This window comes from Acinetobacter sp. ABJ-A23_2, assembly GCF_044538765.1.
Taxonomy (GTDB): Bacteria; Pseudomonadota; Gammaproteobacteria; order Pseudomonadales; family Moraxellaceae; genus Acinetobacter; species Acinetobacter nosocomialis_A.
The window spans coordinates 1-57,671 of the sequence record NZ_JBIUCP010000011.1 but is presented as its reverse complement, the minus strand read 5'-3'; the positions used below and the strand labels follow the sequence as shown (position 1 = coordinate 57,671).

Genomic DNA, 57,671 nt, shown 5'->3' with positions numbered 1-57,671 from the left:
TCAACATCGCCTTCCCCGTTTTGGGTGACGGTTGATTTTAATACTTGCTGAGCTAGATAGAAGAAGATACGAGAAAATTGCTCGGCTGATGGCGACACTGGTAAAGAAATCCAACGTGCACTAAAAGTTTTACAAGCATCGATATATTGCGGATCATCTTTTTCCCAGAAACAAATCGCATGATCAAAACTATCAAAAAGGTCCTTAATGACACCTTTTAATAGTCCAAAATCATATACCATTTGTCCATGATCTAATTTCGAAGCTTTAAGTAATAACTCGACTTTATAACTATGCCCATGAATCGATCGCTTACAACGATCCGATGTACAGTTACGTACTATATGTGCATTTTCAAACTTAAATAACTTACGAATTAACATGTGCCAAATCGATCATTCCTTCTAAGAACATTATTATAAAGCAAAAGATAAAAACTTCGCACCACTTTTCAAATAGAAACAATTAGCAAAAAGTATGATAAGAGATGTGAAGGAATTTTGAAGATATTGATTTTTACTTTAAATACTGTCTATACAGAAATATGACCCCATCCCTTTTATTAATAAGTTTCAAGTATTACAGACTCAAAAAAAATATCAATAAATTTATTTAGTTAAATGGAGCCAAACTTCTTGAATAGACATATACTTGCTTATCTTTTCGCATTAAAGCACTAGTAAACTGACGCTTCCTATTATTTAGAACAACTTCAATTTGAGCTTGAAAGAAGTTGGATTTAACATCAATAAGACCACTTGCCTGCTTTTTCTTTTGGCTATCAACCGCTGAAAAAGCACTCAATTGCCATAATTCATCAACATTTTGGAAGAACTTCAAATTTTGCTGTCGTACCTGCAATTCTTTTTCGATCGCCCCAACATCTAATTTTTCATCAATACTTGCTAAAACCAATGGTGAAGCAGTATTAATATTTAACTTTGTATTTTCTGGTAAAGCAGAAATATATGGGGCGATCAGATCATATTTTTTCCCATCAAAGCCTCTAACTAGTTTTAACTCTTCAATACGATGAAATTTAGCATTTGAAGCCATATAGCTTGGATCTAAACCTTGATAATAACTACTTTCTGCTCCCATTGGTCCAGCCGGTTCATCATTTGGATCTTGCCAATCAATCACAGCTTGACTTAACTCAGCAGGTAAACCCACTCTTACGAGCAAACGCTCGAACCAACTTTTAGCGTCTTCATTTACGGCACCTTCCCCGTTGGTCAAATTATTTAAATTAAATTTACCCGATTCATCAAGTAAACGCCCAGAGACAGAACCATCTTCTACTGGAAACGGCGGCATAGGTTGAGCCCATGTCTCCTTTAAATGATCCACTCCACCTGCATTATTTGCATCTTGAATTAATAATTCCGAGAAAAATGCTTCTGCACTTTTCGCATAGAGTAGAGACTGATTTTGACGCATTAAGTAAGCCGTATTTTCCATAGTATTATTTTGATGCTTAGCAATTGAAGCAGCTAAAATTGTAGCTAAGGCGACCATAATGAGTATTGTCAGTAAAGCAACACCCCGTTGGTGTTTATAAGTAGCCATTATGAACCACCTTGCTGAGAAAGGGCCAAGTTGCCTTGATTTAAGCTATAGATCCATTCATAACTTACTCCCGCTACTGTAAGTTGGATTTTTATTCCTTTCGGTAATTTTTTTAACTCGTTAGGCTTTGTTGGATCAATATTAACCTCGGGCCATTTTGTTACCTCTTGCGGAGTCAAAACCATAATTTGGTATTGATCAACTTGACTTAACAAGGTACTCGATAAAGGCTGCTCCCTATTCGAAGTATTTAAATTGGTATATTTAAGACGATATAGTTTTTTTTGTTCCGCATCATAACGATACTCAATTCGTTCAAACGGTGAGAGCCCTTGTTTTAAAGGATCAGTTACCCCTGCTTTGCTAAAACGCAAAATTTGATTATCGATTTCTAAAGCTGGATGAAGTTGTCCACCCTGATTTGCCGATAGAGGAATAATTTGCAAAGTATCACGAAGGATTTGTTGATAAGCGTCTTGTAACTCAAATAAATGCACTTCATGTACAGCGTTGCGATCACGAACCTTGAGTAGATAATCGAAAATTTTCCACCCTACTAAAGATAAAACCGCAAAGATAGCTATAGCAACCAACAACTCAACCAACGTAAATCCTGAGGCGCGAGTTAATCGAACACTGCTCGATCGCGCCGCAAGACGAGAAACCATGTTTCGAGTGTGAGGGTCTTTAAAGCTACACTTTGTCTGAGCGCAAAACGAAGAGCTATGCTCTGAATAGCCAGTCGACACAACTCCTGATCGTGCCGCAAGATGCGCAGCTGTGCTACGATAGTGAAAATATTTATTTTTTATCATTATTTTGCTTTCACTGGATAATTAAAAAAGACCATATGAGTAATACCGTTTTGTACTTTTCCCTTATCCGGATCATATAAGCTAATTTGTACATCAATTTTTTGAACATTAGGGCTAACAGTCGATTCAGCTGATTTATCAATCTGCCAAGTCTCACCTTGAGAGGTTACTTGCTTACTTTGAGTACCCTGCAACCACTCTTGATTAATCTCCATCATAGCAATTTCATTCATTGCCACAAATTGAGCTTTGGTTCGTAAAATCGCATTAGAGGTAGACTGAGTGTACTGCATAGCCACTTTAGTTAAAGCGACAGCTGCTACAGCAAAGATTGCCAAAGCAACCATAACTTCTAAGAGGGTAAAGCCTTTAGATTTCATTTATTTTACCCAAGTGATCTATTTGTATTTCCGAACCAATCGGTTTTTGTTCTAGATAAAATTGTATTTTAACGGTCTTGGCTTCACCATTACCAAACCAGATGAGTTGAGGTGTTTTTTCCCCCACTAAATCGGTATTTTTAGCCTTAGAATAATTCTGGCCATCCAAGGGTTCTACAGAAAAAGACACATGCGTAGGAAGTTGCCGTGTTTTAAATTCAGTGTATTTCTGCCATTGGTTTTTTATATCTTGTACTTGCAAGGTACTTTGATCGTGATATTCATATAATTCATAAGAAAATGGTGAGACATCTGTCTCACCATGAGTTTCTAAAGCTAATACACGTGATTGATCTAGTGATTCTTTATTAATTTTTTGCAAATCAAGTAGAAATAACTCTCTTGCCTGCATTGCCTTCTTTTGGTCTATACCACCGATATTCAAGACAACAAGTGAGGTCATAATTGTCATAATCACAATGACCACCATCACTTCTATAAGAGTAAAGCCTTTTTGTGATTGAAATGATTTCGATTTCATATCGACCTATTAAGCATATTGCTCAACTGCTTGTTTCGGTAAGGCCAATGCCTGATCAATATAAGCTACTCTTAAAGTATCTCTTGAACCCAAATAACGTTGGTAAAAACTTGAATTCAGAATTGCAGCAGCCCCATGAGTGAGCGACCAGATTGAAGCTAAGTAATCTCGTGTAGTCATATGACTCTGGATTGACTCTAAATAATGATCAGTCATACGAATAATAATACGTAGGCGCTGCTTTCTCACTTGATAGAGTTCATTAAAAAGATGGTGTACACCTTGAGCAGTAATCGAAAGCTTTTCTTCAATTTGATGAAACAATACTGTTCGTTCCGGATGGTGCAAATGGTGCAACATAAAGAAAGCCAAATGTTCTGGAAAAGCCTTTTCAGTGTCTTGGACCATTTCAAGTAACATGCGCTCATTACGAATAATTAACAGCATGTACAATTCATCTTTGCTTTGAAAATGTTTGTACAAGGTGCCTTTTGCCAAATCAAGCTCAGCAGCCAGCACATCAAGTGTCATTCCGGCTTCGCCATTTTCTAACAACAACTGTTCCGCAACTTGAAATATTAATGCTTCTCTTGCTCGGAACTGAGCTTGACGGTCCATCTTCACGCAATTACTCTCTTTATATAGTTTCTATAAGTTAAATCGCTTTGAGTAAATTTTCGAAATTTTGCGAGGTGATTCTTGCAATTTCCTCAATCGATTTATCATATACATCACTAAGTGCTTTCGCTACATAGGGTACGTATTTTGGTTCATTTGTTTTACCACGATATGGCACTGGAGCCAAATAAGGACTATCTGTTTCAATTAAGAGTCGATCTAAAGGTACTTGCTTGGCAACATCACGTAAATCTTGAGCATTTTTAAATGAAACAATCCCTGAAAAGGAAATATAGTAACCACAGTCCAATACGGCTTTTGCTGTTTCCCAGTCTTCAGTAAAACAATGCAAAATACCATGCGAAGATTGTTCAGCTCGAATAATATCCACCGTATCATGTTTTGCTGAACGTGTATGAACAACTACTGGCTTTTTGACATTTTTAGAGGCTTGAATATGCCGAGCAAAACAAGCCTTTTGCTCATTAATAAAGTCAGTACTGTGGTAATAATCTAAACCTGTTTCGCCTAAAGCCCACACTTTTTCTGATTGAGCTAACTCAGTCAAATACTCAGTCGTTGCTCGAGCCATAGTATCTACATCCTCACAAGGATGCACACCCACCGTATACCCAACATCTTCATGACGCTTTGCGATTTCAGCTAAAGCAACATGATCATCAAGGTCAACTGAAATTGCCATAAACTTAGAGACACCTTCTGCTCGTGCAGCAGCAAGTGCAAGATCTAAATCACCGTTATAAGGCGTTAAATCTAACATTGTTAAATGGCAATGGGTATCAACAAACACTGTACTTTCCTATCTGCTTACATGGTATAACTTGGACGATCTAAAGACATACTACCAGCTAAAATCCGCTCAGCTTCAGCTTTATAGTAAATTCCTTTATCACCACTCAATTGAATTGCGAAACCTTGCGGTTTAAATCCACTTTGCTTATGTGAAATCCACACTACTTTACCAGTTAAAGGAATTTTTTGTGATTGTTCTGGTAACGTAGCTAAAATAAAAATTTCTTGGCCCATCTTCACTTTTTGCTTCGATGGCACAAATAAGCCCCCACCTTGCACATACCCCATATAGCTTGCTTGTAAGGTTGCTCTATCAGGAATATTGACCTGAATAATTCCACCCATTTGTGGTTGCATTATAGTTTCCCCTTAAACGTTCATTAATTTTATAAAAAGTTGATCTGTGATGAGTTGTGTTTGTACATTTTGTTCAACCAATCTTTTAGATTGCTGTAATTCCTCATAAAGACTGAATAAGCTTTCTAAATTATAGTTTTGTGCCAATTGATCAAATTGTAAATCAATATTTTTCTGTGGTTGGTTCAGCTTGACACAAATTAAATCCCCTAACAAGTATTCAAGAAGCATCATAAAATCGTTAAAGTTGAGCTCTTTCTGCCACTTAGCTGAATAAAATAAAGGCATATTTTTTTGGTTAACTACCTTAGTCCAGTCTTCTAAAAATGTTTGTCTTTTCGCAAACCAATCACTAGTAGCAATTTCGACTGCTTGCAAAGGCATATCATTAGAAAGATCTAACAATAATTCAGGTGACACTGCCGCGATTTCAGCCAAATGCTCATTTAGATAAGATGTTGCCTGCTCATATGAAATACGGTCTAAAGCAAAATGCTGTAAGCGACTTCGAATGGTAGCTGGTAATTTCAAATAGTGATCAGCCAACAAAATTAAAACAACGCGCTCACCGGGTTCTTCTAAAGTTTTTAACAGTGCATTTGATGATGCAAGATTTAAAGCTTCAGCTGGTTCAATGACAATAACACGCCATCCTTCACCAGTTTGCTGTACAAATGGCAATAAATCTCGAATTTTTTCTATTTTAATTTTTGCATTCTGTTTTTTATTTTCTTCATCAGTCGTGATATGAACATAGTTCGGGTGCGTGTCTGATTTTAACCATTGACAGCTACTACATTCTCCACAAGCCCCCTGAGGCTGCTTATTTAAACAAAGTACCCATGCTAAAAAATGCTTGGCAAAAGCATGCTTACCACAACCTTGTTTACCATAAAATAATAAGCCATGCCCAATATTAGGAAAACGTGTTGTTAACGTTTCCCACATTGTCTGTTGCCACGGATAAACCTTAGAAGTCACATTCTGATTCATTAAATTAACACTTACTCAAAAGACTCAACAGGCATATTATTTAGACGGTCAAGATCTGCTTGGGTGTCAACACCTGGCGGTAAATTCGCTTCTGCTACAGCAATAGCAATACGATGCCCGTTTTCTAAAACACGTAATTGCTCAAGACTCTCTAGCTTTTCAAGTTTACCCATGTCCCATGTAACATACTCTTGTAACAAGTTCACACGATAAGCATATAAACCTAAATGACGAAATGCTTGGGTATGTACAGTTGGTTCAGCTTGTTTAGCACCATCTCGATCATAAGGAATAGTTGCACGACTAAAGTACAAAGCTTCATTTTGATTAGACATAACCACTTTCACAATGCTATCACGCTGAAACTCATCTAAAGCATGAATAGGCTCACATAATGTAGACATTGAGCAATTTGGTTTTTCAACTAGAAGCTTCGCAACCTGCTGAACAAGTTGAGCTGGCAGTAAAGGCTCATCACCTTGTACATTTACAATAATGTCATCCGCATCCCACCCCTTAATACAAGCAACTTCACTCAAACGGTCAGTTCCCGATGGATGGTCAGCACTTGTTAAAACAACATCAACACCCTCTGCACGGCATATTTCAGCAATACGTTCATCATCGGTTGCTACACACAGATCATCGAAACCTTCAACTTTCTTTGCCTGATCTACTACGCGTAAAATCATAGGTCGATCATGAATAAGTAACAATGGCTTACCTGGCAAACGCGAACTTGAGAAGCGTGCTGGAATAACGATGTGTTTCATTTTTTCTTCCTAAGATATTTGAATATCAAGCTTTTGCAATTGCTGATTTAAAACCTGATAGCACTCTTCAGACAAAACAGCTTTAACAGGTACGACCCAAATAGGCCGTTTAAATTCTGGATGCTTTTCAAGTAAAGGCAACAACTTAACCGCATCTTTTTCAGTCGTAATGATAGGTTGATCATCATTAAATACAAGGTCATCAATAACATAATCATGATGATCACGAAAAGCATGCTCTTGAAATTGGTTTACACCTAAACCTTTAAGTGTTTGGTAAAAGCGCTGAGGAAAACCAATACCAACTACTGCATGGTAATTATTTTGAGTATTGAATGATAATTCAGTTACTGAAGAAGGATTCAATAAGTAAGGTTGTCCGACATCCAGATGCATATGCAGTGCTGTTGATGGGGCAAATGCATGTTCAATAACTGTACCCGTTTTTAAACGTTCAGCTGGTTCACGCAAATAGCCTTCTGGTAATAACTTTCTATTTCCAAGACCACGATTTTGATCAAGCACGATCCATTCTATTTGACGACCTAATGCCCAGTGTTGCAATCCATCATCACTAATAATTAAATCTAGTTTTGCCGATGCTAATAATAACTCGATTGCCGCTTGTCTATTGGGTCCTACTGCCATAGGTACACCAGTTGACTGTACAATCAAAGCAGGTTCATCTCCTGCTTCAGCTGCCTGACTAGCCGATGTTACCAACATAGGAAAAGGACCAGCTCCCCCATAGCCCCGACTAATGACGCCTACTTTTACATTATGCTGTTTTAGGTAATTAACCAGTTCTATTAATAATGGAGTTTTACCACTACCACCCACTGTAATATTTCCAATCACCATGACTGGTACAGGCGCGTCATAGACCTTTTTAAAACCTGAATTATAAAAATAACGATTCAGTAAAAACCCAGCACGATACAAACATGACAATGGACGCAAAACAACCAACCAATTTGATTGCTTATTCCATGCATTTTGTATCAGCTGGGCTAAAGACATGCTTAGTTGTCCTCAAAATTACGCTGATGTAATTGATAATAAGCACCATGCTTAGCAAGTAATTCTTGATGAGTACCTTGTTCAACAATTTGTCCACGATCTAATACGACAATACGGTCTGCATTTTCAATTGTAGATAAACGATGAGCAATCACAATCGTTGTACGGTCTTGCATCGCCTCATCAAATGCTTGCTGAATAAAGTGTTCAGATTCGTTATCAAGCGCACTTGTAGCTTCATCTAAAACGAGAATAGGCGCATTTTTCAAAATTGCACGAGCGATTGCTATACGTTGACGTTGGCCACCAGACAGATTTAGCCCTTGAGCACCTAGTACAGTGTCGTAACCATTTGGTAAGTTCATAATAAAGTCATGGGCATAAGCAGCCTTTGCCGCTGCGATAACTTCTTCGTCGCTCGCATCGTGTAGCTGACCATAAGCAATATTTTCACGTACAGTTCGGTTAAACAAAACAACTTGCTGATTTACCATCGCAATTTGTGTACGCAAACTTGAAAGTTCAATATCACGTATTGGTAAATTATCTAAATAAATTTGACCACTTGAGACTTCTTGGAAACGTACCAACATGTTCACTAAAGAGGTTTTACCAGCACCAGAGCGCCCTACCAATGCAACAGTTTCACCTGGACGAATATCTAAAGAAAAGTCTTTAATCGCCTGAGTGCCATCAGCATAGTTAAGTACAACATGGTCAAAACGAATTGCACCTTGCAACTGAGGTTTAAGCTGACCACTATTTTCTTCTTCAGGTAAATCTAATAATTCGAAAACTGAATGTGCTGCCGCTAAACCACGCTGCAACTTCTCATTAATATCAGTTAAGTTTTTAACAGGTTTAGAAAGAAGACCAGCTGCCGTAATATATGCGACAAACTCACCCGCACTTGTATTACCTAAAATTTGTGGTCTTAAGGCCAACCATACAATAAGAGCCATTGCACAAGCCATGACCACTTGAACAACTGGACTATTTAGGTTTTGCACAATTACCATTTTTAAGCCACGTTTTAAGTTCTCTTCAGATGACTTATAAAAACGCTCTTGTTCTGACTCTTCACCAGCGAAACTTTTAACAACTGCACTACCACTAATACTTTCTTGCACTACATGGTTAACATCACCCATAGTGTCCTGAACTTGTAGTGAAAGTTTACGCATTCTTTTCGATGCCTGACGTACTAAAATACCAATAATAGGTAAGAACACCATAATACAAAGAGTCAGACGCCAATTTGTATAAAACAAATAACCTAACAACCCCAGCGTAATCATGCCATCTCGAACAATGGTTTTTAATGACTCAGATGAAGCAGCTGTCAGTTGCTCGACGTTATACATAATTTTGGCTGTAATATGTCCCGAAGAGTTATCGAGATAATATTGAGCTGGTAATTTTAAAAGTTTTGCATAAACTTCTTGGCGAATGCTAAAAACTAAACTACGTGAGATAACAGCAGTATAGTAGCCGCCCATAAATAAGCCTAGGCCACGGAAAAATACCAATAAAATGATTAATAAAGGGAACCAATCCAGATCTGCTCTACTCGCATTTTGAATTGCATCAATAATAAATTTAATGAGCTTAGCAACTGAAACCTCTGTTGCTGAGTTCATACCGAATCCGATAAGAACTAATAAGGCCACGCCCCAATAAGGTTTTAAATAAGATATGAGACGCAAATAAACCTTAAAATCTTGATTCACTAAGAAAAACCTCTAGAAGGAACTTTGGTACTAATATTGATGTTAACAAAACCGAGTTGTCCTGCTACATCCATAACACGAATAACATCCTGATGAGACGCCTTTGCATCAGCAGCGATGATAAACATAAAGTCACGGCGCTCTTGAGCAATTTGCTTAATTGCAGTGCTCAAATCAGCCCCATCTTTGCTAGATAAGGCCTGACCATTTACAGCGTAATGACCGCTAGAGTCTACCACGACTTCAATTTTATGATCGTACTGTTTTGGTGGGACACCTTGGGCATCTGGTAAAGTTAAATTGATGCGACTTGGCTGATTAAAAGTGGTAGATAACAATAAAAACACCAGAATGAACAGTAAACAATCAATCATAGGCGTTAGATTGATATGAATGTCTTCAACTTGAGAACGTTTAAACTTCATATTTGTTCCCTACCCATCAACCAACACGGCGATGTTCTTGCGCAACTGAAGAACGCTTGTAAAACAACGATGCATGGAAGAGTGTAGATTGCTGCTCTAACTCCGCAATGTAATTTTGCACCACTCTTTGAAAATAGCGATATGAAATAAGAGCAGGAATTGCAATGAGCATACCAACCGCTGTCGTGATCAATGCCTTTGAAATACCAGGAATCATTAAGCTTGGGCTACCTGCCGAACCAAAATCAATCACAAGAAAAGACTCAATAATCCCTACAACCGTTCCAAGTAACCCAAGTAAAGGTGCAATAGCACTTAAAGTTCCCAAGAAGTTAATATTTTTTTCTAAATAAGAAATTTCTTGAGAAGCCATTGCTTCCATTTGAGCCCGAGCAAATTGCTCTCCATGCTCCTGATGCTCAAAACCAGCTTTTAGAATATTTCCTAATGCTGTGCTTGGGGCATCAGTATCTTGCTCTAAATTCGTGATGATATGAGAAATATCTGCACTACCATCACTCATCAGTGCTTTAGGCAAAACTTGTGAACGTCTTAAACGTATAAAACGCTCAATACTAATAGCGACTGTTAAAATTGAACACAAAATTAAAGGCAGCATTAACCAGCCGCCCGCTTTCACAAGTTCCCACATATTTTCTTCCCCAAGAATATAAATTAGAAATATATGACCTAACTTAGAATTAATCTGGTAAACAAATATTCAAAATACCATCTAACTCATCGAGTGAATGATAATGAATAACAAGTTTACCTTTACCTTTCTGGTTATGATCAATTTTAACATTGGCACCAAATCGTTCAGAGAGTTTCTGTGTCAATTGTTCAATATCTGGTGCAACAGGAGTTTTTTCCTTTTCCTGTTTAGGTTCGTTCCAATCACGAACTAACTGCTCAGTCTGACGAACAGATAATCCTTTTTCGATAACAATGTTGGCAACTTCAAGTTGCTCTTTACCTTTTAAGGTCAGGATCGCACGAGCATGGCCCATATCAAGCTGACCTTGTTGCATAAATTCTTTAATATCATCAGCCAAACTCAATAGACGCAACAAATTACTGACCGTTGTTCTCGCCTTACCTACAGTATCGGCAATTTCCTGATGACTTAAACCAAACTCATCATGAAAACGTTGCAATGCCAAGGCTTGATCAATTGGGTTTAAATCTTGACGTTGAATATTCTCAATAAGTGCTAAAGCAATCGCGACTTGGTCATTTAAATCACGAACAATTGCTGGAATTTCAGTTAAACCAGCAATTTGTGCTGCACGCCAACGACGCTCACCTGCAATAATTTCGTAAGGATGAGCTTCATCATCTACAGGACGAATAACGATTGGTTGCATCACCCCATGTTTTTCAATAGAAGATGCCAACTCTTGCAAATCATGCTCATGAATAAAACGACGTGGCTGATATTCACCTCGTTTCAACAAATTCACATCAATTTGCTTTAACTGCCCGTGATCAAGTGCTTGAGCTTCTAGTTGTAATTTTTCTTTTTGAATTGAACCAAGTAATGCATCTAAACCACGTCCTTTCGCCAATCCGCGTTTTTTGATGCTCATACTTTACTTCCTTTCTTCACTTTACTTTTCTTTAACATCTCAGCTGCAAGATTTAAGTATGCAACTGCACCCTTTGAACTCTTTTCAAAATAAATAACTGGTAAACCGTGTGCAGGCGCTTCAGCCAATCGAACGTTACGAGGAATCACGGTGTCATAAAGCTTTTTACCAAAATACTGTTCTAACTCAGCTGATACATCACGAGTTAAAGCATTACGCGCATCATACATTGTGCGTAAAACACCAATAATTTCTAAATCAGGATTTAATGCTTTTTGAATACGATCGATAGTTTGGGTTAAATCAGCCAAACCTTCTAATGCATAATACTCACATTGCATAGGAATGATTACACTATCTACGGCAGCTAAGGCATTTACCGTAATTAAACTTAAGCTAGGGGCACAGTCAACAATAATGTAATCAAAAGAATTTCTAATTTCGTTCAGAGCATTCTTTAAAATGAATTCACGACCTTCTTGTTCTGCAATTGCCAGCTCAACACCAGAAAGCTCACGATTTGAACCTAAAACTTTATAACCAACCTCAGCCTTTTGAATTGCAGTTTCGATTGGTACTTCACCCAATAACACATCAGTGATTGAGTAAAGTAGATCATTCTTTTGAATACCAGACCCCATCGTGGCATTACCTTGTGAATCTATATCAACAAGTAACACACGTTTTTTCAATACAGCAAGTGATGCTGCAAGGTTTACTGCAGTCGTTGTTTTACCAACACCACCCTTTTGGTTTGCAATCGCAATAATTTGAGCCATGGTAACCCTAATACTTTTTTATTTAAATTCGTTGAAGTAAAAGTAAATGACGTTGTTCATCAAGTCTTGGTACATGCAGTTCAATCACTTTACATGAAAATTCCTGCTTAAGCTCTTCCATTTCTTCAACTGGAATCAGTCCTTTCATCGCAGCAATTATACTCTGCTCATGCAAATATGGACGCGCAGCATCAACAAAATCAGTTAACGATGCAAATGCACGACTTGTAATCACATCAAATTGGCCAAGCTCATCAATTGTATCTTGATTTTCAACGCGTGTTTGCACGGCTACTACGTTTTTAAGCTTAAGGTCAGCAATAAACTGTTTCAAAAAACGAATTTTCTTACCATTTGAATCAAGCAATACACATGAGCGTTCCGGCTGACATAATGCAATGATCATGCCTGGCATACCGCCACCTGTACCTACATCGAGTAAACGGCCTGTTGGCAAATCTTTCAAAATACTTAGGCTATCTAACAAATGCTTCACTAACATTTCTTTCGGATCACGAATCGCTGTTAGATTATAAGCTTTGTTCCAAAGTACCAAAGCATCTTGATACTTTAACAATAATGTCAAAGCTTCATCGCTAAGCGACAAACCTAATTTTTGACTACCCTGTTGTAACTCTTGAAAAAATGGATGCATAAACAGATAACATCTAAGTAAAATTTAAAACAAAGTATACCCATTTATGCATCGTGGAACACTATTTAACGATTAGCGATTATGCAGTTAATCGTAGAAGCCTTCACGAATTTGCAAATCTAGCTCCATTAGGCGCTCTGGCGTCCCCACATCTACCCATGCACCCTTAAGCTTTTCAGCAGATACCTTTTGATTTTGCATCGCTTGCTTTAATAGTGGAGCTAAAGGACGTTTACCAGGTTCCAATCCATCAAAAAGCTTAGGATGGATAACAGATACACCACTAAAAGTGAGGTTCTCACCCTTCACATCTTGATCGAATGCAAAAGCGCGCCCATCCAATAATGTAAAGTCGCCGTCAGGATGTTGTTTAGGATTATCAACTAACACAAGATGAGCTAAATCATCATTTAGCTTAATATCGCGTAGAGCTTCAAAATCCATTGTTGTCCATACATCTCCATTCACTAGAATAAAAGGATCTGTTCCAAGCAGTGGCAAAGCATTAATAATTCCGCCAGCTGTTTCTAATCCTTCTTCTTCTCGTGTCCAACGGATGTCCACACCAAATTGAGAGCCATCTCCCAAGCTACTAATGAGTTTATCGGCTAACCACGCAGAATTGATGACTATTTCGGTCACACCCATATTCTTAAGTTTTTCAATATGCCACACAATAAGGGGCTTACCACCCACCTCAAGCAGAGGCTTTGGTGTATATAGCGTGAGTGGACGCATACGATTGCCCAAGCCAGCAGCAAGAATCATTGCTTTCATTATGCGGCTACCTCATAGGGACCATATTTCTCGATAAATTTAGGCATTACTATGTTATTTATAAATACCATAAACTCGTCAAGTTCAGCGTAACCACGGCTCTCTTCAAGTAAATACCACATGACTCGCGGCAAGTCTTTTAAATAACCAGACTTACCATCTCGCTCAAACAAACGGACAAAAATACCCAAAATTTTGATATGGCGTTGAATTGCCATTAAATCGGCATCACGCTTAAATTGCTCAAAAGTTCGGTTTTGTTTAGCCGATGCTGGTAAAAGTTCATAGAAAACTTTAAACCATTGATAAACACGTTCAGCGTTCCACTGCACATATGCATCACGTGTAATCGAGATTAAATCATAAGTATCAGCACCAATAACCGCGTCTTGGAAGTCGATTACTCCCAATTCCTCTTCATTGGTAATTTTCATTAAATTACGACTATGAAAATCACGATGCACAATAACTTGAGGCTGAGCCAATGCAGCATGAGCTAAGAAATCAAATGCATCATCAATAGTTTTCTTTTGCTCAGCCGTTGGATGAATCCCGAGTGATGGCAACATCCAATCTGTTAGCAACTGCATTTCAGACACAAGCTTTTCATAAGAATAAACCGGGAAATGATCAGTACCATTAATTGATTGCAAATGAGTGAGCTGCTTAAAGCTTTGTTCGTAGTATTGATCAACTGTTGCATCATTCAATAATGTCGACAACAGTACATCACCAAAGTCTTCTAACAACAGAAAACCTTGTGTTAAATCTTTTGCAACAATCTGAGGTACTCGAACCCCATGACCCGCAAAAAATTCGTCAATGGTTACAAACGGAACACAGTCTTCTTTTTCAGGAGGCGCATCCATAAGCATATACGTTTTATTTTGTAACTGGATGCGAGCATAACGACGAAAGCTGGCATCCCCTGCTAAATAAGCGATCTGAAATTGATCATTTTCAAGAACAGATGTAAGCCATGTATGTATCAATTGTTCACGTTGTGTATTCATTTGCAATAAAATCTAAAACAAGCTGAGATTTTTGAAGGGTTAAGTGTAGCCACTTATAAACTTTTTCTCTATGATGCGACAATAATTAATTGTGAATTAGCATACTTGGTTAATGAGACAATGAAGCATCAGTTTAAATTTAATCCTTTAGCGACCGCTATTTTTACGCTCTTATGTGGCTCCATACAATCAAGTTATGCTGAGTCAGCTGGTGTTGTCTCCAACATAGACAATAATCAACTTAAGGCGAGTATTAAGGAAGCCTATCCAGGGCAGGAATTCTTTCAACAATATTATGTTGATAAATCTGCACCTGAGGCGCAGTTGCGCAATAATAAATATTTGAGTTCGGCATTTTGCCAAGGAACTTGGATTACACCAATCAATCCTGAAACTAAAGCATTAGATGCAGATAAGGCTACATCGGTTGTAACTGCCGATTACGGTCATTACAACCCTGCTGGCGACTCTGAGCTAGAAGGAAACGTAGTAATAGACCAAGAAGGTCGTACTGTTCGTGCCGATAAAGTTACCATCGATAAAACTCAAACATTTGCTCATGCACAAGGTCGAGTTCAGTTAGCCCAAGGCGGCTTACTCTCTCAAAGTGATGAAATTAATTACAATTTAAAGACTCAAACTGGCGATTTAAATAATAGTTTTTATATTTCTGAACAGCAGCATGCACATGGTCACGCTGGAAAAATCGAAAGAACATCTCCAAATGTAATGGTTCTTAATGATGCAAGCTATACCACTTGTCCACCAGGTCAAAAACCTGCTTGGAAAATTCAGGCTAATAAAATTGAGCTGAATCAGGAAACTGGTCGAGGCGTCACTCGCAATGCAAAGATCTATGTTAAAGATGTTCCAGTTATAGCAGTCCCATACTTTAACTTCCCAATTGATGACCGTCGAACTACAGGTATTCTTAACCCTCAGTTTGGTTTCTCGGGTTTCTCAAATAGTGGTGGTGGCGGTGAACTTTCTGTTCCAATTTATTTAAATCTTGCACCTAATTATGATGCAACGATTACTCCACGATATCTATCAGAACGTGGAGCTATGCTCAAAGGTGAATTTCGCTATTTAACGGATGGATTTGGTGCAGGGGTAATATCAGGCGGTATTCTTCCATCTGATAAAGAATATAACGATAAAGACCGTAAAGATTTTAATTTCCTCCACAATTGGAATATTAATGATCAATGGTCTACCAACCTTGAATATCACTATGCATCTGATAAAGATTATTTTGCAGACTTAGACAGCAGTCCGAACTCTAAAACTGATGTAAATCTTCGTAGAGCTTGGGAGCTGAACTACCAGCATGGCATTCCAGGTTTAAAAGCTCAGCTTAAAGTTGAGGACTTCCAGACACTAGACCCTTCAGTTCTGGATGCAAACAAACCTTATGCCCGTTTACCACAGTTCTTATTAAACTATGTCACAGGTAACCCACAAGGTTTACAGTACGAATTTAATAACGATACGGCATACTTCAAAAAATCAATTAATGATGGTTCTGCTCAGGAAAGTAGTGGTACGCGTATTTATAACCAGTTCGCAACACGTTATAACTATCGTACACCAGCGGCTTTCGTTATCCCTGAAGTGTCTGTACGTTCTATTCAGACTTTCTATGACAAAGACAGTATTGCCTCACAAGACTTAGATGCTAGTTCAGAATCCAAATCAGTTGTTGTACCCCAGTTTACTTTAGATACAGGTCTGACATTTGAGCGCGATGGTAAATATCTCCAAACCATTACACCTCGTGCTTTTTACGCTTATGCTCCTTATAAAAATCAGAACAGTTATCCAAACTTTGACTCAACTTCAGCATCGGTTAATTACGATCAATTATTTAACCCTTACCGCTTCTATGGACATGACCGCCTTGAAGACAACAATTTCTTATCATTGGGTGTAAGTTATAGTTTATTTGATACGGTGGGCTTAGAACGTTTACGTGCAAGTGTAGGCCAAAGCTATTATTTTGAAGATCGACGTGTAACTCTACAAAATCAACCCGATGCATTTGATACTGAGCGCAATACAGGACCAGTTGTAAGCTTAACAAGCCAACTCAACCAGAACTTTACTATTGGAGCAAATTCAGCATGGATGTCAAACGGTGATAACGCTCAGCGAGACTTCCAAGTTTACTATACAGGTGACAAAGGCAACCTATACAACTTAGGTTACTTCTATCGCAAAAATATTCCTGGTCGTCAAGAAACTTATGATCAAGTTGTTGCATCCTTTATACAACCAATTAAAGACAACTGGCGTATTATGGGTCTTGTTCAATATGACATGGACAATGATGTGGCTCGTGAGTTGTTATTAGGTGTTAACTATGAATCATGTTGCTGGGGTATCTCAGTCTATGGTCGTTCTTACTATAACGACCTAGATGATCCAAAATCTCCTAATGTTAACGAGAAACGCGCGATTATGGCTGAAATTACGCTTAAAGGTTTAGGTGGTTTAAACAATAAACTCGCGTCTATACTTGAAAATCGCGTTTTAGGTTTTAATAAAATTAATCAATCTTGGACACAACGTTAATGAAGGCAAAGCATCTTAAACAGTTTTTTAAAGCAACAACCCTTGCTGTATTAATATCTTCATCAATGCATAGTTTTGCCCAACCCACTGATGAAGTTGTGGCAATTGTGGACAATAGCGTAATTTTAAAAAGTGACCTTGAACAAGGAATGGCAGAAGCTGCTCACGAATTGCAAGCACAAAAAAAAGAAGTACCACCTCAACAATACCTACAATTTCAGGTTTTAGATCAACTCATTTTACGTCAAGCTCAACTTGAACAAGTAAAACGTTATGGCATTAAACCTGATGAGAAAAGTCTAAACGAGGCAGTACTAAAAGTAGCAAGTCAATCCGGCAGTAAAAGTCTAGAAGCTTTTCAACAAAAGTTAGATGCAATTGCTCCAGGAACATATGAAAACTTACGAGGCCGTATTGCTGAAGATTTAGCAATTAATCGCCTACGCCAGCAACAAGTGATGTCTCGTATTAAAATTAGTGACCAAGATGTCGACAATTTTTTAAAGTCACCACAAGGACAAGCTGCTCTTGGTAATCAGGCTCACGTGATTCATATGCGAATCGCAGGAGACAACCCTCAAGAAGTTCAGAATGTAGCCAAAGAAGTTCGCTCAAAGCTTGCTCAAAGCAATGACATAAATGCTCTTAAAAAACTTTCAACTGCGACTGTAAAAGTTGAAGGTGCAGATATGGGATTCCGCCCTCTTTCTGATATTCCAGCAGAACTTGCCGCTCGTATTACTCCACTCCAAGATGGTCAAACAACTGATCTAATCTCTGTACGTGATGGTGTACATGTTCTAAAACTCTTAGAACGCAAGCAAAATGAACAAAAAGCATTGGTACCGCAATATCAAACTCGCCACATTCTTATTCAACCATCTGAAGTGGTAAGTCCTGAAAATGCGAAACAAATTATTGACAGCATTTACAAGCGATTAAAGGCGGGACAAGATTTCGCTACGCTTGCTGCAACCTATTCAAATGATACAGGTTCAGCACGTGATGGCGGTAGTTTAGGTTGGGTTACACCAGGTATGATGGTTCCTGAGTTTGATAAAAAAATGCAGGAAATTCCTGTAGGTCAAATTAGTGAGCCTTTCCAAACTCAATTTGGCTGGCATATTCTACAAGTAACAGATAAACGCGAAAAAGATATGACTCATGAATATCAAGAGCGTATGGCACGTCAAATTTTAGGTGAGCGTCAATTCAATACCGAAGTTGATAGCTGGTTACGAGAAGTACGTGCTAATGCATATGTAGAGATTAAAGACCCTAGTCTCGACAAAAAGAATTTACAAAAGTAAGTTCTTTTTGCTGCTATTAAAACCTGTGTTTATCACAGGTTTTTTTATGAATAAAATCTGGCTAATAAAAAACCGGTTATTTACATAACCGGTTTCTATAAATCAAGCCCTAACGGGAATTATTTATAACGATCAACCATTTTCTCTAAAGAAATTGGACGGATCTTGTCAGCATTTCCAGCTGTACCAAATGCTTCATAACGATCAATACAAATTTGCTTCATTGAATCTACAGTTTTAGCAAAGTATTTACGTGGATCAAATTCAGCTGGGTTTTCAGCCATAAACTGACGAATTGCGCCAGTAGATGCTAAGCGTAAGTCTGTATCGATATTGATCTTACGTACACCATGTTTAATTGCTTCTACAAGCTGTTCAACAGGTACACCATAAGTCTCTTTAATATCACCACCGAACTCATTGATTACTTTCAACCATTCTTGTGGTACAGAGCTTGAACCGTGCATAACAAGGTGAGTATTTGGTAATGCCGCATGAATTTCTTTAATACGGTCAATTGCCAAGATATCGCCTGTAGGTGGACGAGTGAATTTGTAAGCACCATGTGAAGTACCCACAGCAATCGCTAATGCATCTACATTGGTATCAGCAACAAATTGAGTCGCTTCTTCAACAGAAGTAAGAAGTTGTGAGTGATCAAGTACACCTTCAGCACCAACACCGTCTTCTTCGCCTGCCATACCAGTTTCAAGGCTACCTAAACAGCCAATCTCACCTTCAACAGAAACACCACATGCATGTGCCAAAGCAACAACATTACGAGTTACATCAACGTTATATTCGTAAGATGTAGGTGTTTTACCATCTGTACCTAATGAACCGTCCATCATTACAGAGCTAAAGCCAAGCTGAATTGAACGTTGACAGATATCAGGGCTTGTACCATGGTCTTGGTGCATTACCACTGGAATGTGCGGCCATTCTTCAATTGCAGCCAAAATAAGATGGCGCAAGAATGGAGCGCCTGCATATTTGCGAGCTCCAGCTGATGCCTGAACAATTACAGGTGAATTGGTTGCATCCGCGGCAAGCATAATTGCACGCATTTGTTCTAAGTTATTTACGTTAAATGCTGGTACGCCGTAGTTATGTTCTGCAGCGTGATCCAAGAGCTGGCGCATTGAAATGAGTGCCATAATATCCTCCCAGGTAGTGCGGCTTATTCTACCTTGTCATTTATTTCAATTCAGCAACAAATCACAGTATTTCAAAAAAAATCCCTGCATTTGCAGGGACTTTTTAACAAAATACAACAAATTAATGAGTTTCTGAAGCAGCCGGCTCGCTAGACGCGCCACCTTCAACCACGTCAGTATTCTTTTCATCTAAAACTGGCTTATCAAGCGAATCAATTGTAGCTTGCTGTTCAGGAGTTACTTTATCAGCAACTGCTGTAGAAGCAGCATCTTGCCCTGCTTTAGAAGACTCTTCTTTTTTAGCACAAGCAGTCAACATCACTGGAACAATTAACAAAGCAGCTAAGGTAAGTTTTAAATTCATCACTATTTTCCACAATTGGTGATTTAGTGCTCATTATTTTATTTCAGAAATATGACAATTTAATGACTTATCCATGAAAAAGGGGTTGAACCCAACCCCTTCTTATTTTTACATATATGTATTATGCACGTTCTAATAAAACTGCAACTGCCGGCAAAGTTTTACCTTCAACAAACTCAAGGAATGCACCACCACCAGTTGAAATATAACCAATTTGGTCAGCAACATTATATTTATCAATCGCAGCTAGAGTATCGCCACCGCCAGCAATTGAGAATGCGTCAGATTGAGCAACTGCAAGAGAAAGTGCTTTAGTACCTTCACCAAATTGATCAACTTCAAATACGCCAACAGGACCATTCCAAAGAATCGTTTTTGATGTTGTTAAAATATTTGCAAATGCTTTAGCTGTTTCAGGACCCACATCTAAAATCATGTCATTTGCTGTTACGTCTTCAACTTTTTTAACAACTGCTTGTGCTGCTGCTAAAGAACCTAAGAAATCTTCAAAATTAATTTGAGATGCATCAGCAACAACAACATCTGTAGGAAGTGGAACACTTACTTTAGCAGCGATTTGTTTTGCCGTTTCAATCAAGTCAGCTTCGTATAAAGATTTACCAACGTTGTAACCTGCAGCTGCTAGGAAAGTATTTGCAATACCACCACCAACAATAAGTTGATCGCAAATAGTAGACAATGAGTTTAAAACATCAAGTTTTGTTGAAACTTTAGAGCCAGCAACAATAGCCACCATTGGTTTTTCAGGTGTTTGCATTGCACGGCCAAGTGCGTCTAATTCAGCAGCTAATAATGGACCAACAGCTGCAATAGGAGCAAAACGTGCTACGCCTTCTGTAGAAGCTTCTGCACGGTGAGCAGTACCGAATGCATCCATCACAAATACATCACATAAAGCAGCATACTTTTGTGCAAGTTCCGGATTATTTTTCTTTTCACCCGCGTTAAAACGAACATTTTCAAGCAAAACTACTTGGCCAGCTTGAACTTCTACGCCATCAAGATAGTCAGTAAATAATTTAACTTCTTGGCCTAGTGCTTCAGTTAAATATGCTGCAACTGGTGCAAGCGATTGCTCAGGCTTTGGTTCACCTTCAACAGGACGACCTAAATGCGAAAATACCATTACAGCCGCGCCTTTTTCTAAAGCAGCTTTTATTGTTGGAAGTGCTGCACGTAAACGAGCATCGCTGGTAATCACACCATTTTTAACAGGAACGTTTAAATCTTCACGAATAAGTACACGTTTACCTGCTAAGTTAAGGTCAGTCATACGCTGAAAATTCATGTAAAGCTCTCTTTATGATTTTAAAAACGCGCCAATTTTAAATGATTACATCAAAAAAGGTTAGTTTTTTTGCATAAAAGCTGTAGAAAACCAAAGTTTTGATTATGATAGAGGTAGTAATTTAATATTTCATCCATTATGTCTATTCATCCAGATCCACAAATCAATCGTTTAAATGTTTTAGGTGAACCTTTAGCAAGCTGCTGTTTTGACCCTATTACGGGTTATTTTCGAAATGGTTTTTGCCATACAGCCGTAACAGATCTTGGGCAACATACCGTATGTGCTCAAATGACATCTGACTTTTTAAATTTTTCGCAAAAAGTTGGCAACGATCTCATTACGCCTCTACCTGAAGCTGGCTTTCCTGGTCTACAACCAGGCGACTTCTGGTGCATTTGTGTAACTCGCTGGGTAGAAGCATATCAAGCTGGTCAAGCACCACCTGTCAAACTTCATGCCTGCCATCAAGCAGTATTAAGCTATGTCCCATTAGATGTATTGATGGAATATGCAGTGTAATGAAACACCCCCAAATTATATTGGCATCGAGTAGTCAAACACGTAAGGATTTGATGAATCGTTTGGGAATCGAATATATCTGTATTAGTCCAGATATTGATGAGAGTCCTCGTGGCGAGACTCATGCTGATGATTTAGCGAAAAGACTAGCATTTACTAAAGCTCAGGTGATTGCTCAGAAAAATCCTCAAGCGATTGTAATTGGATCAGATCAAGTCGCATGGCGAGAACATGCACCTCATGATTTTATTGGCAAACCATTAACGATTGAAAATGCTAAAGCCCAGTTAGCAGCAAACTCAGCCAGAACAGTTTTTTTTAGTACAGCCTTAAGCGTCCAATGTCTTGAAAAAAACTTTGAACATACTCTAGTTGAACATTATCAAGTTAAATTTCGCAATTTAACTCGTCTTGAAATCGAGAGATATGTCGATTTAGACCAACCCCTTCATTGTGCTGGAAGTTTTAAGTGTGAAAGTCTTGGCATTAGTCTATTTGAGAAAATGATAGGCCAAGATCAAACCACCCTAATGGGTTTACCCATGATTCAACTTTGTCAGATTTTAAGACAGCTTGAACTTCAAATTCCTTAATATTTTTTAGCTTACTTATAGGTTATCTCCATGACAGAACCTTTAACCGTTCTAGGCGGCATTACTGCTGAACATTTTTTAACAGAATATTGGCAGAAAAAACCATTACTTGTGCGTAATGCCATGCCTGAAATCATTGGCATGTTAGAGCCAAATGATGTGAGAGAATTCGCTTTAGAAGATCATGTTAGTGCGCGTCTTATCCGTCAGAAAGACAAAAATCCAAATGAATGGCATGTAAAGTCGTCTCCTCTAACCAAAGGTGACTTTCAAAAATTACCAAAGTTATGGACACTCTTGGTACAAGCGGTTGATCATTATTCATTTGATTTAGCTGGTTTATGGAAGAAATTTCCTTTCATTCCCCAATGGCGTCGTGATGACATCATGGTTTCTTATGCTCCTAAAGGTGGTTCAGTTGGAAAACATTTTGACTTTTATGATGTATTTCTTGTTCAAGGACATGGACACCGTCGTTGGCAATTAGGCCAAATGTGTGATGCAAGCACTGAACTTGTTCCTAATCAACCATTAAAGCTATTGCCAGAAATCGATGTTCATTTTGATGAAGTTTTAGCACCTGGTGACTTATTATATGTCCCACCAGGATTATCACATTATGGCGTTGCCGAAGATGATTGTTTAACTTTCTCATTTGGTTTCCGTATGCCTAATGTTTCAGGCATGATCGATAGAATTAGCGATCAATTTGCGATTGATGAATTACTACAGAATCCAGTTGTAGATATTGCTAGAAAGAACCTTCCTCAAGTTGGTGAAATTAATAAAGAAGAATTGGCTTATTTAAGAGAGTTAGTTTTAGCTCAGTTGCAAAACTCATCAGTACTTGATGCTGCCATCATGGCGTATATGACTGAGCCTAAATATCCAGATAACATTCCTGAACCAGACGAAATCGAAATTGAAGATCTCAATGCTATTTTGTCAGAAGGTTATGAACTATTGCTTGAACCAGCTTCTCGTCTACTTTATACAGAACAAAATGGCACTTTAAAGTTTTGGGGTAATGGAGAAGATTTACCAATAGTGGAATCTTTTGCCACTCAACTCAAAGCAATTGCAGATGGAGAAAGCATCCCTTTCAACGACCAGCTGAGCAGTTTAGATATTTTAGAGAATATTGTTCAATTATTGAATGATTCAATTCTTATGTTACTGCCACCTGCAGAATAATATCGTCTAAATACATTAAAAGGAGGAATTTATAAAATTTCTCCTTTTTTCTTTTATAAATACATGCTTAAATATACCATTCTTTAAATCTATTTTATGGCTGTATGTCTATGGTATAAATTTATTTTTCTACATCAAAAAATTATCTAGTTAATACGTCTGATTAAGACATAGAAATTTTTTCAATAAATATAAAATTCACATCTAGAGCATTATGCTTTGAACTTCTATTGCTTTTAAAAAACCCATTTTTTCCTATCAATAACAATCAATACAATGTAAAATTGTGCGTTCGTGCTTTTTATTTATACACTCGACCATTTAGGCTAAGAGCAATTTTTTTGTGTGAGGCTACTAAAATATGTCAAAAAAAGATGACATCATTACCACTGCTTTAAGACTTTTTAACTCATATAGTTATAACTCTATAGGGGTTGATCGTATCATCAGTGAGTCTGGTGTAGCAAAAATGACATTTTATAAATACTTCCCTTCAAAAGAGAAACTTATTGAAGAGTGTTTATTATTAAGAAACTCACTTTTACAGAATTCTCTGACTGCTGCTATATCTAAAGAAGATGAAAACGACCCGTTGAGTCGTATCAAAGCAATTTTCTTATGGTATTCAGATTGGTTTAATAGCGAAGACTTTAATGGCTGTATGTTTCAAAAAGCTTTAGAAGAAGTATTAAAACAATACCCTTCAACACATCAACCAGCGACTTTATATAAAATATGGTTAACGCAACTCATGCAAGACCTTCTCGTCCAGCATGAAATTGAAGAGTCTCGTCCTCTGGCATTGTTATTAGTCAATATATTAGAAGGCATGACCATTCAAGCTCAGGTGGAACATGGCTCAGTAAAAATTTATGACTATTGGAAGCGTGTAGAGAAACTTATTGAATTTGAAAAAGTTGCACACTAAAAAATAAAGCGTGATATTATTCTTCTTATATTGTTGAATCTTCTTCTTATTCATCACGCTGCGTCTGAAAGTCATTCTAGTCTAGAGTTAGACGTTTTTTTTTGGACTATACATCCCAAACTAGAATATACAGACCTGTCTGTACAGGATTGATTATATCCTTAAAAAGTAAAAACTCAATCTTTTTTTATTCCCCTTTTAAACATAAATCAGAATTAACTATTGATAGAGCAAAAAAGAGGATTTATTTTCTTTGACATTGTTTCATTTATACTTAACAATTACGCTTCTCACACAATGCAACACTTTTGACACAAAACAACTACAAATTATTGTTATACCTTAATAATGCTATATATTTATCAATTACACTTATAAACCTTTTCAACAAAAACAATTGGATTGATTAGTTTTGCTACATTCATTTTCATAAGATCAATCTATACTATGCCGGCCATATTGATATAGGTATAAAGTATGAAAGATGGACTCCAAATTGAAGAAATGAAAAATGCGGCTGATTCAGTCGTAGGAACATTAAAGTCTTTAGCTAACACTGACCGTTTATTAATTTTATGTCACTTAGCTCATGAGGAGTTGAATGTCTCTCAAATCGAAGAGAAAACACAAATCACCCAACCCACCCTTTCACAACAATTGATGATGCTACGTAAAAGTGATGTCGTTTCAACACGTCGTGATGGCAAACAAATTTTCTACTCCATAAAGGATGATAAGATGCACTCCATTTTAAATACGCTTTATCAGTTATACTGTATAGAATAACTGCGCTGAACTTATAAAATTATAATAATATTAATGTATTCCTGAAATATGCGATTTTTCAACTTGGTAGCTGGTAATGATCCAAGCAAAGAGGACTGAAAATTCGCGTAGTTTTTCTAACATTCAAATCTATTGAAAACAAAAATAATCTCTCTATTTCTTTTTATATCTCCCTTAACTCGTCTTAACCCTCAATAATTAAGTTTACTTATTTCCATTATTGTCTGTAATATAAGCAAAACATTATTTTAATTACTCTAGCATTCAAATTTTACTATTTTAAAAACAAATACTTAATATTACCATTTTTTATAAATATGATTAGTGAGTATAAAAAAGCTTAAGATTCACATCACTTAAGTATAAAATACTCCGCTTGTTCAACCTTTAGCCACGAATAGGTTAATAAGGCCTTTATATGCTTGAATTCTTTTCTCGATTAAGCTTAGTCACCAAAATTATTATCGCCATTATTTTAGGGATAGGCGTTGCTCTCTTATTTCCAAACGTTACGCCCTACCTAAGCTTGTTTGGTGAACTGTTCATTAAAGCATTGAAATCGGTTGCCCCTATTTTAGTCTTTGTCCTAGTTCTCTCATCGATTGCCAACTTTCAGGTTGGTCACAGTGCAAATTTACGTCCAGTCTTACTATTATATGTAGTAGGTATGTTATTAGCCGCTTTTAGTGCTGTTGTAGCAAGCTTATCTTTTCCAAGCACCTTATTTCTCAACACTGTTTCGCATAACAACTTACAAGCGCCAGGTAGTCTCGCTGATATATTAAAAAACTTGCTTTTAAGTTTTATTGCAAACCCAGTACAAGCGATTAGCGAAGCAAACTTTATTGGTATTCTTGCATGGGCGATTGGTCTCGGTTTAGCAATGCGCCACAGCTCAGATACCACTAAACAAGTAATGCATGATGTTTCACATGCAGTGAGCGCGATTATTCATAAAGTGATTGCATTTGCTCCGGTGGGTATTTTTGGTTTAGTGGCAGTAACTTTTGCCGATGCTGGTTTAGCAACGCTTGAAAGCTATGCACAATTATTAGCTGTTCTACTAGGAACAATGCTTTTTGTTGCCCTTGTAGTTAATCCAATTTTGGTGGGTTTAACAATTCGTGGTAACCCATACCCACTTGTTTTTAAATGCTTAAAAGAAAGTGGTATTACCGCATTCTTCACCCGCAGCTCAGCAGCTAACATTCCAGTTAATCTCGATTTAGCTGAACGTTTAGGTGTTAACCCATCTACTGCAAGCGTTTCTATTCCTTTAGGTGCTACTGTTAACATGGCTGGTGCAGCTGTTACGATTACTGTGCTTACCTTGGCAACTGTCCATACTTTAGGAATTCATGTTGATTTAGCAACTATGATTATTTTATCTGTAGTCGCTACAGTTTCAGCATGTGGAGCATCTGGGGTTGCAGGTGGTTCATTACTTTTAATTCCAGTCGCTTGTAGTTTATTTGGTATTTCATCAGAAATTGCGATGCAAGTTGTTGCAGTTGGTATGATTATTAGTGTATTACAAGATTCAACGGAAACGGCTCTTAACTCATCTACCGATGTTTTATTTACAGCCGCAGTTGATATTCGCTCAAAACAAAACTCTTAGAGAACATGCCATTTCAACGTTTACCAAACTGGTTCCAAGTTGGTGCCTTTTTACTGGCTATAAATGCCGGAATGATTAATGTATTAGGGCTAATTACCCTTTTACATCAGTCAGTTTCGCATATGACAGGTAATGTCAGCATGCTAGCGATGAGTTTGGTAAACTGGCAATTTGAACACATCATATATTTAGTACTTGTTATACTGTGTTACGTATGTGGATCATTTTATAGCGGCTTTATTTTAGGTAACAGCCATTTTAAATTAGGCCGTCGATATGGCCTTCCTTTAAGCCTAGTTGCCCTCTTTATTTTTCTTTGCTGGTTATTACTGCCTTATTTTCCCAAATATGGATTATTATGGGCCTGTGTCGCCATGGGGTTACAAAATGCCATGGTGAGCCATTATAAAGGAACCATTATCAGAACCACTCATTTATCGGGTGTCTTAACAGACCTTGGTCTTGCGCTTGGTTATATGGCAAGGGGTTTAAAAGTAGAAAACCGTCGTATTATTTTACATCTACTTATTTTTTCAGGTTTTCTTATTGGTGGTATAATTGCTGCTTCAGTTCACCCCTACTTAAAATTGCAATCATTTTTGCTTCCAGCAATTTTAAGCTTAACTCTCAGTATTTCGTATTGGGCTGTTTATTTTCATAGTTCCTCCTCTTCAGATTCGGATTAAGTCATGGTTAAAAATGCCTTACAAGCTCAGTTACTCAAAGCCGGTTTAGTTGACAATAAAAAAGCAAAAAAACTCACCAAGCAAGCTCAGCATGAACAGCGTACTGGTCAAAGTAATGAAGCAGAAATCAAAGCAAATATTGAAAAAGCTCAAAAAGAGAAGCAAGCAAAAGACCAAGCTTTGAATCTAGAAAAGCAGCAGCAACTCGAAGAAAAAGCATTAAAGGCTTCGATCATTCAAATGATTAAACAACATAAAATTGCAGATTTTGCTGGAGATGTTGCATATCAATTTATTGATGAAAATAAAATTAAAAAGGTATATCTATCTCAGCAAGTCTACAACGCGCTTGTAACAGGTAGTTTAGTGATTGCTAAAGATCAAGATCAGTATGCTTATCTCCCAAAGGCTTTGGCTGAAAAAATTGATCAAAAAATGCAAGGCTTTATTTTAATTAATAATGCAGAGAAAAATGAACAAACTACCGATGAAGAAGATCCATATGCAGCATATGTAATTCCAGATGATTTAATGTGGTAATTATTATGAGAGCCTTTATCAATATTGAGATAAAGGCTCATGCTGCTTAGCAGTAAATATCAATATTTTATCATTTATTAAAAAATCTTATAAAAATTACATTCTGGGCAAATTCATTCACCACTTCATCTATTATTATCGATATAATGAATAAAACATTTTGTCTTTACCATGCCTCTTAGGCTTTTCCCGATTCCAAATTTATGTCTTGTCTAAATCATGTCAGTTTTAGCCAAAGATATACAACATAGACTTTGACGTGTACCCACACACCCAACAGATCAACATCTTTATCAGGTTTGATCTAACTGACTTTATTGCAAATTAAATTGCGAAATTTTAATAAAGTAGCTGATGTATAAAGGTAGTCATTCATGCTGAAGTGGTTTGAAAAACTTGTAGATCCTTATCCAACCAAAGGTCTGGATGAGCCCTTACCAACTCGCTTTTTCCCATTTGTTTGGCAAGCTACTGAGGGTGTACGCCCATATTTACTATTACTGATTATTTGTACAGCTGGTGCAGCTAGCTTTGAAGCCTTACTTTTTTCAAAAATTGGACAATTAGTAGATTGGCTGAGTAATAGCCAGCCTGAAAGTTTTTTAAGCCAACATGCGTTCAATATCCTTATTTTAATTAGTGTTTTATTCGCCAATATTTTATTTGTTAATATTCAATCTGTTATAAAACACCAAATTTTATATAGTACTTTCCCAATGCGCTTACGCTGGCGCTTCCACAACCTTTTATTAAAGCAAAGCCTAGACTTTTTCCATAATGATTTTGCGGGACGCCTTTCAGCAAAGGTGATGCAAACAGCATTAGCTATACGCGAATTTTGGATAATTTTGGGTGATATGTTGGCTTACGTCAGCATTTACTTTATTACCGTTAGTATTGTTCTGGGTGCAATTTCACCAACTTTACTTATTCCCCTTATGGTTTGGTTGGGACTATTTTTATTAAGTGCTTGGTTCTTTATTCCACGTTTAAGCAAAGTTTCCCAACAACAAGCTGACGCTCGTGCCGTGATGACTGGCCGTGTAACTGATGCTTATACAAATATTCAAACAGTTAAATTATTTGCACATGCTGGTCGTGAAAGCCAGTATGCAAAAGCGTCAATGAAAGAGTTTATGTCAACAGTCTATGCGCAAATGCGTTTAGGTACTCTTTTTGAAGTCAGCATTAATTTACTCTCTGCTGTTTTATTTGTAGGTGTGATTGGTACTGCAGTTTGGCTATGGACACAAGGCTTAGCAGCATTAGGTGTAATTGCGGCAACTACTGCGATGATTTTAAAACTGAATAGCATGGCTGAGTTTATGATGTGGCATATGTCAGCTTTATTTGAGAATGTTGGGACCATTCAAGATGGTATGCAAACTCTTGGTAAGAAAATCAATATTCAAGACAAACCAGATGCAAAACCACTTACAGTAAAGCAAGGTGAAATCGTATTTAAAGATGTTACCTTTGCCTATAACAATAAAAATGTTATTGATCATTTTAACCTACATATTAAAGCAGGTGAAAAGATTGGTATCGTTGGCCGTTCAGGTGCAGGAAAATCTACCCTCATTCAATTACTTTTACACTTTTACCATCTTAAAGAAGGTGCAATTTTAATTGATGGGCAAAATATTGAAGATGTTACACAAGATAGTTTGAGAGCGAATATTGCTTTAGTTTCTCAAGATACTTCTCTACTACATCGCTCAGTTGCTGAAAATATTAAATATGGCCGCCCGGATGCAACTGATCTGGACATGCAAAGTGCTGTGCATAAAGCAAAGGCAGCCGAGTTTATTCCCCAACTTGTCGACTTAAAAGGCCGTTCTGGCTATGACGCACAGGTTGGTGAGCGTGGTGTTAAACTTTCAGGCGGTCAAAGACAACGTATCGCTATTGCACGTGTTTTCTTAAAAGATGCACCAATTTTAATATTAGATGAAGCAACAAGTGCATTAGACTCAGAAGTTGAAGCAGCTATTCAGTCTAGTTTAAATGACCTGATGGTAGATAAAACAGTTATTGCAATTGCTCACCGTTTGTCTACCATTGCTCAAATGGACCGTTTAATTGTTCTTGATGAAGGTAGAATTGCAGAGCAAGGCACCCATGAAGAATTAATTGCTAAAGATGGTATATATGCACAATTATGGAAACGCCAAACTGGCGGTTTTCTTATTGAGCAAAAAGTAGTACAGGGTCAAGATTAATGCTTTATTTAGAAGATTTAAAAATTGGTGATCGTTTTATCAGTCGTGAATATGAAATTACACTAGATGAAATCAAACAATTTGCAAGCCACTATGACCCTCAGCCTTTCCATACAGATGAAGAGCTAGCCAAAGAAGATCCCATTTTTAAAGGTATTGCTGCCAGTGGGTGGCATACCTCGGCAATTACGATGCGCTTATGGACTGAATGCATGCCGATTCATGGTGGACTAGTGGGGTCGGAGTCGAGTCTACGTTGGCCTCGCCCAACTCGCCCAGGTGACCGCATTCATGTTGAAGCTGAAATTTCCGCGATTACACCATCCAAAACAAAATTGGATCGTGGTATTGTAAGCTACGTTACGCAAGCCTTAAATCAGCATGGGGATGTTTTACTTATTTCAACGACAAAAATCGTTGTCTTTAAAAAGAATGTTTAACGAATCGTTGATATGATTGTCTAACAGTTTTTATAAACTCAAATTATATTTCATGACAAGATGTGTAAGAAATGCACGTAGAAAATTGATGAGAGCAACGGAACGCATATGAAAATTACCTCAGCTCGTCAAGATCAAGGTATTCCAGGAGTCTATGGCTTATTGCTATTAGATGTTGTTTCACGTTGGGGATACAACGATGAAACATTATTTGCCCCTTTTCATCTTACGAGTGAGCAATTAGCCGATCCTGAATATCGTATTTCAACACCTGTAGCAAATGAGCTGGTTAAACATGCCTTAAATCTCACTGGTGAAAGTACATTGGGTTTCCATATTGGCACTCAAATGCGTATTTCAATTCATGGGTTTATTGGCTACGCGATAATGACAGCAAAAGATATTACCGAAGCAATTGCTCTTGCTGCTCGTTTTATCCAGTTACGCTTACCCTTTTTACAACTTTATTTTTCTACATTCGGACCCAAAGCCACATTACAATTACAGTGTGATATTGAGTTAGAACCACTTCGTACCGAAATTGTTTTAGGCTTAACCATTGGCATCATGACAATGGCAAAAGCAATGACAGGTATCGAAGATTTAGCAGGCGATGTCGACCTAGATTTTCCAGAACCAGCAGGTTTTGATAAATATAAGAACAAACTCAGCAGTACTATTCGCTTTAATCAACCTCATTTAATTTCTAGTTTTGATAAAAAATATTTAGGTCTTAAATTAATTAATTCAGACCCAATCGCCAGTCAAATTGCCATTAACCAATGTGAAGCTGAACTATCTGCTTTGGGGGAACGCCGCCGTTTGGCAATGCGCGTACGTGATATTTTAAGTAATTCTGAGCAACATTACTTAAGCATAGAAAATGTAGCAGAATACCTACATATGTCAGATCGCACCTTAAAGCGACAGTTGGCAGCTGAAGGGACTTCATTTTCAACATTAGTAGATGAAGTCCGATATCGTCATGCGACTTCTTTACTTTCACGTACAGATTATAGCCTTGAACAAATTGCTGATGAACTTGGTTATTCCGATGTCGCAAATTTCAGCCGTGCATTCAAACGCTGGAGTGGCCGTAGTCCGAGTAACTGGCGCAAAGACCCCTATTTATAATGTTATTAAGATATTGGACACAAGCTTAAGGAGTTGTCATGAACCACCCTTCAGAATTGAAGTATGCGCGTACACATGAGTGGGTAAAAATTGAAGGTGATCTTGTTATTACAGGGATTACTGACCATGCACAAGATGAACTTGGAGACTTGGTCTATGTTGAGACTCCTGAAATTGGCAGCAAAGTAACAGCTGGAGAACAAGCTGGAGTAGTTGAATCAGTTAAGACTGCTTCTGATATCCACGCTCCTGTTTCTGGTACTGTAGTGGAAGTAAATACAGACCTTGAAGATGATCCAGATTTTGTAAATGAAGATCCATACGGGAAAGGCTGGATTTATAAAATCAAGCCAGACAACATGGCAGATGTTGAAAAACTTTTAACAAATGCTGAATATGAAGCAGGCTTATAAAAGATAGCCTCTCTTTCAATATTTAATAAAAACCAGTTTACTTTTAAACTGGTTTTTTTATATATGTATAAATCAGCTCTAAAAACTGGATGAATAGGATCACTGACATGACAAGACTTGTTGTATTTTCTGGTGCAGGCATGAGTGCAGAAAGTGGAATTAGTACTTTTCGTGACAGTAATGGCCTATGGGAAAATTATGATATACAACAAGTTGCCACTCCAGAAGCTTGGAATAAAGACGCTGCCTTAGTCCAGCGGTTTTATAACGAACGCCGTAAAAATATTTTAGAAGCTCAGCCAAATGAAGCTCATCAGTACATTGCCAAACTACAAGATCATTTCGATGTACAAGTTATTACTCAAAATATTGATGATTTACATGAGCGCGCTGGTAGCCACAATGTCTTGCATCTACATGGCAATATTCGACTAGCAAAAAGCTCGGGACCAGATGCACAATATACAACTGAATTTTATGAAATTAATGGTTGGAAGTTAGACTTAGAACATGACTTTTGCCCCAATGGCTATCCACTTCGTCCTCATGTAGTTTGGTTTGGTGAAGCAGTTCCCGCATTTGAAGAAGCTATAAAGCAAGTACAGAAAGCAGATATTTTCATTGTTATTGGTTCAACCTTAAGTGTTTATCCTGTTGCTGCTTTAGTTCATGAAATTCCAAATTACACTGAAGCCTACTATATAGATCCCCAAGCAGATCATTCTCGTGTTCCATCTAAATATCAACTATTAAATATGACAGCCACAGAAGGTATGAAAGAGCTATTTCATCAGTTGACGAGCTAATATTTCTTTCATTTTTATTGCAGATTTCACCTCTAAAGTTGTCTTTTCACATGAAATTGATGCAAAAACACTCAACTCATGTCAATTTTTTTCTTGAGTCATATATTGTCATTGCTAATTTTGTAACCAAACATGCTGATCTATTTTCTAAATTTACTATTTTTATAATTTTCTAAAGAATAAATGAATTATTTAACTCATATAAACCATTGATTAAAATAAATTTAATTTAAAGTGTAACCACTTTTACATTGCTTTACATAAAAATACACAAAATACATCACAAAAATAACAGAGCAAAAAAATTCTTTTGTGGTTGAATCTCAACCTCTTGAAATGCCGTACAAGAAAACAGCGACCTGGATTAGGTTACAATCACGGATTATGGATATAAGGACACACATCCATTATGAGTTATTTTGATCCCACCCTCATCATGTTTATGGTGTACATCGTAGCAATGGTACTTATTGGCTTATTCGCCTACCGTGCTACAAGCGACTTCTCTGATTATATTCTTGGTGGTCGTAGTTTAGGCAGTTTTGTTACTGCATTATCCGCAGGCGCATCAGACATGAGTGGTTGGTTACTCATGGGCTTACCAGGAGCAATTTATCTTTCTGGTTTATCTGAAGCGTGGATTGCAATTGGTCTAATTATCGGTGCTTGGCTTAACTGGTTACTGGTTGCTGGTCGATTACGCGTTCATACTGAAATCCAAAATAATGCACTCACTCTGCCCGACTATTTTACAAGTCGATTTGATGACAAGAAAAAGATTCTTCGTATTTTCTCTGCCGTTATTATCTTGGTTTTCTTCGCAATTTACTGTGCCTCAGGTATGGTAGCTGGCGCTCGTTTATTTGAAAATTTATTTGGTATGTCATATACCACCGCAATCTGGTTAAGTGCTATTGCAACAATCAGTTATGTTTGTATTGGTGGATTCTTGGCAATTAGCTGGACTGATACTTTCCAAGCTGGCTTAATGATTTTTGCCCTTTTACTCACCCCAATCGTAACTTACCTTGCAATTGGCGACACAACTCAGTTTGTAACACTTATTGAAACTGCTCGCCCACATGCATTTAACATCGTTTCAGATTTAAGTGTGGTAGCCGTTTTATCTTCAATGGCTTGGGGTTTAGGCTATTTTGGCCAACCGCACATCCTTGTACGTTTCATGGCTGCTGACTCTGTAAAATCAATTCCTGCTGCTCGCCGTATTGGTATGACTTGGATGATTTTATGTTTAGTTGGTGCTGTTGGTGCTGGTTTCTTCGGTATTGCATATTTCCAGCAACACCCTGAACTTGCAGCAGTTGTAAGCAAAAACCCTGAAACTGTATTTATGGAATTGACTAAAATTTTATTCAATCCATGGATTGTGGGTATCATTTTGGCTGCAATTTTAGCTGCTGTTATGAGTACATTAAGCTGTCAGCTTCTAGTATGTTCAAGTGCGCTAACTGAAGATTTGTACAAAGGTTTCATCCGTAAAAACGCTTCTCAAAAAGAACTTGTATGGGTCGGCCGTATCATGGTTCTTGTAATTGCAGTTCTTGCAATTGTGCTGGCAGGTAATCCTGACAGTAAAGTTCTTGGCCTTGTTGCTTACGCATGGGCTGGCTTTGGTGCTGCATTTGGTCCACTCATCATCTTGTCATTGTTCTGGAAACGTATGACTTTAGAAGGCGCTTTAGCGGGCATGATCGTAGGTGCTGTTGTTGTGATTGGTTGGAAAAATCTTTTCGCAGGCACTGGGGTTTACGAGATTATTCCTGGCTTTATCTGTGCGTTTATCAGCATCATTGTAGTGAGCTTAATTTCAAAAGCTCCAAACTCTGATGTGACTGATCGTTTTGAACAAGGCGACAAACTCTACAAAGAAAGTGTATAAAAATGAATAAAATAAAAAGGGGCTTCAGCCCCTTTTTATTTATTTTTCGTTTTGATTTTAATTTTTGAAGTATCTTTGACTACTTGCATTACAGGGTAACTACGGGTTTCTTTCACACCAGGTAATTGCCATAGTACTTGCCCAGCAATACGTCTAAACTCCTCCATACTGCCACTTCGTAATTTAATTAAAAAATCAAATCCTCCACTGACCATATGGCATTCAACGATTTCTGGATAATGTACGACTGCATCAATAAACTCGTCTAAAACGTTAGGCGTTGTTTTATCGAGCAAGACCTCTACAAACACTAAAAAATTTGCATTCAGTTTGATTGGATTCAATTTTGCTTCATAGCCCAAGATAAATTCATCTTTTGTTAGCTTCTGCACTCGAGCCATAACAGCGGTTGGAGATAAGTTCACCATTTCGGCTAATTTGCTATTAGAAATTCGCCCATCTGTTTGAAGAATATCCAAAATTTTTAAATCAGTGCGATCAAGGCTTAATAATGGGCCATTCATCTGAATTTTCCTCTAAAAAATAGGCTAAATATAGTGAGTTATTCGGTGTTTCTTCTGTAATCATAAATTATCTAAACCTCTCTACTCAAGATGAGTTTATGAGAGTTGGTTGTCGGAAATAGATATGAACACAATGGATACTTTTCATCAAATGGATAAATCTCACCAAGGCTATATCACCGAATTCAATGATAAAAGTGAGTTTGAACAGCGCATTAATACAGCTTGGCGACGTGCCGAACCTGAAGCTGTAGAAGAGTTATTACAAGCTGCTGCGGTATCTGATGATTTAGATCATAAAATTTATGACCTTGCATTTAACCTTGCCCATAACTTACGTGAACGTAAAACCTCTTCGGGTAAAGCTGGTATTGTTCAAGGGTTATTACAAGAATTCTCTCTTTCCTCTCAAGAAGGTGTGGCTTTAATGTGTCTTGCCGAAGCTTTGCTTCGTATTCCAGACACGGCAACACGTGACTTACTGATTCGAGATAAAATCAACCAAGGCAACTGGAAAGAACACGTTGGCCAAAGTAGCTTGATGTTTGTCAATGCTGCTGCATGGGGTCTCATGTTAACCGGCAAGCTGATGGAAACACCAAAGCAAACCAGTCTTTCAAGTGTACTTACTGGCCTTTTAGCACGCAGTGGACGTGGCATTATTCGTAAAGCAGTTGATGTTGCAATGCGTATGATGGGTGAACAGTTTGTAACTGGGGAAACCATTGAAGAAGCTGTAGACCATGCGAAAGTACTTGAAGATAAGGGATTTCGTTATTCTTATGACATGTTAGGTGAAGCAGCTTTAACTGACCATGACGCTGAACGCTACTTTAACGATTATACGCAAGCTATTCATGCAATTGGTAAGGCGTCTAATGGTAAAGGCGTTTATGATGGCCCAGGCATCTCAATCAAGCTTTCTGCCTTACACCCTCGTTATCAACGTGCGCAAATTGAACGTGTTCATCAAGAACTTTACGGCAAAGTATTTGAACTCGCTCGTTTAGCAAAACACTACAATATTGGTTTAAATATCGATGCTGAAGAATCAGAGCGTTTAGAAATTTCGCTTGAGTTACTCGAACGTCTTTGTTTCGAGCCAGAACTAGCGGACTGGAAAGGCATTGGATTCGTTATTCAAGCTTACCAAAAGCGCTGTTTCTTTGTAGTTGATTATATTATTGACCTTGCTAAACGCAGCCAAAAACGCCTCATGATTCGTCTTGTAAAAGGTGCGTACTGGGATAGCGAAATCAAGAAAGCACAAATCGAAGGTATGGATGACTACCCTGTCTTCACACGTAAAGTACATACAGATTTATCTTATATTGCTTGTGCTAAAAAATTACTTGCAGCGCCTGAGTTCATCTATCCGCAATTTGCGACTCATAATGCTCAAACATTGGCAACGATCTATCATTTAGCTGATCCAAGCAAATATTATGCTGGTCAATATGAGTTCCAATGCTTACATGGCATGGGCGAACCACTTTATGAACAAGTTGTTGGTCCACGCGAGCAGAATAAATTAGGCGTGCCATGCCGTATTTATGCTCCAGTTGGGAACCATGAAACTTTGTTAGCTTATCTGGTTCGTCGTTTACTTGAAAATGGTGCAAATACTTCATTTGTTAACCGTATTGCCGATAAAACGCTTAAAGTTGAAGACCTCATTCAGTCTCCAATTTACGATATACGCAATGCAGCTAAGCTTGAAGGTTCAATTGGTTTAAAACACCCATCAATTCCTCTTCCTTTAGATATGTACGGCACACTCCGTAAAAACTCTAAAGGATATGACTTAGCAAACGACACTCCGCTTGAAGCTTTAGATAGCACAGCTCAACAACTACGTAATCGTGTTTGGCAAAGCCGTCCATTACTAGGAAATAACGCTTCAACAGAACAAGGTCATTCTGTTGCAATTACAAACCCAGCACAAAATGATGAAATTGTTGGGTATGTACAAGAAGCTGATCTTAATGATGTAGAAATTGCATTGAATGCAGCTGAACAGATACAAATTGAATGGGCAAATACACCTAAAGATCAACGCGCACAATATTTAAAACGTGCAGCTGACCTTATGGAAAGCCGTATTCAAGAGTTAATGGTATTACTTTGCCGTGAAAGTGGTAAAACTTATGCCAATGCAATTGCAGAAGTTCGTGAAGCTGTAGATTTCTTACGTTACTACGCAACTCAAGTTGAGAATCTTCCAGCAAATACAACTATTCAGCCACTTGGTACTGTACTTTGTATTAGTCCATGGAACTTCCCTCTTGCAATTTTCTCTGGTCAAATTGCTGCAGCATTAGTCAGTGGTAACTGTGTTATTGCAAAACCTGCCGAACAAACACCTTTAATCGCGGCTCAAGCAGTGCAAATTTTATGGGAAGCTGGTATTCCACATGGTGCTGTACAATTATTACCTGGCCGTGGTGAAACAGTAGGTGCTCAGCTTAGCCAAGATCGACGCATTGATGGCATCATGTTTACTGGCTCAACTGAAGTTGCAAAAATTTTGCAGAAAACAGTTGCAAAACGTTTGGCTGCTAATGGCCAATCTATTCCTCTCATTGCAGAAACTGGTGGTCAGAATGCAATGATTGTGGACTCATCTGCATTAACTGAACAAGTTGTACTAGATGTTGTAAGTTCTGCATTTGATAGCGCAGGTCAACGCTGCTCTGCTTTACGTATTTTATGTGTACAAGAAGATAGTGCTGCAAGCGTTATTAAAATGCTTAAAGGTGCAATGCAGCAGTTAATCGTAGGTAACCCTGCTATTTTAAAAACGGATATTGGTCCTGTTATTGATGAAGAAGCAAAACAGACAATTGATCAGCATATCCAAAAAATGAAGTCTAAAGGCTATCCAGTACATCAATTGATGTTTGGTGGAACTAGTCAAAATGAATTGAGCAAAGGAACTTTTGTTGTACCAACAGCAATTGAATTACCTAACCTCGATGACTTACAACGCGAAGTTTTTGGTCCTGTTTTACACATCATTACCTATAAGTACGGCGAGCTTGAACAACTCATTTCACGCATTAATGCCAAAGGTTATGGTTTAACAATGGGTCTGCATACCCGTATTGATGAAACCATCCAAACCGTTATTCAACATGCTGAAGTGGGTAACCTTTATATCAACCGTAATATTGTTGGTGCTGTTGTTGGTGTTCAACCATTTGGTGGTGAAGGTTTATCTGGTACAGGTCCTAAAGCTGGTGGTCCGCTTTACATGTATCGCTTAATGCAAAATTGTTCAAATAAAGTATTGGCAACACCATTTGCTATGAAAAATGAACAAACTGCATATGAAGGCTTTAACCGAGAGGTTTATCAGAGCTTACAAAACTGGGCAAAACAGCATTTACCACAAGCAAATCGTGATATTGAACCATTTGGTGTAGGTAAGTTTTATGAGTTACAAGGCCCTACTGGGGAAAGTAACCAATATATTATTTTGCCGCGTCACCGTGTGCTTTCAATTGCAGATACTGAACAAAATCAATTACATCAATTACTCGCAATTTTTGCAGTGGGTAGCCAAGCTGCGGTAATGCCAAATAGTCCATTGTTGGCAAAACATAAACAAACGTTACCAAAAGATGTTCTTGATGCGATTACTACAGTTAAAAACATCACATCAGATAATTTTGATGCTGTTTTACACCATGGTAGTCGTGAAGAGGTTCTTTCATTACAGCAAGAAATTGCTAGCCGCTCCGGTGCGATTGTTGGCATTACACACGTTGAGTCAAACGAGTCAATTCCACTTGAACGTTTAGTGATTGAACGTGCAATTAGTGTGAATACAGCTGCGGCTGGTGGCAATGCAAGCTTAATGACTATGTCTGACTAACACATAAATTTTTCTAAAAAGCCTAAATCTCAGTATTTGGGCTTTTTTGTTTAATCGAGTAATCTATTTTTAAATATATAAATGTTATCGATTAGAGAATTTCATAATGATCTTTTTAGAACCAGAACAATATCAAAAAAATTGTGTTCAGCTTTTTAACTCCTATCAAAAGGATATTTCCACCCTTCTCCCATTTGCCAAAATTGAGCATATTGGTTCATCTGCAATACCGAATGTAATTTCAAAAGGTGATCTAGATATTTATATTGAAGTTATGCCTGAGCAATTTGAGTTTGCAATAGAGCAATTAAAAAAGCTTAATTTTATAGAAAAGCAAAATACATTAAGAACCGATGAGCTTTGCATGCTCGAATCACTCAACAACGATGATGTTGCATTTCAAGTTGTAGTAACCGATTCAGTATTCACATTTTTCTTAACATTTAGAAATAAGCTTATAGACTCACCAAGGTTGGTGAAAGAATATAATCAATTAAAATTAGCGTGTAGCCATTTAGACCATGATCAATATAGAACAATAAAATCAGATTTTATTAACCGCGTCTTAAATCATCCCTAATTTAAGTGCCCTATTTCTTTATGAATATCTGACTAAAATTGGCTCCTGCAAGCGTGATTTTTTTGGTACCATTCACTATTTGATTCTGTTTAAATTTTCTTTGTCTATGACCTCTTCTTATCGTCAACAACTTCAAGCTAAAATTGATCGCATTACTACTCAATTTTCTGAATTTACACCGCCTACATTAGAAGTGTTTGAATCACCTGAACAACATTTCCGTATGCGTGCTGAGTTTCGGATCTGGCATACAGAAAATGATATGTTTTATGCCATGTTTGAACGTAACGATGAAGACAAGCAAAAAACAGTTGTTCGCATAGACGAGTTTCCTATTGCAGACAAAAGCATTAATGATTTAATGCCTCGCCTTTTAGCAGAGCTCAAAGCAGAACCTTTACTTTCACAGCGTTTATTTGAAGTTGATTTTCTCGCAACACTTAGTGGAGAAATGCTAGTTACCCTGATTTATCATCGTAAACTTAATCAGGAATGGGAACAAGCAGCTAAAGCACTTGCTGAAAAACTAAATATTAAAATTATGGGCCGTAGCCGTGGCCAAAAAATTGTGATTGGCGATGACTTTGTTGTAGAAGAGTTTGATCTTTTAAACCGTACATTCAAATACAAACAAATTGAAAGCAGTTTTACCCAGCCGAATGCTCAAGTTTGCAAAAAAATGCTGCAATGGGCATGTGATGCAGCTGAGGGTTCTAAAAAACACTTACTAGAACTTTATTGTGGTAACGGTAACTTTACCCTTCCATTATCACTAAAATTCGAACGCGTACTTGCTACCGAACTTGCTAAATCATCAGTTTATGCGGCTCAATGGAATATTGAACAAAACCAGATCGATAATATTCAAGTAGCTCGCCTATCAGCTGAAGAGTTTACTCAAGCCTATCAGGGTGAGCGTGAGTTCCGTCGTCTGCAAGAAGCAAATATTGATATTCAGAGCTACGACTTTGATACCGTATTTGTAGACCCTCCGCGTGCAGGAATTGATGATGAAACTTTAAAACTTTTACAAGGTTTTGAGCGTATCATCTACATTTCATGTAATCCTGACACTTTATATGAAAATTTGAAAACGCTGACAAAAACTCATCGAGTGACTAAGTTTGCTTTATTCGATCAGTTCCCTTATACGCATCATGTTGAGTCAGGTGTATTACTTGAGAAGATTTAAACAAAATTTTTCAATGTAACACTATTTTATAAGGAGATTAAATATCTCCTTATTTTTCAACATTTTTTAATTAAGTATTTAAATTTTAAAAAAATATCAAGTCATCTATTCGTCATAATTTCGTTTAACTCAACTATTACTATCGAAAATTCTCTAGTTCAACTGGTGGATTTATCACTTATAGAGGCTTGTATTTTAATTTAAATTGGCTATATTTCGATCTATGTTAGGTTGTATATGAAGGCTCTATGAGTTTTTGGCAAAAGCTGTTCTTAGCAGATCAACAGCATAACGAGCATAAGAATCAAACTGCTTGTGTTGAAAATGACTGCTCATGTAAAACTAATGAACAACTTCTAAGTGCGCTCGCACAAGCAACAGATGAAGATGTCATTATGGGAATAAAAAAAGTTCTTATTTCCCGTGGGTATAGCCGAAAAGAGTTAAATGAACTCATTCAAAAACCATCTATTCATTAATTATAAAGCCAGTCCTGTACTGGCTTTTTTACATTTTATTTGGCTGCACAATTTGCATGACTGACTAAACCAATAATAGGTCCCATATAAAATTTTCTATCATTACGGTTATTCTTTTGCAAATAGAGACTAGAGATAGAACCATCAAGATAAAGAGCTTGTTCTACTTTTAAATTCTTTTGGAAAAATTCAGCGAAATTATAAAAATTCACTCTATTTTTAGATATCACAAAATACAGCTTATTATTTTTTATACCTACTCCATTACGTATTTTCTTTGAATCGCTATTTGCTAGAAATAAGGGATTTATTTTGCCATTCATTACTAACATAGGACCAGATTGAGTCGCATAATCCGGTTGAAAAGCCTTTGCTTTATATTGTTCAGTTGTCCATATAACAGCTTGTCTTTTATTCCATGCTAAAACCCCATTAGGCGGCAAAAAGAAGTTTCCCCACCCGCTATCCTCATTTAATGCTTGAATAACGTTCCCTTGTTCAATATACAACCCTACCGGAGAAAAGTCGGAATGAAACATTCCTGCATTCATTGCAAAAGTGAGCTGTTCACATGATTTGAGTTGGTGCTGAATATTGTCGAAGCTTTTATAATATTGATTATTTTGTGGATTCTTCAAAAACAGGCGTAGTTGATTTAAATTAGAAATTTCAATGACTTCAAATTGATCATCTGCAGCATTTTCAATTTGTCGATACTCTACTGCTAAAGCAGATTGCACAAAGACTATAAGGTTCATAATACACAGTATTAATATTTTCATTAATGACAAACCTCATATGTCATTTTCTGTTCATAAGAACACTTTATTAAGTAAAAATGCTTTTATGTGATGTATACCCGAAAGTCGCCTATTCCACCTAATCAATACACTAGAACACAACTATATTCGTTATAATAGTGAACAGCTTTTAATAAAAGTGATCAAAACTTTATTGGATCAGCGTGAATATGCAACAAACAAATAAACGCTACCCTTTAGGGGCTCATCTTATTGTAAAACATCTCGGGTATAGCCATCATGGTATCTACGCTGGGAGAGGTCGAGTTATTCATTATTCGGGCCTAGCACATTTCATCAAAAAACGTCCCATTGAAATCACATCAATAGATGCTTTTTCCCATGGCAAAAAAATTCATGTACGTTCTTATGATGCTCCACGTTACAAAGGAAAAGTTGTTGTACGACGTATGCGCTCACGCATGCACGAAAACCATTATCATTTGATCATTAATAATTGCGAACATTTATGTAGTTGGGCAATTACGGGTATAGAAAGCAGTACCCAAGTTGAACGTATGATGCATCGTCTAACTACAATAGGCTATGTAAGTTCAATCATGAGTTATATGAATGGCATGATGTTGACCGTTGCAACTACCTGCTTTGCTCTTGTTCTTTATATTAAAAAGAAATTGCGTGATCAGGCAAAAATGAAAGTACCAACTTATCAATTTTTAAGAGAAAAAGCCGAAAAAAGAAATGTAGATCCTTCTCCACCTTTAGTTTTTATAGAACCAGATAAAAAAGAACCAATCTAATTAAAAAAGTCCTCATCATTGAGGACTTTTTTTAGAAAACTTACAACTTATTTTTTAGCTGCACTAGCTGCTGTTGCTTCAGTCGTAATGTTTACAGTGATCTTATCACCTACATTCGGTACATAGCTGCCTAGACCGAATTCAGAACGATTGAATGAAGTTGTCGCGTTGAAACCAATCGCTGGAACTTTTGCCATTGGGTGTTCACCCTGTTTGTTTAAAACAGCGTCAAGTACAACTGGCTTAGTCACACCTTTAACAGTTAAGTCACCAGTAATTTTGAAGTGCTTTTTGTCTTTAGTTTCTACTTTCGTACTTTTGAAAGTGATATTTGGGTATTTAGCTGCATTAAACCAAGCTTCTTGTTGGAATTCTTTATCTAAAGCAGGTACGTTTGTATTTACGCTGCTTAAAGGAATTGTCACATTTACAGAAGAATTTGCTGGTTTAGCATTATCAACTTTAATTACACCTTGGATGTCCGAGAAGTTAGCGCTTGGTGTTGAAAAACCAAAGTGATTCCATGAGAAAACAGTCGCCGTATGCGTTGGATCAATTTTATAGTCCACTGGTGCAGCTAATGTAACTGTACTAGCTAATGCCACTGCCAAACCGAAGCTTAATGTCTTAAGATGCATTTTTCGTATCCTTTATTGATATAGTCGTTAGTGTATACATCAAGTAATTAAATTCACTATTCTTTATAAAACGATATGTTTCATCCATGCAACAATAAAAGCGTTACAGTTGTTATTCAAAACCCATATTATAAAGTATAGATATTTTTCTATTCGAAACCTTCAGATTTATTGGTTTTTACTTCGATTTTATTGATAAATAACAAGGTAAAACATGGTTAACACTGTTCAAGCACAAAGCACTTCTACTCCTTACCGAGTAACACTTACCGATCCATCTGGTCATCAATGGTTTGGAGATGAACCAACTGCTAAAGGTGGACAAGATACAGCTCCAAATCCAGTTCAGCTTTTACTATCAGCTTTAGGTGCTTGTACCACCATTACTTTAGAAATGTATGCAAGTCACAAAGGGATTAAGCTTGAGCATGTACAAGTCGATTTAGCCTTAAATCCAAATGGTGATCCTGAAGCAGGTCAAAATAATATTGAACGTAAAATTACGCTAAAAGGCGAATTTACTGAAGATCAACATAAACGTCTTTTAAAAGTTGCTGAAAGCTGCCCGATTCATAAGTTATTGACTTCGAATATTTCGATTCAAACTGAGCTTAATATTTAAGATTTATAAAAAAAGCGCCCTACTTAGGACGCTTTTTCTTCTGCTTAGTTAAATCATTAAGCAGTTAATTCTTTTACCGCAGCTACTACAGCTTCAGTTGTAATACCAAAGAATTGGAACAAGTCTTTCGCTGGTGCTGACTCACCATAAGTTGACATACCAATTACTTTGCCATCAAGGCCAACAAACTTCCACCAGTAGTCAACATGAGCAGCTTCTACAGCTACACGTGCACGGATATGAGCTGGTAATACAGCTTCACGATATGCCGCATCTTGTTTCATGAACTCTTCTGCACATGGCATAGAAACAACACGAACACCTTCAAGTTGAGCATAAGCTTCCATTGCTAAAGAAACTTCAGAACCAGTAGCAATAATAATTGCCTTCAACTCACCTTTCTCTTGAGCAAGAACATAACCACCTTTTGCTGCATTCTGAATTTGTTCTTCAGTACGCGTTTGGAAAGGCAAGTTTTGACGAGAGAAAATAAGTGCTGTAGGACCGTCTTTACGCTCTAAAGCAGATTTCCATGCAATTGCTGTTTCTACAGTATCAGCAGGACGCCAAGTGTTTAAGTTTGGTGTACCACGTAAAGAAGCAATTTGTTCAATCGGTTGGTGTGTTGGACCATCTTCGCCTAAACCAATTGAGTCATGTGTATAAACATGAATTACACGTTGTTTCATCAATGCAGACATGCGCACTGCGTTACGTGCATATTCCATAAACATTAAGAATGTTGCAACGTAAGGAATGAAGCCGCCATGTAATGCAACACCGTTAGCGATTGCAGTCATACCGAACTCACGTACACCATAGTACACGTAGTTACCAGCTGGGTTTTCTTGAACACCTTGGCAACCTTTCCAAAGTGTTAAGTTAGAACCAGCTAAGTCCGCAGAACCACCTAATAATTCAGGTAATAAAGGACCAAATGCTTGTAATGTGTTTTGGCTTGCTTTACGAGTTGCTACAGTCTCAGCTTTAGCATTTGTCTCACGAATAAATGCGTCTGCTTGAGCTGAAAACTCTGCTGGTAAATCACCGCTAATACGACGAAGTAACTCAGCTGCTTCTGTTGGATATTTTGCTTGGTATTGAGTGAATACTTCATTCCAAGCTGCTTCAGCTTCGTTACCTTTTGCTTTAGCATCCCATGCAGCATATACATCAGCAGGAATAACAAATGCTTCTTCAGTCCAGCCTAAAGCTTCACGAGTCAAGGTAATTTCATCTTTACCTAATGGCGCACCGTGACAGTCTTCTTTGCCTTGTTTGTTTGGAGAACCTAAACCAATAATTGTTTTACAAATAATGATCGTTGGTTTTTGAGTTTCTGCTTTAGCTTCAACTGTTGCTTGACGAATAGCATCAGCATCATGGCCATCTACACGAAGAACTTGCCAACCATAAGCTTTGAAACGCTCTTCAGTGTCATCACTGAACCAACCTTCTACTTCACCATCAATTGAAATGCCGTTGTCATCATAATAAGCAATCAATTTACCAAGCTGTAAAGTACCTGCCAATGAACATACTTCGTGAGAAATACCTTCCATTAGACAGCCATCACCCAAGAAACAATAAGTGAAGTGATCAACTACTTTTAAGTCATCTTTATTGAACTGAGCAGCTAAAGTCTTTTCTGCCAACGCAAAACCAACAGCATTTGCAATACCTTGACCTAAAGGACCAGTCGTTGTTTCAATGCCTGGTGCATAACCATATTCAGGGTGACCAGGAGTTTTTGAGTGCAATTGACGGAATTGTTTTAAATCTTCAATTGAAAGATCATAACCTGTTAAATGAAGCAAAGCATATTGCAACATTGAGCCATGGCCATTTGACAAAACAAAACGGTCACGGTTTGCCCATTGTGGATTAGTTGGGTTGTGATTTAAAAACTCGCGCCAGACGACATCAGCAATATCTGCCATCCCCATTGGAGCACCTGGATGCCCTGAGTTTGCCTGTTGCACAGCATCCATTGCCAATACACGAATTGCGTTTGCAATACGACGTTCGTTTAAAGGGGTCGTCATAGATCAGAATCCAATTTTAATAGATTGATGAAAAGAAGAAGATGAATAACCATTCAATGCCGCTATATTGTCTTAAAAAAACGTCTAGGGGTAAACCCCAACACTGTATATTTCTTTATTTTTAACCATTTCTTGGTTACTCAAAAAACATTTAGATTCTTAAGTTGCATGAAACAATGCGTTTTATCGCTATTCTTTAATGAACTGTTGTAGGCATTTGATGTTTATAAAAAGCATATAAAGATGAATTTATCTTTCTTATTTGTACTATTTCACTTCACAGTTTAAATTTTGTTGATTAATTTTTCGCAAAATCAAATGCTTAAAATTTATGCGTTATGAGCGTCGTCTTTTATAAAAATAATTAATTATCAGATGACTATATCAATTTCACTGATACACTTATCAATTAAAACATAGTAGAAATGAAATAAATTCATGCTTTTTAGTCAGTATGAACTGGTCCTCAAGCTCAAGTCGATGTAACATATTATGTCTTTTTGAAATAACCAAGATAGGACTTTCATGCGCGAGTACGCTGTTTTTACCTCGGAATCTGTAAGCGAAGGTCATCCCGATAAAATGGCCGACCAAATTAGCGACGCTATTTTGGATGCAATCTTAAAAGAAGACCCATACGCACGTGTTGCTTGTGAAACACTGGTAAAAACAGGCGCTGTTGTACTTGCAGGTGAAATCACAACTACTGCGAATATTGATGTAGAAGCTGTTGTTCGCCAAACTGTTAACGGTATCGGCTATCACCATTCAGATCTAGGATTTGATGGTTCAACTTGTGCAGTCATCAACATGATTGGTAAACAATCACCAGAAATTGCACAAGGTGTAGATCGCCAAAAACCTGAAGATCAAGGTGCCGGTGACCAAGGTTTAATGTTTGGTTACGCAAGTCGTGAAACTGACGTGCTTATGCCAGCTCCTATTTCTTACGCTCACCGTTTAATGGAGCGTCAAGCTGAACTTCGTCGTTCAGGTGCATTACCATGGTTACGTCCAGATGCAAAAAGTCAGGTAACTTTTGCTTATGAAAATGGCAAACCTGTCCGTTTAGATGCTGTAGTACTTTCTACTCAACATGATCCTGAAATTAGTCAAGCTCAGCTTAAAGAAGCTGTAATTGAAGAAATTATCAAACCGATCATTCCTGCTGAAATGTTCCATGCTGCTACTAAATTCCACATTAACCCGACTGGTATGTTTGTTATCGGTGGTCCAGTAGGTGACTGTGGTTTAACAGGTCGTAAAATCATCGTTGATACTTACGGTGGTATGGCTCGTCACGGCGGCGGTGCATTCTCTGGTAAAGATCCATCTAAAGTAGACCGTTCAGCTGCATATGCTGGTCGTTATGTTGCTAAAAATATTGTTGCGGCTGGTCTTGCTGACAAATGCGAAATTCAGGTGAGTTATGCAATTGGTGTTGCAGAACCGACCTCTATTTCAATCAATACTTTCGGTACTGCAAAAGTTTCTGATGAGTTAATTATTCAATTAGTACGTGAACATTTTGATTTACGTCCATTTGGTATTACTCGTATGCTTAACTTAATTCAACCAATGTATAAGCAAACAGCTGCTTATGGTCACTTTGGTCGTGAAGGTTCAGATTCTGCATTTACGTGGGAAAAAACTGACAAAGTTGAAGTACTTAAAGATGCTGCGGGCCTCTAAGTCCCATATATTAAAAGCCCGCTTAATGCGGGCTTTTTTATTATTTTTATATGTTGTTAAAACTAAGCAATAAGCTAACCAACACACATTATTGAATAAGTATGTAGCAAATTAAGCACTACTACTGTTTCGTAGTTTTATCACCTTCATTTAGTACATCCAACAAAGTCGATTGCGTAGGCGTATCTTGATGATTCTGGATATAAACATGGACAACTTTGAATACAACGACTACAGCTAGACAAGCCATCACACAAAACATCCATAACCCATACGGGCTTCGAATATGGTGTGAACCACAATACGGACATGATTTATCTGTTGATGCCACGACTTTGTCACAACATGCACAATGATATTGATATAGCATAGGTAACCCTCCTTCCCTCACTTCAACCGTTGTTGTTTTAATAGGTTTGCTACAATTTTTAATTTATACATCCTTTATATTTATCCTATGTGAAATGAAAAGAGAATTCAATCTGAATGAACAATGCGTTCATTTTTAAAAAATTTAAATTATACAAAGAGATAAATTAAATATTATTTTTTCTGTACTATTTTTCTTATTTTGATATTTTGCTGAATTTGTTAAAATACATGAATAGTTTATTTTCTAGGCCAATCTATGTCACACACACAGCTCATTAATAAAGGTGGCTTTCGTGAAAGAGCCAATAGAAGCCAAAAATATCAACAGTCTGAAAACAAGCAAGCAAGTCTGCCTTCAAACAAGTATCAACCTCAAACCAAGTCAGAAGAAAATCAAACTGTAGCAGCTCCAGCTGACATGGATACTCCTAAAACTTCAGATGAATAACGCATATAACATTAAAAAAGGCCTAAACATTTAAGATTTAGGCCTTTTATCTTTTATATAAGGAATTAATTAATCCTTATTTTTATGTTCAATTTTCTTGTGGTCTGGGGTGACTTCTCGTGCTTCACCATCAATAATGCTTGAATCGCCACGGTATTGACCGCCACCTTGTTGACCTTGCATGTCCTGCATTTGACGCATTAAATCAGCAAATGGATTTTGACCAGCGCCAGCACCACCCATGCCTCCCATCATTTTTTCCATCATGGCTTGCTGACGCTTTGCAAGTGTTCTCATTGCGATATTACGGAACGCAGTTTGTACGCCCGGAATTAGAATTAAGAGCGCTAAAACATCCGATACCAATCCAGGCACCATCAATAAAAAACCTGCAAAAGCATATGCTAGTTTTTTAGTCACAGCTGGATCACTGCCTAATTGCCCAGTCATCTGCATTTGTTGTAATTGCGGCATAATACCAGCCGTACTTTTACGAATAAGCGTTAGACCAATAAAGAAAGCAATAATGAACCAGAAAAACACATACCATCCACTGATGAACTGTGCTACGCCAATCCATACGGCAATTTCAACAATCGCGCCCAGAACCACAATAAGAAGTAAATTCATGTAAAACTTTATCTATCTCAAAAAGAAAATTCATTGCAGGTGTCACCATCTAAACCGTAAACCATTTTCAGTTGGAAATAGGATTAAAAAGGCTGTAAAGCTTAGACAATGTTTTCTTGTAACTTCAAATCACCGCTAAACCAACATTCTGCAATACTATCAATAAGACTGATTCTAAATTAATAAAATAGCCATACTTTATTATTAATGAGTGCTATAACGACTTTATCAAGTGTTTTTTCTACAAGATTGCATTTTTTTCAAAAATTAGCCGTTTTTTTATCTATTATCGACATTTTTCTAAAATCTAACTTACATTTTTGATATCTAATATTTGATCCACTCAAGTTACATTAATTAGCTAAACTTTAAATTTAATTTTATAAATCGCATGAATATTAAAGCTATCTTATTGGTAACAAGCACTCTTCTTATTTCTGCCTGCTCACCTTATATAGTCACAGCAAATCCAAACAATAGTGCTTTAAAAGCAGATGAAAAAGCGCAGAAAATTAAAGACATCTTTGAAGAAGCACATACAACTGGTGTTTTAGTTATTCAACAAGGTCAAACACAACAAAGCTATGGTAATGATCTTACTCGAGCTTCAACAGAGTATGTACCGGCTTCAACCTTTAAAATGCTTAATGCTTTAATCGGCCTTGAGCACCATAAGGTAACCACAACAGAAATATTCAAATGGGATGGAAAAAAGCGACTCTTTCCTGAATGGGAAAAGGATATGACGCTAGGCGATGCTATGAAGGCTTCTGCTATTCCAGTTTATCAAGATTTAGCTCGTCGTATTGGACTTGAGCTCATGTCTGCTGAGGTAAAACGTGTAGATTATGGTAATACTAATATTGGCACCCAAGTCGATAATTTTTGGCTTGTCGGCCCTTTAAAAATTACGCCTCAACAAGAAGCACAATTTGCCTATAGATTAGCTAACAAAACCCTTCCATTTAGTCAAAATGTACAAGAACAAGTTCAATCCATGCTTTTCATAGAAGAAAAAAATGGAAATAAAATATACGCAAAAAGTGGTTGGGGATGGGATGTAGACCCACAAGTGGGTTGGTTAACTGGCTGGGTGGTCCAACCTAAAGGGAATATTGTAGCATTCTCTCTCAATTTAGAAATGAAAAAAGGAATACCTAGCTCTGTTCGAAAAGAGATTACTTATAAAAGCTTAGAACAATTAGGTATTTTATAAAATTACACTATGCCCCAGTTCAGTTTTTCCTATATTGAACTGGGCCATTGTCTAACAAAAAATTTGATAATTTACCCATCAACAGGTTCAAATGGTGTATTTAAAATTAACTGATAAAAAGCAGCATCTAACCATTGTCCAAACTTAAAACCTACCTGTTTAAAAGTACCAGCATGTGTGAATCCCATTTTTTCATGGAGGCCTATACTGGCTTGATTTGTCGCATCAATACAACCAATGAGTACATGAAGCTGGGCTTCTTGAGCTCGCTGAATTAACGCTTGCATTAAAACTTTACTCAAACCACAGCCACGATGTTCATGATGAATATAGATACTATGCTCAACTGTATACTTATAAGCTGGAAAAGCCCTGAAAGTTCCCCAACTGGCAAATCCTAATAATTTACCCGATTCATTTATAACCCCAATGATAGGGAAATCATTTTCTCTTTTTATAGAAAACCAGGTTTGCATTGAAGCAAGCGAACGCGGTACATAGTCATATAGAGCAGTAGAATTAATAATTGCCTCATTGAGAATCTCTAATATAGCTGCCGCATGTTCTGCTTCATTACAATCAATTAAACGAAAATTAGATTCGAGGGAATAGTTCATGAAGATTCCTTAAGAGCAGACACAAGTTGATTAGAGACGACTAAAATATAGCGAGCGACTTGTGATGAATTATTGCTGTATATAACAGGTTGATCTAATTGCATAGCCAAGCAATCCCCTTGACCTAATGCATAAGAATTTTCACCTAATTGAATATCAATTTGCCCTTCAACTACCCAAAGTTGCTGTTGTACCACTTTAGAGCTTTCACTCATTTCATATGTAATTCGAGAATGAGGCGGAAATTCAATTTCAACAATTTGAAATGGTAGTTTTAAATTCGGTGGTGATACGGTACGGCGAACATACCCAGTTTCCGGATCTCGCCACTCAGCTTGTTCATTTCGGTGAATAAATGGTTGAGGAGATGGACTAGTTGCTTCATTCGTGAAAATTTGAGTTAAAGGCACTTCAAGTCCATTGGCTAGTTTTTCAAGCACGACTGCTGTTGGACTCGCTTCCCCTCTTTCAATTAAAGAAATTGCCGAACGACTGACTTGGCATCGGGCTGCAAGTACGTCTAAAGTATACCCACGTGCTAAACGTAACTCTCGTATACGATGTGCAATTCGTATATTGATATCGTCCATTCATCAGACTCTATTCCACAATTATAGATAAGTATTCCACTAAAATAGAATTACATCAAATGATTTTAAAAATATAATTTGGTACGATAAAAACCGAAAAATAACCATTCATCACAGCATTCTTTAAATTACGCATGCAGAACCGTTTTGGCTATGTAACAATACTCTCTAAACTATTTATACAAGTCTTCATATGGCATTGATTATTGGAATTGACCCAGGTTCACGCTTAACAGGTTATGGAATCATTGAAAAAGATGGTAGTAAACTGCGTTTTGTCGATGCCGGTACAATCCGAACAGAAACTCAAGAAATGCCAGAGCGCTTAAAGCGTATTTTCGCTGGCGTTGAGCGAATTGTGAAATTTCATGGCCCAACAGAAGCTGCGGTTGAACAAGTTTTTATGGCACAAAACCCAGACTCTGCCTTAAAACTAGGACAAGCCCGTGGTGCTGCCATCGCCGCATTAGTTAATTTAGATTTACAAGTTGCAGAATATACTGCCCGTCAAATTAAACAATCTGTAGTGGGTTACGGCGCCGCAGATAAAGAACAAGTACAAATGATGGTTATGCGATTACTTAATCTGACCATTAAACCGCAATCCGATGCAGCCGATGCCCTTGCGGCTGCCATTTGCCATGCTCATGCATCGGGAAGTATGAGTAAACTTTCGGTCTTAAATGCTTTAGGTGGTATGGCACGTGGACGAAGCCGCTCGAGTAGCCGTAGACGTTAAAGCTTTATTGATTTACAACCTGAGTAATTGCCTGATTCATTTCATAAGCTTGCAAACCACGCATGCCGTGTTTTGCAAGTTCATCACCTGCTTGGGCATGCAGGGTCACTATCTCATGTAATGCAATACCTTTGTGGAACTGGGCTTTTAAGCTCGCGATCATACCTGCTAATACATCCCCCATTCCACCAGTTCCCATACCAGCATTACCTTGGGTACAAATGTACAAGTTATTCTCTAAAATTAAGCTACCAGCCCCTTTAAGCACCCATTGACCCATATATTTTTGTTGCAACGCATAAATTGCAGCAATTCGGTCATTTTCAATTTCCGCTGTAGAAGAACCCAGTAACGTAGCAGCTTCTCCTGGATGAGGTGTGGCATAAATATGAGTATTTAACTTCTCAGGCTGTTTAGCCAGAAACCATAATGCATCCGCATCTAATACAACTTCCAAATGCGAGGCGTGATTTAGGAAATTAAACCATTGCTGATAAATTTGCTGTGCCCAGTTATCGCGGCCTAATCCCATTCCAAAACATACTGCATTGACTTGAGACAAAATATCTTTGATGTCCTTTTCTTCGAGCTCATTAATATCACGGAGCATAATATTAGGAGCTCGTGACAAAATGGCCTGATGGTGGTTGCGATGACAAATCACAGTCACTTTACCTGCCCCCGCATGAAAAGCAGCTTCAGCAGCCATAATGACAGCGCCACCCATTTGCTCATGCCCACCAATCACCACGACATGTCCATAACTTCCTTTATGTCCAAACGCCATACGTTTAGGAAGTTTAATACTTGTAGGTGTCAAATAAGCTAAAGGTTTTAGCTCTTGATCTACCGGAATTAAATTAACTAAATGAACTTGCCCTGCGTACTCTTTACCTTGCCCAGTAAATAATCCTGCCTTAAGACCTAAAACAGTAAAAGTATGGTCAGCTTTTATTGCTGAAGGTAAGACACGTCCTGTATTTGCGTGCAAACCACTGGGTATATCAATCGAGATTTTTAGACCAACTTGTTCATTAAATTGTTGAATAGCATTTTGCCAATAATCACTTAACTGACGGTTTAAACCAATCCCAAATAATGCGTCAATATGGCAATCAAAGGTTTTACTCACCTCAAAACTTTGATGAATCTGAACATCATTTTCCTTCGCAAAATCGACAGCATGGTGTAAATCAGTTGAGTCACCCAACTCAGCCGCAAATATCTCTACATGAAATCCAGCTTGTTTCAAATAACTCGCTATAAAATAACCATCACCTGCGTTATTCCCCTGTCCGCACCAGACGGCAATCTTCTTAGTGGCATGATTTTCAAAAAGTACGATGAGCTGTTGAGTGATTAACCAAGCTGCTTGTTGCATTAAGCCTAATGATGAGTTTTGCGCAGCAAACCAGCGCTGCTCCCATGCTCGAATATCATCGCTATGGTAAACTACCGCCTGCATATTATTATCCTCTTGCATTTTGGTTTATGACATCTTCCGACACATCACGCATTGCAGTGCAACAAATTGATCCACATGAATTAAAAGCATGGATCAAAGCTCAAGCATTAGACTTGGGTTTTGCTGATTGTGTCATCGCAAAACCAGATGCTCAAGAGCAAATGCCACGTTTTTTAGAGTATCTTGAACGTGGTTATCATGCAGATATGACCTATTTAGAAGAAAATCTAGAAAAACGAGCTGATCCGACCTTATTAGTTCCGGGCACAAAAAGTATTATTTGCGTACGTATGAATTATTTGGTGGAATCGCCAAAGCCACGATATGTACCGCTTGAACCGAACTCAGCCATTATCGCGCGTTATGCACGTGGTCGTGATTACCATAAGGTGATGCGTGGTAGATTGAAAACTTTAGCAACACGAATTCGTGAAAAAGTAGGAGATTTTGAGTCACGCCCTTTTGCTGACTCGGCGCCTATTTTTGAAAAATCACTGGCTGAAAGTGCTGGGATGGGATGGACGGGTAAACATACTTTGCTCATTCATAAAAAGTCGGGTTCTTTTTTCGTTTTAGGTGAATTGTTTACATCACTCGACCTACCTTTTGACGAACCTGCAACAGCACACTGTGGTTCTTGTAGCGCGTGTATCGATATTTGCCCAACGCAGGCGATTGTCGAACCTTATATGTTAGATGCTAGACGCTGTATTGCTTATCTAACAATCGAATATAAGGGAATTATTGCTGAGGAATTACGTGCAGGCATTGGTAACCGAATTTTTGGTTGTGATGACTGTCAATTAATTTGCCCATGGAATAGCTTTGCAAAAACAGCTTCTATTACCGATTTTAATCCTAGACATGGTTTAGATAATATTAGTCTGCTGGATATCTGGCAGTGGGACGAAGCCACTTTTTTAGCCAATACAGAAGGCAGTCCAATACGCCGTACAGGTTACCAATCATTTAAACGCAATATCGCCATTGGTTTAGGTAATGCACCGTACTCCAAAGAGATTGTAGATCAACTACACAAAGGCAAAAATTTACATGACGAAATCGTTAATGTGCATATTGATTGGGCAATTGAGCAGCAACTTAATCAACTTCAGCTATCAAATTAAAAAAATGATGTTTTTTGCCCTATAGCTTTAATACGAATTCTGTATGATTATGTACAGTGAATTAATGCCATCATCATGGATATGACAATGACTCTACGTAATGATTGGACTCGTGAAGAAATCCAAGCTCTATATGAACAACCTTTTTTGGATTTAGTTTTTAAGGCTCAACAAGTACACCGTGAGCACTTCACTGCCAATACAATTCAGGTCAGTACCCTTTTATCGATTAAAACGGGTAAATGTCCTGAAGATTGCAAATATTGCTCTCAATCTGCACATTACGATTCAAAATTAGAAGCAGAAAAACGTATTGCTGTAGAAAAAGTAATTAGCGAAGCAAAAGCTGCAAAAGATTCAGGTTCTTCTCGTTTTTGTATGGGCGCTGCTTGGCGTAACCCACATGAACGCGATATGCCGTATGTTTTAGAAATGGTACGTGAAGTTAAAGCATTAGGTATGGAAACCTGTATGACTTTAGGTATGCTTAACCAATCACAAGCAGAACGCCTAAAAGATGCTGGTTTAGATTATTACAACCATAACCTTGATACTTCTCGTGAGTACTATTCTCATATTATTAGTACTCGTACTTTTGATGATCGTTTGAATACACTTGATTATGTGCGTCAAGCAGGTATGAAAGTATGTAGTGGTGGTATTGTTGGTTTAGGTGAAAGCCGTGAAGATCGTATCGGTCTATTACATGAACTAGCGACCTTACCTATTCATCCAGAATCTGTGCCAATTAACATGCTAGTTCCAATTGAAGGTACACCACTAGCTGATGTTGAAAAACTAGATGTCATTGAGTGGATTCGTACAATTGCTGTAGCACGTATTGTTATGCCACATAGCTATATCCGTTTATCAGCAGGTCGTGAATCTTTAAGTGATTCAGATCAAGCTTTAGCATTTATGGCAGGTGCGAACTCTCTGTTCTCGGGCGATAAATTGCTTACCACTCCAAATGCAGGTGAAGGTAAAGACCAAGCATTATTTAACAAACTTGGTTTAACTGCTGAAAAGCCAAAACCAACTGTTTCTGACCTATCAGTAGATGCAATGAGTGCTTAACAGCATCAAGAATAGAAAAGCCCTGATCATTCAGGGCTTTTTCATTTATACAGAAGTGACTAATATTCCATAAGTAGCATTCAGAAAGGTTCCAACTCGAATAATATCCCTACCTGCCGCATGTGTAACCGATAATTCTTGGCTCAATACATCAAACTGAAAAGATTCAAAAACATCTTGGTGGTTTAAAAGCCATAGAATGGTATCTGAAATATTTTCATCCGCGATATAAGTCAAAGCTTTATAGTCTTTGCTCATGAATAACTCTAATAAAAAAACCAAGTAAATTTTATCCGAGATATTCAGAGCTTAAAAGAAATTTCCTTAGGCAGCTTTAGGGTTTACCAATGAGTGACCTGACAACAAGCTAGTTAACGCCTTAGGTGAAAACTCTAAAGAAAGTACATGACTTTTTAAGTTGATCGAGTGTCTACTAATCAGTGGTAACAGCCCTTCTTCAGTTTCTAGAACATACTCATCAACAATATTTAAAATGCCTTCTAAATTCGTTGTACTAGATGCCAAGTCATGGCTAAAGACATCATAAATTGTCTGTAAGTTAAACGTTGTATTCTGTTCTGTAGGATGTTTAAGTAAATAGTCTTTTAAAAATAAGACTAATTTATGAGCAAAGAAAAAATAATTTGGTTTATAACTGTATTTCATGCTGTTCATGGAAACAAACTCCAGACGATCTTTTATTGAATTACAACTAAAACACTAGGAATTAAACCTTAAAAAATTCTTAAAAAAATTAATATCTTTAAGCAATATAAACAAAACAATTTTATCATTAAAAAAACAATCACTTAAGTAAAGAAGAAAACATAAATT

At 37.5% G+C, this 57,671-nt stretch carries 61 protein-coding genes (1 of these 61 running past the window's edge); 28 read left to right on the top strand and 33 right to left on the bottom strand.

Annotation, left to right across the window (positions count from 1 at the left end; translation table 11 throughout):
- From ACH63V_RS06060 to ACH63V_RS05970, 19 genes are all read right to left on the bottom strand, one after another.
- Window positions 1–383 carry the 5' portion of a 6-carboxytetrahydropterin synthase gene (locus ACH63V_RS06060; RefSeq protein ID WP_263613594.1) on the bottom strand. 214 nt of this gene lie to the left of the window's left edge, so only the first 383 of its 597 coding nucleotides appear in the window; it begins with the start codon at window positions 381–383; its stop codon lies off the left edge, out of view.
- A 229-nt stretch (window positions 384–612) separates the two neighbouring features.
- On the bottom strand, window positions 613–1,569 hold the full coding sequence (gene gspK / locus ACH63V_RS06055) for a type II secretion system minor pseudopilin GspK (protein WP_311071329.1): 957 nt from the start codon (window positions 1,567–1,569) through the stop codon (window positions 613–615).
- Window positions 1,569–2,384, bottom strand: a complete 816-nt coding sequence (gene gspJ, locus ACH63V_RS06050) for a type II secretion system minor pseudopilin GspJ (protein WP_396462992.1) — start codon at window positions 2,382–2,384, stop codon at window positions 1,569–1,571. Before gspJ ends, gspK begins: the two co-directional genes overlap by 1 nt.
- Complete coding sequence (gspI, locus tag ACH63V_RS06045) at window positions 2,384–2,764, bottom strand: type II secretion system minor pseudopilin GspI (RefSeq protein ID WP_019458993.1); 381 nt, start codon at window positions 2,762–2,764, stop codon at window positions 2,384–2,386. The genes gspJ and gspI overlap by 1 nt, the downstream gene beginning before the upstream one ends.
- Window positions 2,754–3,305, bottom strand: coding sequence for a type II secretion system protein (locus tag ACH63V_RS06040; RefSeq protein WP_263613592.1), 552 nt, complete (start codon window positions 3,303–3,305; stop codon window positions 2,754–2,756). The genes gspI and ACH63V_RS06040 overlap by 11 nt, the downstream gene beginning before the upstream one ends.
- 9 nt (window positions 3,306–3,314) lie before the next feature.
- Window positions 3,315–3,923, bottom strand: coding sequence for a TetR/AcrR family transcriptional regulator (locus ACH63V_RS06035; RefSeq protein ID WP_000375838.1), 609 nt, complete (start codon window positions 3,921–3,923; stop codon window positions 3,315–3,317).
- 37 nt (window positions 3,924–3,960) lie between these two features.
- Window positions 3,961–4,734 (bottom strand): TatD family hydrolase, encoded by a 774-nt coding sequence (locus tag ACH63V_RS06030; RefSeq protein WP_311087771.1) that lies wholly within the window; start codon window positions 4,732–4,734, stop codon window positions 3,961–3,963.
- A gap of 17 nt (window positions 4,735–4,751) precedes the next feature.
- Window positions 4,752–5,093: a PilZ domain-containing protein gene (locus ACH63V_RS06025; RefSeq protein ID WP_001183024.1), complete on the bottom strand. Its 342-nt coding sequence runs from the start codon at window positions 5,091–5,093 to the stop codon at window positions 4,752–4,754.
- 12 nt (window positions 5,094–5,105) lie between these two features.
- The gene (locus ACH63V_RS06020) at window positions 5,106–6,086 is read right to left on the bottom strand and encodes a DNA polymerase III subunit delta' (RefSeq protein ID WP_396462991.1); all 981 of its coding nucleotides are present in this window, start codon (window positions 6,084–6,086) and stop codon (window positions 5,106–5,108) included.
- Between the two features lie 11 nt (window positions 6,087–6,097).
- Complete coding sequence (gene kdsB, locus ACH63V_RS06015; protein WP_396462990.1) at window positions 6,098–6,859, bottom strand: 3-deoxy-manno-octulosonate cytidylyltransferase; 762 nt, start codon at window positions 6,857–6,859, stop codon at window positions 6,098–6,100.
- A 9-nt stretch (window positions 6,860–6,868) separates the two neighbouring features.
- Entirely contained in the window at window positions 6,869–7,879 is a 1,011-nt protein-coding gene (lpxK, locus tag ACH63V_RS06010) for a tetraacyldisaccharide 4'-kinase (protein ID WP_396462989.1), read from the bottom strand.
- A gap of 2 nt (window positions 7,880–7,881) precedes the next feature.
- Window positions 7,882–9,609: a lipid A export permease/ATP-binding protein MsbA gene (msbA, locus tag ACH63V_RS06005; RefSeq protein ID WP_396462988.1), complete on the bottom strand. Its 1,728-nt coding sequence runs from the start codon at window positions 9,607–9,609 to the stop codon at window positions 7,882–7,884.
- Window positions 9,609–10,034 (bottom strand): ExbD/TolR family protein, encoded by a 426-nt coding sequence (locus tag ACH63V_RS06000; RefSeq protein ID WP_396462987.1) that lies wholly within the window; start codon window positions 10,032–10,034, stop codon window positions 9,609–9,611. The genes msbA and ACH63V_RS06000 overlap by 1 nt, the downstream gene beginning before the upstream one ends.
- 16 nt (window positions 10,035–10,050) lie before the next feature.
- A complete protein-coding gene (locus tag ACH63V_RS05995; RefSeq protein WP_396462986.1) occupies window positions 10,051–10,686 on the bottom strand; it encodes a MotA/TolQ/ExbB proton channel family protein in 636 nt (211 codons plus the stop codon).
- A 49-nt stretch (window positions 10,687–10,735) separates the two neighbouring features.
- Window positions 10,736–11,623 (bottom strand): ParB/RepB/Spo0J family partition protein, encoded by an 888-nt coding sequence (locus ACH63V_RS05990; protein ID WP_263613585.1) that lies wholly within the window; start codon window positions 11,621–11,623, stop codon window positions 10,736–10,738.
- Window positions 11,620–12,402: a ParA family protein gene (locus ACH63V_RS05985; protein ID WP_002050124.1), complete on the bottom strand. Its 783-nt coding sequence runs from the start codon at window positions 12,400–12,402 to the stop codon at window positions 11,620–11,622. Before ACH63V_RS05985 ends, ACH63V_RS05990 begins: the two co-directional genes overlap by 4 nt.
- A 22-nt stretch (window positions 12,403–12,424) precedes the next feature.
- Window positions 12,425–13,057, bottom strand: coding sequence for a 16S rRNA (guanine(527)-N(7))-methyltransferase RsmG (gene rsmG, locus ACH63V_RS05980; protein ID WP_396462985.1), 633 nt, complete (start codon window positions 13,055–13,057; stop codon window positions 12,425–12,427).
- Between the two features lie 87 nt (window positions 13,058–13,144).
- On the bottom strand, window positions 13,145–13,834 hold the full coding sequence (gene murU / locus ACH63V_RS05975; RefSeq protein ID WP_396462984.1) for an N-acetylmuramate alpha-1-phosphate uridylyltransferase MurU: 690 nt from the start codon (window positions 13,832–13,834) through the stop codon (window positions 13,145–13,147).
- Window positions 13,834–14,847: an aminoglycoside phosphotransferase family protein gene (locus ACH63V_RS05970; protein WP_396462983.1), complete on the bottom strand. Its 1,014-nt coding sequence runs from the start codon at window positions 14,845–14,847 to the stop codon at window positions 13,834–13,836. Before ACH63V_RS05970 ends, murU begins: the two co-directional genes overlap by 1 nt.
- Before the next feature lie 120 nt (window positions 14,848–14,967).
- On the opposite strand from ACH63V_RS05970, the gene ACH63V_RS05965 reads away from it, so the two are divergent.
- Both ACH63V_RS05965 and ACH63V_RS05960 read left to right on the top strand, forming a co-directional pair.
- Window positions 14,968–17,421, top strand: a complete 2,454-nt coding sequence (locus ACH63V_RS05965; protein ID WP_263613581.1) for an LPS-assembly protein LptD — start codon at window positions 14,968–14,970, stop codon at window positions 17,419–17,421.
- Window positions 17,421–18,731 carry a peptidylprolyl isomerase gene (locus tag ACH63V_RS05960; protein ID WP_396462982.1) on the top strand — a complete coding sequence of 437 codons (1,311 nt, stop codon included), beginning with the start codon at window positions 17,421–17,423 and terminating at the stop codon, window positions 18,729–18,731. Before ACH63V_RS05965 ends, ACH63V_RS05960 begins: the two co-directional genes overlap by 1 nt.
- A 119-nt stretch (window positions 18,732–18,850) precedes the next feature.
- Here ACH63V_RS05960 and fba read toward each other — a convergent pair whose 3' ends face one another.
- The 3 genes from fba to ACH63V_RS05945 all read right to left on the bottom strand — a co-directional run bounded on the left by fba (window position 18,851) and on the right by ACH63V_RS05945 (window position 21,561).
- Complete coding sequence (fba, locus tag ACH63V_RS05955; RefSeq protein ID WP_002121428.1) at window positions 18,851–19,888, bottom strand: class II fructose-bisphosphate aldolase; 1,038 nt, start codon at window positions 19,886–19,888, stop codon at window positions 18,851–18,853.
- A gap of 121 nt (window positions 19,889–20,009) precedes the next feature.
- Window positions 20,010–20,252 carry a hypothetical protein gene (locus ACH63V_RS05950; protein WP_263613579.1) on the bottom strand — a complete coding sequence of 81 codons (243 nt, stop codon included), beginning with the start codon at window positions 20,250–20,252 and terminating at the stop codon, window positions 20,010–20,012.
- A gap of 121 nt (window positions 20,253–20,373) precedes the next feature.
- A complete protein-coding gene (locus ACH63V_RS05945; protein WP_396462981.1) occupies window positions 20,374–21,561 on the bottom strand; it encodes a phosphoglycerate kinase in 1,188 nt (395 codons plus the stop codon).
- Between the two features lie 138 nt (window positions 21,562–21,699).
- Between ACH63V_RS05945 and ACH63V_RS05940 the strand changes: the two genes are divergently transcribed.
- From ACH63V_RS05940 to putP, 14 genes are all read left to right on the top strand, one after another.
- Window positions 21,700–22,083: a DUF2237 family protein gene (locus tag ACH63V_RS05940; protein WP_002050020.1), complete on the top strand. Its 384-nt coding sequence runs from the start codon at window positions 21,700–21,702 to the stop codon at window positions 22,081–22,083.
- Window positions 22,083–22,676, top strand: coding sequence for a Maf family protein (locus tag ACH63V_RS05935; RefSeq protein ID WP_311071353.1), 594 nt, complete (start codon window positions 22,083–22,085; stop codon window positions 22,674–22,676). The genes ACH63V_RS05940 and ACH63V_RS05935 overlap by 1 nt, the downstream gene beginning before the upstream one ends.
- Window positions 22,677–22,706: 30 nt before the next feature.
- On the top strand, window positions 22,707–23,870 hold the full coding sequence (locus ACH63V_RS05930) for a JmjC domain-containing protein (protein WP_396462980.1): 1,164 nt from the start codon (window positions 22,707–22,709) through the stop codon (window positions 23,868–23,870).
- A gap of 361 nt (window positions 23,871–24,231) precedes the next feature.
- The gene (locus tag ACH63V_RS05925) at window positions 24,232–24,798 is read left to right on the top strand and encodes a TetR/AcrR family transcriptional regulator (protein ID WP_263613575.1); all 567 of its coding nucleotides are present in this window, start codon (window positions 24,232–24,234) and stop codon (window positions 24,796–24,798) included.
- Window positions 24,799–25,275: 477 nt separating this feature from the next.
- On the top strand, window positions 25,276–25,584 hold the full coding sequence (locus ACH63V_RS05920) for a metalloregulator ArsR/SmtB family transcription factor (RefSeq protein ID WP_263613574.1): 309 nt from the start codon (window positions 25,276–25,278) through the stop codon (window positions 25,582–25,584).
- Between the two features lie 418 nt (window positions 25,585–26,002).
- Window positions 26,003–27,205, top strand: coding sequence for a serine/threonine transporter SstT (gene sstT, locus ACH63V_RS05915; RefSeq protein ID WP_396462979.1), 1,203 nt, complete (start codon window positions 26,003–26,005; stop codon window positions 27,203–27,205).
- Between the two features lie 5 nt (window positions 27,206–27,210).
- Window positions 27,211–27,891, top strand: a complete 681-nt coding sequence (locus ACH63V_RS05910; protein ID WP_200001960.1) for a YoaK family protein — start codon at window positions 27,211–27,213, stop codon at window positions 27,889–27,891.
- 3 nt (window positions 27,892–27,894) lie between these two features.
- A complete protein-coding gene (locus ACH63V_RS05905; protein WP_263613572.1) occupies window positions 27,895–28,431 on the top strand; it encodes a DUF2058 domain-containing protein in 537 nt (178 codons plus the stop codon).
- Between the two features lie 374 nt (window positions 28,432–28,805).
- Entirely contained in the window at window positions 28,806–30,653 is a 1,848-nt protein-coding gene (locus tag ACH63V_RS05900) for an ABC transporter ATP-binding protein (protein WP_396462978.1), read from the top strand.
- On the top strand, window positions 30,653–31,093 hold the full coding sequence (locus ACH63V_RS05895; protein ID WP_000966086.1) for a MaoC family dehydratase: 441 nt from the start codon (window positions 30,653–30,655) through the stop codon (window positions 31,091–31,093). Before ACH63V_RS05900 ends, ACH63V_RS05895 begins: the two co-directional genes overlap by 1 nt.
- Before the next feature lie 108 nt (window positions 31,094–31,201).
- A complete protein-coding gene (locus ACH63V_RS05890; RefSeq protein WP_263613570.1) occupies window positions 31,202–32,227 on the top strand; it encodes an AraC family transcriptional regulator in 1,026 nt (341 codons plus the stop codon).
- 38 nt (window positions 32,228–32,265) lie between these two features.
- Window positions 32,266–32,640: a glycine cleavage system protein GcvH gene (gcvH, locus tag ACH63V_RS05885; RefSeq protein ID WP_019458970.1), complete on the top strand. Its 375-nt coding sequence runs from the start codon at window positions 32,266–32,268 to the stop codon at window positions 32,638–32,640.
- Window positions 32,641–32,738: 98 nt separating this feature from the next.
- Complete coding sequence (locus ACH63V_RS05880; RefSeq protein WP_396462999.1) at window positions 32,739–33,446, top strand: SIR2 family NAD-dependent protein deacylase; 708 nt, start codon at window positions 32,739–32,741, stop codon at window positions 33,444–33,446.
- Between the two features lie 409 nt (window positions 33,447–33,855).
- On the top strand, window positions 33,856–35,346 hold the full coding sequence (putP, locus tag ACH63V_RS05875) for a sodium/proline symporter PutP (RefSeq protein ID WP_396462977.1): 1,491 nt from the start codon (window positions 33,856–33,858) through the stop codon (window positions 35,344–35,346).
- 35 nt (window positions 35,347–35,381) lie between these two features.
- Here putP and ACH63V_RS05870 read toward each other — a convergent pair whose 3' ends face one another.
- Window positions 35,382–35,870: an Lrp/AsnC ligand binding domain-containing protein gene (locus ACH63V_RS05870; RefSeq protein ID WP_019458967.1), complete on the bottom strand. Its 489-nt coding sequence runs from the start codon at window positions 35,868–35,870 to the stop codon at window positions 35,382–35,384.
- Window positions 35,871–35,994: 124 nt separating this feature from the next.
- Between ACH63V_RS05870 and putA the strand changes: the two genes are divergently transcribed.
- The 4 genes from putA to ACH63V_RS05850 all read left to right on the top strand — a co-directional run bounded on the left by putA (window position 35,995) and on the right by ACH63V_RS05850 (window position 41,998).
- Window positions 35,995–39,747: a trifunctional transcriptional regulator/proline dehydrogenase/L-glutamate gamma-semialdehyde dehydrogenase gene (gene putA / locus ACH63V_RS05865; RefSeq protein WP_396462976.1), complete on the top strand. Its 3,753-nt coding sequence runs from the start codon at window positions 35,995–35,997 to the stop codon at window positions 39,745–39,747.
- Window positions 39,748–39,853: 106 nt separating this feature from the next.
- Complete coding sequence (locus ACH63V_RS05860; protein ID WP_396462975.1) at window positions 39,854–40,327, top strand: GrpB family protein; 474 nt, start codon at window positions 39,854–39,856, stop codon at window positions 40,325–40,327.
- A gap of 106 nt (window positions 40,328–40,433) precedes the next feature.
- Window positions 40,434–41,519: a tRNA (uridine(54)-C5)-methyltransferase TrmA gene (gene trmA / locus ACH63V_RS05855; RefSeq protein ID WP_396462974.1), complete on the top strand. Its 1,086-nt coding sequence runs from the start codon at window positions 40,434–40,436 to the stop codon at window positions 41,517–41,519.
- Between the two features lie 248 nt (window positions 41,520–41,767).
- Complete coding sequence (locus ACH63V_RS05850; protein WP_002050077.1) at window positions 41,768–41,998, top strand: hypothetical protein; 231 nt, start codon at window positions 41,768–41,770, stop codon at window positions 41,996–41,998.
- Between the two features lie 35 nt (window positions 41,999–42,033).
- On the opposite strand, the gene ACH63V_RS05845 is transcribed toward ACH63V_RS05850, so the two are convergent.
- Window positions 42,034–42,780 (bottom strand): phosphodiester glycosidase family protein, encoded by a 747-nt coding sequence (locus tag ACH63V_RS05845; RefSeq protein ID WP_396462973.1) that lies wholly within the window; start codon window positions 42,778–42,780, stop codon window positions 42,034–42,036.
- Window positions 42,781–42,968: 188 nt separating this feature from the next.
- On the opposite strand from ACH63V_RS05845, the gene ACH63V_RS05840 reads away from it, so the two are divergent.
- Window positions 42,969–43,559, top strand: coding sequence for a lecithin retinol acyltransferase family protein (locus ACH63V_RS05840; RefSeq protein WP_396462972.1), 591 nt, complete (start codon window positions 42,969–42,971; stop codon window positions 43,557–43,559).
- Window positions 43,560–43,606: 47 nt separating this feature from the next.
- Here the strand turns inward: ACH63V_RS05840 and ACH63V_RS05835 are convergent, their stop codons facing one another.
- Window positions 43,607–44,197, bottom strand: coding sequence for a YceI family protein (locus ACH63V_RS05835; RefSeq protein ID WP_087605545.1), 591 nt, complete (start codon window positions 44,195–44,197; stop codon window positions 43,607–43,609).
- Window positions 44,198–44,411: 214 nt separating this feature from the next.
- On the opposite strand from ACH63V_RS05835, the gene ACH63V_RS05830 reads away from it, so the two are divergent.
- Window positions 44,412–44,819 carry an OsmC family protein gene (locus tag ACH63V_RS05830; protein WP_396462971.1) on the top strand — a complete coding sequence of 136 codons (408 nt, stop codon included), beginning with the start codon at window positions 44,412–44,414 and terminating at the stop codon, window positions 44,817–44,819.
- A gap of 56 nt (window positions 44,820–44,875) precedes the next feature.
- On the opposite strand, the gene tkt is transcribed toward ACH63V_RS05830, so the two are convergent.
- On the bottom strand, window positions 44,876–46,864 hold the full coding sequence (gene tkt, locus ACH63V_RS05825; protein WP_396462970.1) for a transketolase: 1,989 nt from the start codon (window positions 46,862–46,864) through the stop codon (window positions 44,876–44,878).
- A gap of 525 nt (window positions 46,865–47,389) precedes the next feature.
- Here tkt and metK point away from each other — a divergent pair.
- A complete protein-coding gene (gene metK / locus ACH63V_RS05820) occupies window positions 47,390–48,556 on the top strand; it encodes a methionine adenosyltransferase (RefSeq protein ID WP_396462969.1) in 1,167 nt (388 codons plus the stop codon).
- Between the two features lie 121 nt (window positions 48,557–48,677).
- Here metK and ACH63V_RS05815 read toward each other — a convergent pair whose 3' ends face one another.
- Entirely contained in the window at window positions 48,678–48,926 is a 249-nt protein-coding gene (locus ACH63V_RS05815) for a hypothetical protein (protein WP_263613561.1), read from the bottom strand.
- A 258-nt stretch (window positions 48,927–49,184) separates the two neighbouring features.
- Here ACH63V_RS05815 and ACH63V_RS05810 point away from each other — a divergent pair, with 258 nt between their 5' ends.
- The gene (locus tag ACH63V_RS05810) at window positions 49,185–49,376 is read left to right on the top strand and encodes a hypothetical protein (RefSeq protein ID WP_396462968.1); all 192 of its coding nucleotides are present in this window, start codon (window positions 49,185–49,187) and stop codon (window positions 49,374–49,376) included.
- 69 nt (window positions 49,377–49,445) lie between these two features.
- Here the strand turns inward: ACH63V_RS05810 and ACH63V_RS05805 are convergent, their stop codons facing one another.
- A complete protein-coding gene (locus ACH63V_RS05805; protein WP_263613559.1) occupies window positions 49,446–50,006 on the bottom strand; it encodes an FxsA family protein in 561 nt (186 codons plus the stop codon).
- Between the two features lie 391 nt (window positions 50,007–50,397).
- Here ACH63V_RS05805 and blaOXA point away from each other — a divergent pair, with 391 nt between their 5' ends.
- Window positions 50,398–51,222 (top strand): OXA-51 family carbapenem-hydrolyzing class D beta-lactamase, encoded by an 825-nt coding sequence (blaOXA, locus tag ACH63V_RS05800; RefSeq protein WP_396462967.1) that lies wholly within the window; start codon window positions 50,398–50,400, stop codon window positions 51,220–51,222.
- A 71-nt stretch (window positions 51,223–51,293) separates the two neighbouring features.
- Here blaOXA and ACH63V_RS05795 read toward each other — a convergent pair whose 3' ends face one another.
- Entirely contained in the window at window positions 51,294–51,839 is a 546-nt protein-coding gene (locus tag ACH63V_RS05795) for a GNAT family N-acetyltransferase (protein WP_396462966.1), read from the bottom strand.
- Window positions 51,836–52,429, bottom strand: a complete 594-nt coding sequence (locus tag ACH63V_RS05790; protein WP_396462965.1) for a helix-turn-helix domain-containing protein — start codon at window positions 52,427–52,429, stop codon at window positions 51,836–51,838. The genes ACH63V_RS05795 and ACH63V_RS05790 overlap by 4 nt, the downstream gene beginning before the upstream one ends.
- A 193-nt stretch (window positions 52,430–52,622) precedes the next feature.
- Here ACH63V_RS05790 and ruvC point away from each other — a divergent pair, with 193 nt between their 5' ends.
- A complete protein-coding gene (gene ruvC / locus ACH63V_RS05785) occupies window positions 52,623–53,168 on the top strand; it encodes a crossover junction endodeoxyribonuclease RuvC (protein WP_002121356.1) in 546 nt (181 codons plus the stop codon).
- Window positions 53,169–53,172: 4 nt separating this feature from the next.
- Here the strand turns inward: ruvC and ACH63V_RS05780 are convergent, their stop codons facing one another.
- Window positions 53,173–54,633 (bottom strand): NAD(P)H-hydrate dehydratase, encoded by a 1,461-nt coding sequence (locus ACH63V_RS05780; protein ID WP_396462964.1) that lies wholly within the window; start codon window positions 54,631–54,633, stop codon window positions 53,173–53,175.
- A gap of 26 nt (window positions 54,634–54,659) precedes the next feature.
- On the opposite strand from ACH63V_RS05780, the gene queG reads away from it, so the two are divergent.
- Both queG and bioB read left to right on the top strand, forming a co-directional pair.
- Entirely contained in the window at window positions 54,660–55,760 is a 1,101-nt protein-coding gene (queG, locus tag ACH63V_RS05775) for a tRNA epoxyqueuosine(34) reductase QueG (RefSeq protein ID WP_396462963.1), read from the top strand.
- Between the two features lie 87 nt (window positions 55,761–55,847).
- Window positions 55,848–56,837 (top strand): biotin synthase BioB, encoded by a 990-nt coding sequence (bioB, locus tag ACH63V_RS05770; protein ID WP_002049782.1) that lies wholly within the window; start codon window positions 55,848–55,850, stop codon window positions 56,835–56,837.
- Window positions 56,838–56,882: 45 nt separating this feature from the next.
- On the opposite strand, the gene ACH63V_RS05765 is transcribed toward bioB, so the two are convergent.
- Entirely contained in the window at window positions 56,883–57,095 is a 213-nt protein-coding gene (locus tag ACH63V_RS05765; RefSeq protein WP_002050123.1) for a hypothetical protein, read from the bottom strand.
- Between the two features lie 66 nt (window positions 57,096–57,161).
- Entirely contained in the window at window positions 57,162–57,512 is a 351-nt protein-coding gene (locus ACH63V_RS05760) for a hypothetical protein (protein ID WP_263613554.1), read from the bottom strand.
- Between the last annotated feature and the right edge of the window lie 159 nt (window positions 57,513–57,671).

Coding starts and splice junctions, on each gene's coding strand:
- putA (WP_396462976.1), top strand. CDS start 35,995: ATGAACACAATGGATACTTTTCATCAAATGGATAAATCTCACCAAGGC.
- ACH63V_RS06025 (WP_001183024.1), bottom strand. CDS start 5,093: ATGCAACCACAAATGGGTGGAATTATTCAGGTCAATATTCCTGATAGA.
- ACH63V_RS05780 (WP_396462964.1), bottom strand. CDS start 54,633: ATGCAGGCGGTAGTTTACCATAGCGATGATATTCGAGCATGGGAGCAG.
- ACH63V_RS05910 (WP_200001960.1), top strand. CDS start 27,211: ATGCCATTTCAACGTTTACCAAACTGGTTCCAAGTTGGTGCCTTTTTA.
- gspJ (WP_396462992.1), bottom strand. CDS start 2,384: ATGATAAAAAATAAATATTTTCACTATCGTAGCACAGCTGCGCATCTT.
- queG (WP_396462963.1), top strand. CDS start 54,660: ATGACATCTTCCGACACATCACGCATTGCAGTGCAACAAATTGATCCA.
- gspK (WP_311071329.1), bottom strand. CDS start 1,569: ATGGCTACTTATAAACACCAACGGGGTGTTGCTTTACTGACAATACTC.
- ACH63V_RS05845 (WP_396462973.1), bottom strand. CDS start 42,780: ATGAAAATATTAATACTGTGTATTATGAACCTTATAGTCTTTGTGCAA.
- ACH63V_RS05760 (WP_263613554.1), bottom strand. CDS start 57,512: ATGAACAGCATGAAATACAGTTATAAACCAAATTATTTTTTCTTTGCT.
- ACH63V_RS06035 (WP_000375838.1), bottom strand. CDS start 3,923: ATGGACCGTCAAGCTCAGTTCCGAGCAAGAGAAGCATTAATATTTCAA.
- bioB (WP_002049782.1), top strand. CDS start 55,848: ATGACTCTACGTAATGATTGGACTCGTGAAGAAATCCAAGCTCTATAT.
- trmA (WP_396462974.1), top strand. CDS start 40,434: ATGACCTCTTCTTATCGTCAACAACTTCAAGCTAAAATTGATCGCATT.
- ACH63V_RS05945 (WP_396462981.1), bottom strand. CDS start 21,561: ATGAATTTTCAGCGTATGACTGACCTTAACTTAGCAGGTAAACGTGTA.
- ACH63V_RS05990 (WP_263613585.1), bottom strand. CDS start 11,623: ATGAGCATCAAAAAACGCGGATTGGCGAAAGGACGTGGTTTAGATGCA.
- ACH63V_RS05795 (WP_396462966.1), bottom strand. CDS start 51,839: ATGAACTATTCCCTCGAATCTAATTTTCGTTTAATTGATTGTAATGAA.
- ACH63V_RS05840 (WP_396462972.1), top strand. CDS start 42,969: ATGCAACAAACAAATAAACGCTACCCTTTAGGGGCTCATCTTATTGTA.
- ACH63V_RS05900 (WP_396462978.1), top strand. CDS start 28,806: ATGCTGAAGTGGTTTGAAAAACTTGTAGATCCTTATCCAACCAAAGGT.
- blaOXA (WP_396462967.1), top strand. CDS start 50,398: ATGAATATTAAAGCTATCTTATTGGTAACAAGCACTCTTCTTATTTCT.
- ACH63V_RS05805 (WP_263613559.1), bottom strand. CDS start 50,006: ATGAATTTACTTCTTATTGTGGTTCTGGGCGCGATTGTTGAAATTGCC.
- gspI (WP_019458993.1), bottom strand. CDS start 2,764: ATGAAATCTAAAGGCTTTACCCTCTTAGAAGTTATGGTTGCTTTGGCA.
- ACH63V_RS05810 (WP_396462968.1), top strand. CDS start 49,185: ATGTCACACACACAGCTCATTAATAAAGGTGGCTTTCGTGAAAGAGCC.
- ACH63V_RS05985 (WP_002050124.1), bottom strand. CDS start 12,402: ATGGCTCAAATTATTGCGATTGCAAACCAAAAGGGTGGTGTTGGTAAA.
- ACH63V_RS05925 (WP_263613575.1), top strand. CDS start 24,232: ATGTCAAAAAAAGATGACATCATTACCACTGCTTTAAGACTTTTTAAC.
- ACH63V_RS05940 (WP_002050020.1), top strand. CDS start 21,700: ATGTCTATTCATCCAGATCCACAAATCAATCGTTTAAATGTTTTAGGT.
- ACH63V_RS05835 (WP_087605545.1), bottom strand. CDS start 44,197: ATGCATCTTAAGACATTAAGCTTCGGTTTGGCAGTGGCATTAGCTAGT.
- ACH63V_RS05965 (WP_263613581.1), top strand. CDS start 14,968: ATGAAGCATCAGTTTAAATTTAATCCTTTAGCGACCGCTATTTTTACG.
- ACH63V_RS05870 (WP_019458967.1), bottom strand. CDS start 35,870: ATGAATGGCCCATTATTAAGCCTTGATCGCACTGATTTAAAAATTTTG.
- ACH63V_RS05935 (WP_311071353.1), top strand. CDS start 22,083: ATGAAACACCCCCAAATTATATTGGCATCGAGTAGTCAAACACGTAAG.
- ACH63V_RS05995 (WP_396462986.1), bottom strand. CDS start 10,686: ATGTGGGAACTTGTGAAAGCGGGCGGCTGGTTAATGCTGCCTTTAATT.
- ACH63V_RS05950 (WP_263613579.1), bottom strand. CDS start 20,252: ATGAATTTAAAACTTACCTTAGCTGCTTTGTTAATTGTTCCAGTGATG.
- ACH63V_RS05830 (WP_396462971.1), top strand. CDS start 44,412: ATGGTTAACACTGTTCAAGCACAAAGCACTTCTACTCCTTACCGAGTA.
- ACH63V_RS05930 (WP_396462980.1), top strand. CDS start 22,707: ATGACAGAACCTTTAACCGTTCTAGGCGGCATTACTGCTGAACATTTT.
- ACH63V_RS05790 (WP_396462965.1), bottom strand. CDS start 52,429: ATGGACGATATCAATATACGAATTGCACATCGTATACGAGAGTTACGT.
- ACH63V_RS05765 (WP_002050123.1), bottom strand. CDS start 57,095: ATGAGCAAAGACTATAAAGCTTTGACTTATATCGCGGATGAAAATATT.
- ACH63V_RS05850 (WP_002050077.1), top strand. CDS start 41,768: ATGAGTTTTTGGCAAAAGCTGTTCTTAGCAGATCAACAGCATAACGAG.
- metK (WP_396462969.1), top strand. CDS start 47,390: ATGCGCGAGTACGCTGTTTTTACCTCGGAATCTGTAAGCGAAGGTCAT.
- ACH63V_RS05970 (WP_396462983.1), bottom strand. CDS start 14,847: ATGAATACACAACGTGAACAATTGATACATACATGGCTTACATCTGTT.
- tkt (WP_396462970.1), bottom strand. CDS start 46,864: ATGACGACCCCTTTAAACGAACGTCGTATTGCAAACGCAATTCGTGTA.
- putP (WP_396462977.1), top strand. CDS start 33,856: ATGAGTTATTTTGATCCCACCCTCATCATGTTTATGGTGTACATCGTA.
- murU (WP_396462984.1), bottom strand. CDS start 13,834: ATGAAAGCAATGATTCTTGCTGCTGGCTTGGGCAATCGTATGCGTCCA.
- ACH63V_RS05860 (WP_396462975.1), top strand. CDS start 39,854: ATGATCTTTTTAGAACCAGAACAATATCAAAAAAATTGTGTTCAGCTT.
- ACH63V_RS05815 (WP_263613561.1), bottom strand. CDS start 48,926: ATGCTATATCAATATCATTGTGCATGTTGTGACAAAGTCGTGGCATCA.
- ACH63V_RS05920 (WP_263613574.1), top strand. CDS start 25,276: ATGAAAGATGGACTCCAAATTGAAGAAATGAAAAATGCGGCTGATTCA.
- fba (WP_002121428.1), bottom strand. CDS start 19,888: ATGGCACTCATTTCAATGCGCCAGCTCTTGGATCACGCTGCAGAACAT.
- ACH63V_RS06020 (WP_396462991.1), bottom strand. CDS start 6,086: ATGAATCAGAATGTGACTTCTAAGGTTTATCCGTGGCAACAGACAATG.
- ACH63V_RS06040 (WP_263613592.1), bottom strand. CDS start 3,305: ATGAAATCGAAATCATTTCAATCACAAAAAGGCTTTACTCTTATAGAA.
- lpxK (WP_396462989.1), bottom strand. CDS start 7,879: ATGTCTTTAGCCCAGCTGATACAAAATGCATGGAATAAGCAATCAAAT.
- ruvC (WP_002121356.1), top strand. CDS start 52,623: ATGGCATTGATTATTGGAATTGACCCAGGTTCACGCTTAACAGGTTAT.
- rsmG (WP_396462985.1), bottom strand. CDS start 13,057: ATGCATCCATTTTTTCAAGAGTTACAACAGGGTAGTCAAAAATTAGGT.
- ACH63V_RS05895 (WP_000966086.1), top strand. CDS start 30,653: ATGCTTTATTTAGAAGATTTAAAAATTGGTGATCGTTTTATCAGTCGT.
- ACH63V_RS06000 (WP_396462987.1), bottom strand. CDS start 10,034: ATGAAGTTTAAACGTTCTCAAGTTGAAGACATTCATATCAATCTAACG.
- sstT (WP_396462979.1), top strand. CDS start 26,003: ATGCTTGAATTCTTTTCTCGATTAAGCTTAGTCACCAAAATTATTATC.
- ACH63V_RS05890 (WP_263613570.1), top strand. CDS start 31,202: ATGAAAATTACCTCAGCTCGTCAAGATCAAGGTATTCCAGGAGTCTAT.
- ACH63V_RS05960 (WP_396462982.1), top strand. CDS start 17,421: ATGAAGGCAAAGCATCTTAAACAGTTTTTTAAAGCAACAACCCTTGCT.
- gcvH (WP_019458970.1), top strand. CDS start 32,266: ATGAACCACCCTTCAGAATTGAAGTATGCGCGTACACATGAGTGGGTA.
- kdsB (WP_396462990.1), bottom strand. CDS start 6,859: ATGAAACACATCGTTATTCCAGCACGCTTCTCAAGTTCGCGTTTGCCA.
- ACH63V_RS05905 (WP_263613572.1), top strand. CDS start 27,895: ATGGTTAAAAATGCCTTACAAGCTCAGTTACTCAAAGCCGGTTTAGTT.